The 56,485-nt window shown below is 63.8% G+C and carries 54 protein-coding genes and 1 pseudogene (2 of these 55 only partly in view); 46 read left to right on the top strand and 9 right to left on the bottom strand.

Annotation, left to right across the window (positions count from 1 at the left end; genetic code table 11):
* The 3 genes in view from dapC to map are tightly spaced (at most 25 nt apart) and all read right to left on the bottom strand, a layout consistent with a single transcriptional unit that may run on beyond the window.
* Positions 1-265 carry the beginning of a succinyldiaminopimelate transaminase gene (dapC, locus tag ACZ9C1_RS13135; protein ID WP_277501787.1) on the bottom strand. 929 nt of this gene lie to the left of the window's left edge, so 265 of the gene's 1,194 nt are visible here — the first part of the coding sequence; the start codon lies at positions 263-265; its stop codon lies off the left edge, out of view.
* Positions 266-286: 21 nt separating this feature from the next.
* The gene (locus ACZ9C1_RS13130; protein WP_277501786.1) at positions 287-2,989 is read right to left on the bottom strand and encodes a [protein-PII] uridylyltransferase; all 2,703 of its coding nucleotides are present in this window, start codon (positions 2,987-2,989) and stop codon (positions 287-289) included.
* Positions 2,990-3,014: 25 nt separating this feature from the next.
* Positions 3,015-3,797: a type I methionyl aminopeptidase gene (gene map / locus ACZ9C1_RS13125; protein WP_094011637.1), complete on the bottom strand. Its 783-nt coding sequence runs from the start codon at positions 3,795-3,797 to the stop codon at positions 3,015-3,017.
* A gap of 347 nt (positions 3,798-4,144) precedes the next feature.
* On the opposite strand from map, the gene rpsB reads away from it, so the two are divergent.
* The 23 genes from rpsB (at position 4,145) to ispD (ending at position 30,214) form a co-directional block, all read left to right on the top strand.
* Positions 4,145-4,882: a 30S ribosomal protein S2 gene (gene rpsB, locus ACZ9C1_RS13120; RefSeq protein WP_023629884.1), complete on the top strand. Its 738-nt coding sequence runs from the start codon at positions 4,145-4,147 to the stop codon at positions 4,880-4,882.
* Between the two features lie 186 nt (positions 4,883-5,068).
* Complete coding sequence (tsf, locus tag ACZ9C1_RS13115; protein WP_023629890.1) at positions 5,069-5,932, top strand: translation elongation factor Ts; 864 nt, start codon at positions 5,069-5,071, stop codon at positions 5,930-5,932.
* Between the two features lie 177 nt (positions 5,933-6,109).
* Entirely contained in the window at positions 6,110-6,853 is a 744-nt protein-coding gene (gene pyrH, locus ACZ9C1_RS13110; protein ID WP_028690676.1) for a UMP kinase, read from the top strand.
* Positions 6,850-7,407, top strand: a complete 558-nt coding sequence (frr, locus tag ACZ9C1_RS13105) for a ribosome recycling factor (protein ID WP_046854394.1) — start codon at positions 6,850-6,852, stop codon at positions 7,405-7,407. The genes pyrH and frr overlap by 4 nt, the downstream gene beginning before the upstream one ends.
* 16 nt (positions 7,408-7,423) lie before the next feature.
* Positions 7,424-8,179, top strand: coding sequence for a polyprenyl diphosphate synthase (gene uppS, locus ACZ9C1_RS13100; RefSeq protein ID WP_102684051.1), 756 nt, complete (start codon positions 7,424-7,426; stop codon positions 8,177-8,179).
* Positions 8,179-8,994, top strand: coding sequence for a phosphatidate cytidylyltransferase (locus ACZ9C1_RS13095; RefSeq protein WP_038706689.1), 816 nt, complete (start codon positions 8,179-8,181; stop codon positions 8,992-8,994). The genes uppS and ACZ9C1_RS13095 overlap by 1 nt, the downstream gene beginning before the upstream one ends.
* Positions 8,991-10,181 (top strand): 1-deoxy-D-xylulose-5-phosphate reductoisomerase, encoded by a 1,191-nt coding sequence (gene ispC / locus ACZ9C1_RS13090; protein ID WP_277501782.1) that lies wholly within the window; start codon positions 8,991-8,993, stop codon positions 10,179-10,181. The genes ACZ9C1_RS13095 and ispC overlap by 4 nt, the downstream gene beginning before the upstream one ends.
* Positions 10,182-10,223: 42 nt before the next feature.
* Complete coding sequence (rseP, locus tag ACZ9C1_RS13085) at positions 10,224-11,576, top strand: RIP metalloprotease RseP (RefSeq protein ID WP_476254050.1); 1,353 nt, start codon at positions 10,224-10,226, stop codon at positions 11,574-11,576.
* 75 nt (positions 11,577-11,651) lie between these two features.
* Positions 11,652-14,000, top strand: a complete 2,349-nt coding sequence (gene bamA / locus ACZ9C1_RS13080; protein ID WP_102684054.1) for an outer membrane protein assembly factor BamA — start codon at positions 11,652-11,654, stop codon at positions 13,998-14,000.
* A 44-nt stretch (positions 14,001-14,044) separates the two neighbouring features.
* Positions 14,045-14,548, top strand: a complete 504-nt coding sequence (locus ACZ9C1_RS13075) for an OmpH/Skp family outer membrane protein (RefSeq protein ID WP_023629834.1) — start codon at positions 14,045-14,047, stop codon at positions 14,546-14,548.
* Between the two features lies 1 nt (position 14,549).
* Positions 14,550-15,605, top strand: coding sequence for a UDP-3-O-(3-hydroxymyristoyl)glucosamine N-acyltransferase (gene lpxD / locus ACZ9C1_RS13070; protein WP_476254049.1), 1,056 nt, complete (start codon positions 14,550-14,552; stop codon positions 15,603-15,605).
* A gap of 112 nt (positions 15,606-15,717) precedes the next feature.
* On the top strand, positions 15,718-16,158 hold the full coding sequence (gene fabZ / locus ACZ9C1_RS13065; RefSeq protein ID WP_011535269.1) for a 3-hydroxyacyl-ACP dehydratase FabZ: 441 nt from the start codon (positions 15,718-15,720) through the stop codon (positions 16,156-16,158).
* A complete protein-coding gene (lpxA, locus tag ACZ9C1_RS13060) occupies positions 16,155-16,931 on the top strand; it encodes an acyl-ACP--UDP-N-acetylglucosamine O-acyltransferase (protein ID WP_102684056.1) in 777 nt (258 codons plus the stop codon). The genes fabZ and lpxA overlap by 4 nt, the downstream gene beginning before the upstream one ends.
* 1 nt (position 16,932) lies before the next feature.
* Positions 16,933-18,060, top strand: a complete 1,128-nt coding sequence (lpxB, locus tag ACZ9C1_RS13055; RefSeq protein WP_046854401.1) for a lipid-A-disaccharide synthase — start codon at positions 16,933-16,935, stop codon at positions 18,058-18,060.
* Position 18,061: 1 nt separating this feature from the next.
* Entirely contained in the window at positions 18,062-18,685 is a 624-nt protein-coding gene (rnhB, locus tag ACZ9C1_RS13050; RefSeq protein WP_139669201.1) for a ribonuclease HII, read from the top strand.
* Between the two features lie 183 nt (positions 18,686-18,868).
* On the top strand, positions 18,869-22,393 hold the full coding sequence (gene dnaE / locus ACZ9C1_RS13045; protein WP_110701892.1) for a DNA polymerase III subunit alpha: 3,525 nt from the start codon (positions 18,869-18,871) through the stop codon (positions 22,391-22,393).
* A 105-nt stretch (positions 22,394-22,498) separates the two neighbouring features.
* Complete coding sequence (locus tag ACZ9C1_RS13040) at positions 22,499-23,446, top strand: acetyl-CoA carboxylase carboxyltransferase subunit alpha (RefSeq protein WP_023628729.1); 948 nt, start codon at positions 22,499-22,501, stop codon at positions 23,444-23,446.
* A 138-nt stretch (positions 23,447-23,584) separates the two neighbouring features.
* Entirely contained in the window at positions 23,585-24,880 is a 1,296-nt protein-coding gene (gene tilS, locus ACZ9C1_RS13035) for a tRNA lysidine(34) synthetase TilS (protein ID WP_476254048.1), read from the top strand.
* Positions 24,881-25,150: 270 nt separating this feature from the next.
* Positions 25,151-26,779, top strand: a complete 1,629-nt coding sequence (locus ACZ9C1_RS13030) for a CTP synthase (protein ID WP_046854404.1) — start codon at positions 25,151-25,153, stop codon at positions 26,777-26,779.
* Between the two features lie 3 nt (positions 26,780-26,782).
* Positions 26,783-27,628 (top strand): 3-deoxy-8-phosphooctulonate synthase, encoded by an 846-nt coding sequence (gene kdsA / locus ACZ9C1_RS13025; RefSeq protein ID WP_110701896.1) that lies wholly within the window; start codon positions 26,783-26,785, stop codon positions 27,626-27,628.
* Positions 27,629-27,781: 153 nt separating this feature from the next.
* Complete coding sequence (eno, locus tag ACZ9C1_RS13020; protein ID WP_027920020.1) at positions 27,782-29,071, top strand: phosphopyruvate hydratase; 1,290 nt, start codon at positions 27,782-27,784, stop codon at positions 29,069-29,071.
* A gap of 157 nt (positions 29,072-29,228) precedes the next feature.
* Positions 29,229-29,510 (top strand): cell division protein FtsB, encoded by a 282-nt coding sequence (gene ftsB / locus ACZ9C1_RS13015; protein ID WP_011535259.1) that lies wholly within the window; start codon positions 29,229-29,231, stop codon positions 29,508-29,510.
* The gene (gene ispD, locus ACZ9C1_RS13010) at positions 29,507-30,214 is read left to right on the top strand and encodes a 2-C-methyl-D-erythritol 4-phosphate cytidylyltransferase (RefSeq protein WP_277501778.1); all 708 of its coding nucleotides are present in this window, start codon (positions 29,507-29,509) and stop codon (positions 30,212-30,214) included. Before ftsB ends, ispD begins: the two co-directional genes overlap by 4 nt.
* An 87-nt stretch (positions 30,215-30,301) precedes the next feature.
* Here ispD and ACZ9C1_RS13005 read toward each other — a convergent pair whose 3' ends face one another.
* Positions 30,302-31,216, bottom strand: a complete 915-nt coding sequence (locus tag ACZ9C1_RS13005) for a LysR substrate-binding domain-containing protein (protein WP_102684061.1) — start codon at positions 31,214-31,216, stop codon at positions 30,302-30,304.
* A gap of 110 nt (positions 31,217-31,326) precedes the next feature.
* On the opposite strand from ACZ9C1_RS13005, the gene ACZ9C1_RS13000 reads away from it, so the two are divergent.
* The 8 genes from ACZ9C1_RS13000 (at position 31,327) to rpoS (ending at position 38,470) form a co-directional block, all read left to right on the top strand.
* Positions 31,327-32,439: an S-(hydroxymethyl)glutathione dehydrogenase/class III alcohol dehydrogenase gene (locus ACZ9C1_RS13000; protein WP_016712915.1), complete on the top strand. Its 1,113-nt coding sequence runs from the start codon at positions 31,327-31,329 to the stop codon at positions 32,437-32,439.
* Positions 32,440-32,449: 10 nt separating this feature from the next.
* On the top strand, positions 32,450-33,298 hold the full coding sequence (gene fghA / locus ACZ9C1_RS12995; protein WP_110701900.1) for an S-formylglutathione hydrolase: 849 nt from the start codon (positions 32,450-32,452) through the stop codon (positions 33,296-33,298).
* Positions 33,299-33,375: 77 nt separating this feature from the next.
* Positions 33,376-33,849: a 2-C-methyl-D-erythritol 2,4-cyclodiphosphate synthase gene (gene ispF, locus ACZ9C1_RS12990; protein ID WP_476254047.1), complete on the top strand. Its 474-nt coding sequence runs from the start codon at positions 33,376-33,378 to the stop codon at positions 33,847-33,849.
* Positions 33,846-34,904, top strand: coding sequence for a tRNA pseudouridine(13) synthase TruD (gene truD / locus ACZ9C1_RS12985; protein WP_457378829.1), 1,059 nt, complete (start codon positions 33,846-33,848; stop codon positions 34,902-34,904). Before ispF ends, truD begins: the two co-directional genes overlap by 4 nt.
* On the top strand, positions 34,892-35,641 hold the full coding sequence (gene surE, locus ACZ9C1_RS12980; protein WP_046854410.1) for a 5'/3'-nucleotidase SurE: 750 nt from the start codon (positions 34,892-34,894) through the stop codon (positions 35,639-35,641). Before truD ends, surE begins: the two co-directional genes overlap by 13 nt.
* A 38-nt stretch (positions 35,642-35,679) precedes the next feature.
* The gene (locus ACZ9C1_RS12975; RefSeq protein WP_162175259.1) at positions 35,680-36,318 is read left to right on the top strand and encodes a protein-L-isoaspartate(D-aspartate) O-methyltransferase; all 639 of its coding nucleotides are present in this window, start codon (positions 35,680-35,682) and stop codon (positions 36,316-36,318) included.
* A 184-nt stretch (positions 36,319-36,502) separates the two neighbouring features.
* Positions 36,503-37,357, top strand: coding sequence for a peptidoglycan DD-metalloendopeptidase family protein (locus tag ACZ9C1_RS12970; RefSeq protein WP_102684066.1), 855 nt, complete (start codon positions 36,503-36,505; stop codon positions 37,355-37,357).
* 105 nt (positions 37,358-37,462) lie between these two features.
* Positions 37,463-38,470: an RNA polymerase sigma factor RpoS gene (gene rpoS / locus ACZ9C1_RS12965; protein WP_011535249.1), complete on the top strand. Its 1,008-nt coding sequence runs from the start codon at positions 37,463-37,465 to the stop codon at positions 38,468-38,470.
* A gap of 132 nt (positions 38,471-38,602) precedes the next feature.
* Here the strand turns inward: rpoS and lptF are convergent, their stop codons facing one another.
* From lptF to ACZ9C1_RS12950, 3 genes are all read right to left on the bottom strand, one after another.
* A complete protein-coding gene (gene lptF, locus ACZ9C1_RS12960; protein ID WP_139669215.1) occupies positions 38,603-39,391 on the bottom strand; it encodes a lipotoxin F family OmpA-related lipoprotein LptF in 789 nt (262 codons plus the stop codon).
* A gap of 49 nt (positions 39,392-39,440) precedes the next feature.
* Positions 39,441-39,854 carry a DUF4398 domain-containing protein gene (locus tag ACZ9C1_RS12955; protein ID WP_046854413.1) on the bottom strand — a complete coding sequence of 138 codons (414 nt, stop codon included), beginning with the start codon at positions 39,852-39,854 and terminating at the stop codon, positions 39,441-39,443.
* Positions 39,855-40,109: 255 nt separating this feature from the next.
* Entirely contained in the window at positions 40,110-40,454 is a 345-nt protein-coding gene (locus tag ACZ9C1_RS12950; protein WP_102684070.1) for a pilin assembly protein, read from the bottom strand.
* Positions 40,455-40,597: 143 nt separating this feature from the next.
* On the opposite strand from ACZ9C1_RS12950, the gene ppc reads away from it, so the two are divergent.
* The 7 genes from ppc (at position 40,598) to ACZ9C1_RS12915 (ending at position 47,744) form a co-directional block, all read left to right on the top strand.
* On the top strand, positions 40,598-43,225 hold the full coding sequence (gene ppc, locus ACZ9C1_RS12945; protein ID WP_277501776.1) for a phosphoenolpyruvate carboxylase: 2,628 nt from the start codon (positions 40,598-40,600) through the stop codon (positions 43,223-43,225).
* A gap of 258 nt (positions 43,226-43,483) precedes the next feature.
* Positions 43,484-44,134, top strand: coding sequence for an adenylate kinase (gene adk / locus ACZ9C1_RS12940; RefSeq protein ID WP_023632584.1), 651 nt, complete (start codon positions 43,484-43,486; stop codon positions 44,132-44,134).
* Between the two features lie 89 nt (positions 44,135-44,223).
* Positions 44,224-44,898, top strand: a complete 675-nt coding sequence (tsaB, locus tag ACZ9C1_RS12935) for a tRNA (adenosine(37)-N6)-threonylcarbamoyltransferase complex dimerization subunit type 1 TsaB (RefSeq protein ID WP_102684073.1) — start codon at positions 44,224-44,226, stop codon at positions 44,896-44,898.
* Between the two features lie 132 nt (positions 44,899-45,030).
* On the top strand, positions 45,031-45,321 hold the full coding sequence (locus ACZ9C1_RS12930; protein WP_038707592.1) for a hypothetical protein: 291 nt from the start codon (positions 45,031-45,033) through the stop codon (positions 45,319-45,321).
* A 3-nt stretch (positions 45,322-45,324) separates the two neighbouring features.
* A complete protein-coding gene (locus ACZ9C1_RS12925) occupies positions 45,325-46,194 on the top strand; it encodes a DUF72 domain-containing protein (protein WP_110701908.1) in 870 nt (289 codons plus the stop codon).
* Between the two features lie 23 nt (positions 46,195-46,217).
* Complete coding sequence (locus ACZ9C1_RS12920) at positions 46,218-47,048, top strand: isocitrate lyase/PEP mutase family protein (protein WP_277501772.1); 831 nt, start codon at positions 46,218-46,220, stop codon at positions 47,046-47,048.
* Positions 47,049-47,054: 6 nt separating this feature from the next.
* Positions 47,055-47,744 carry an extensin-like domain-containing protein gene (locus tag ACZ9C1_RS12915; protein WP_277501771.1) on the top strand — a complete coding sequence of 230 codons (690 nt, stop codon included), beginning with the start codon at positions 47,055-47,057 and terminating at the stop codon, positions 47,742-47,744.
* A 3-nt stretch (positions 47,745-47,747) separates the two neighbouring features.
* Here the strand turns inward: ACZ9C1_RS12915 and ACZ9C1_RS12910 are convergent, their stop codons facing one another.
* Positions 47,748-48,368 (bottom strand): hypothetical protein, encoded by a 621-nt coding sequence (locus ACZ9C1_RS12910; protein WP_046854420.1) that lies wholly within the window; start codon positions 48,366-48,368, stop codon positions 47,748-47,750.
* A 96-nt stretch (positions 48,369-48,464) separates the two neighbouring features.
* Here ACZ9C1_RS12910 and ACZ9C1_RS12905 point away from each other — a divergent pair, with 96 nt between their 5' ends.
* The 8 genes from ACZ9C1_RS12905 (at position 48,465) to ACZ9C1_RS12870 (ending at position 56,128) form a co-directional block, all read left to right on the top strand.
* Complete coding sequence (locus tag ACZ9C1_RS12905) at positions 48,465-49,247, top strand: class I SAM-dependent methyltransferase (RefSeq protein ID WP_038706674.1); 783 nt, start codon at positions 48,465-48,467, stop codon at positions 49,245-49,247.
* Positions 49,248-49,384: 137 nt separating this feature from the next.
* Positions 49,385-50,480, top strand: a protein-coding gene (gene prfB / locus ACZ9C1_RS12900) for a peptide chain release factor 2 (protein WP_102684078.1) whose coding sequence is annotated in 2 segments (ribosomal slippage) — positions 49,385-49,456 and positions 49,458-50,480 — 1,095 coding nt in all. Because the reading frame shifts where the segments join, the coding sequence is not laid out codon by codon here.
* Positions 50,481-50,573: 93 nt separating this feature from the next.
* Positions 50,574-52,076 carry a lysine--tRNA ligase gene (gene lysS, locus ACZ9C1_RS12895; RefSeq protein WP_023630948.1) on the top strand — a complete coding sequence of 501 codons (1,503 nt, stop codon included), beginning with the start codon at positions 50,574-50,576 and terminating at the stop codon, positions 52,074-52,076.
* Positions 52,077-52,268: 192 nt separating this feature from the next.
* Positions 52,269-52,973: a TetR/AcrR family transcriptional regulator gene (locus ACZ9C1_RS12890; protein WP_110701916.1), complete on the top strand. Its 705-nt coding sequence runs from the start codon at positions 52,269-52,271 to the stop codon at positions 52,971-52,973.
* Between the two features lie 29 nt (positions 52,974-53,002).
* Positions 53,003-53,551 carry a LolA-like protein gene (locus ACZ9C1_RS12885; protein ID WP_401110905.1) on the top strand — a complete coding sequence of 183 codons (549 nt, stop codon included), beginning with the start codon at positions 53,003-53,005 and terminating at the stop codon, positions 53,549-53,551.
* A gap of 78 nt (positions 53,552-53,629) precedes the next feature.
* Positions 53,630-54,907, top strand: coding sequence for a flavohemoglobin expression-modulating QEGLA motif protein (locus ACZ9C1_RS12880; RefSeq protein WP_046854425.1), 1,278 nt, complete (start codon positions 53,630-53,632; stop codon positions 54,905-54,907).
* Positions 54,879-55,802, top strand: a complete 924-nt coding sequence (locus ACZ9C1_RS12875) for an alpha/beta hydrolase (protein WP_110701920.1) — start codon at positions 54,879-54,881, stop codon at positions 55,800-55,802. Before ACZ9C1_RS12880 ends, ACZ9C1_RS12875 begins: the two co-directional genes overlap by 29 nt.
* Positions 55,799-56,128, top strand: coding sequence for a PA3694 family proteiin (locus ACZ9C1_RS12870; protein ID WP_094012407.1), 330 nt, complete (start codon positions 55,799-55,801; stop codon positions 56,126-56,128). Before ACZ9C1_RS12875 ends, ACZ9C1_RS12870 begins: the two co-directional genes overlap by 4 nt.
* Before the next feature lie 48 nt (positions 56,129-56,176).
* Here the strand turns inward: ACZ9C1_RS12870 and ACZ9C1_RS12865 are convergent.
* Positions 56,177-56,485 (bottom strand): annotated as a pseudogene (locus ACZ9C1_RS12865) (siderophore-interacting protein); it runs 454 nt beyond the window's last position.

Genomic DNA, 56,485 nt, shown 5'->3' with positions numbered 1-56,485 from the left:
GCCAGCCCGTTGGCACGCCGAAGCGCCGTTCGCACCACTGGCCGATGGCCTGGCGCAGGGCCGGGAGGCCGATGGTGCTGGGGTAGACCGCCAGCTTGTCGAGGTTGTCGGCCATGGCCCTGGCGACGAACGCCGGCGATTCATGTTTCGGCTCACCGATCGACAAGGCGATGGCGCGCTTGTCGGCTGCCGGTTTCACGGTGCCCAGCAGGGCGCGCAGTTTCTCGAACGGGTAGGGCTGGAGCTGGGTCAGGGCGTGGTTCATCGGCGCAAGGTCTCGTTAGCGTCAAAAGGTCATGCGGGTAGGGCTGGCGTCGCTGGCCTGGCCGGCCTGCAACTGCTGGACGATGGCTTCCTGCAGGCGGCTGCACAGCTGCGGGTCGGACAGCGGCTGGTTGTCGGCGTCGGTGATGAAGAACACGTCTTCCACGCGCTCGCCGAGAGTGGCGATCTTGGCGTTTTGCAGTGAGATGTCGAACTCGAGGAAGATCCGCCCGATCCTGGCCAGCAGGCCGGGGCGGTCGGGCGCGGTGATCTCGAGGATGGTCACCGGGCGCTGGGCGTCGTTGAGGATGGTCACCTGCGGCGGGAAATCGAAGTGCTTGAGCTGGCGTGGCACCCGGCGCTGGATGATCGCCGGGTAGTCCTCGGGATTGCGCAGCGCCTCGGTCAGGCCGTCGCGGATCTGCCTGACCCGCTGTGGATTGTCACCGATCGAGCCGCCGTCGTTGTCGAGCACGATATAGGTGTCGAGGGTGAACTGGCTGCTCGAGGTGATGATCCGGGCATCGTGGATGTTCAGGTTGAGCTGGGCCATGGCGGCCACGGTCACGGCGAAGAAATCGTGCTGGTCGGGGGCGTAGATGAAGATCTGCGTGCCGCCCTCGAATTCGCGCTGGGTGGTCTCCTTGATCAGCACCAGCGGGCCGCCATCGGCCGGTTGCTGGAGGATCGCATCACTGTGCCAGGCCACATCGGCGGCAGTGTGCTTGAGAAAGTAGTCGTCGCCCAGTTGCGACCAGAGCTGCTCGACGTCATCCGGGTCGGTGCCCTCGCGCACCAGGATGTCCAGCGCCGCGCTTTGCGTCTGGCGGATCTGCTCTTCGCGGTCCAGCGGGTTTTCCAGGCCACGGCGCAGGGCGCGCTTGGTTTCGGTATAGAGCTGGCGCAGCAGGCTCGCTCGCCAGGAGTTCCACAGGCTGGGGTTGGTGGCATTGATGTCGGCCACGGTCAGCACGTAGAGGTAATCCAGGCGCGTCTCGTCACCGACATGCAGCGCGAAATCGTTGATCACCTGTGGGTCGGAGAGGTCCTTGCGCTGGGCGGTGGTGGACATTACCAGGTGGTTCAGCACCAGCCAGACAATCAGGCGGCTGTCCCAGGCCGGCAACTGGTGGCGCTGGCAGAACGCTTGCGCGTCGACGGCGCCCAGTTCGGAGTGGTCACCCTGGCGACCCTTGCCTATGTCATGGTAAAGCCCTGCCAGGTAAATCAGCTCGGGCTTGGGCAGGCGGCCCATGAGCTTGCTGGCCAGCGGGAATTTCTCCGAGACGGGCGTGTATTGCAGTTTGCGCAGGTGCTTGATCAGGTTGAGGGTGTGGGCATCGACCGTGTAGATGTGGAACAGGTCGTGCTGCATCTGCCCGACGATCAGGCCGAACTCTGGCAGGTAGCGGCCGAGGATGCCGTAGCGGTTCATTCTCCGCAGGTTGCGATGGATGCCGATCTCGCACTTGAACAGCTCGATGAACAGGCTGGTGTTGCGGATATCGTGGCGGAACTTGTCGTCGATCAGGTGGCGATGTTCGCGCAGCAAGCGCACGGTGTCGGCGCGCACGCCCTTGATTTCGGGGTGCTGGGCCATCAGTACGAAGATTTCCAGCATGGCGAACGGGGTGCGCCGGAAAACGTTCGGGTTGACCGCTTCTATATAGCCATCGTGCAGGCGAAACCGCGCATTGACCGGCTGCGTGGCGCCGCTGTCGTCATCGGCCAGGATCACCTCTTCAAAATGCTGGATGATCAGGTCGCACAGCTGGCTGATGCTCATCACCACCCGGTAGTACTGCTGCATGAATTGTTCGATGGCGCGCTTGGGGTTTTCGTCGGTGTAGCCCAGCAGCGCGGCGATGCTGCGCTGGTGGTCGAACAGCAGGCGGTCTTCGGCGCGCCCGGCCAGCATGTGCAGGGCGTAACGCACACGCCAGAGGAAGGCCTGGGACGAGGCCAGCAGTTCGTTTTCGCTCTCCAGCAGGAAGTCTTCACCGGCCAGCGCGTGCAGGTTCAGCGTGCCGTACTGGCGCCTGGCTACCCAGAGCACGGTCTGGATGTCGCGCAGGCCGCCCGGGCCGCCCTTCACGTTGGGTTCGAGGTTGTACTCGGTATCGTTGTACTTGTGATGGCGGGCCTTGAGTTCGGCACGTTTGGCCAGGAAGAACTCCTTGCTGGGCCACATGTGCGCGGTGCTGGTGGCGTCGAGCATGCGCTGGCGCAGGGGCTCGGGGCCGGCGATGGTGCGGCTTTCCATCAGGTTGGTGATGACCGTGAGGTCGGCCCGGGCCTGCTCGGCGCACTCGTCGACGGTGCGCACGCTCTGGCCGACCTCCAGGCCGATGTCCCAGAGCAGGGTGAGGAAGCGCTCGATGGCATCGCGGTACTGCTCGTGCTCGGCGGCGTCGAGCAGGATCAGCAGGTCGATGTCCGAATACGGATGCAGCTCGCCACGGCCGTAGCCGCCAACCGCCACCAGGGCGATGCCGTCTGGCGTGCCCCAGCTGAACTGGTGCCAGGCCTGTTGCAGGATGTTGTCGACGAACCAGGCGCGGTCCTCGATCAGCCGACGGATCTCGCGGCCTTCGCGAAAACGCTTGTCGAGCACCTCGCTGGCCATGCGGATGGCCTTCTTGAAAGCGGCGATGGGGCTTGCCTTGAGGGCCAGTTCCGCCTGGAACTGGCCGCGGTCGAACAGTTCGGGATCCACCTGGGGCATCGAGTCGCGTTCCTGTCGTTCAGTATCAGGCCGAGGTGCGCGGGATGGTGTCGTCCTTGCGCAGGGTGAAGATCTCGTAGCCGGTGGCGGTCACCACCAGGGTGTGTTCCCACTGGGCCGAGAGCTTGCGGTCCTTGGTGATGGCGGTCCAGCCGTCGCCCAGCACCTTGGTGTCGGCCTTGCCCTGGTTGATCATCGGCTCGATGGTGAAGGTCATGCCTTCCTTGAGCTCCATGCCGGTGCCGGCGCGGCCGTAGTGGACGATCTGTGGCTCTTCGTGGAACACCTTGCCGATGCCGTGGCCGCAGAACTCGCGGACCACCGAGAAACCGTTCTTTTCGGCGTGCTTCTGGATCACCTCGCCGATGTCGCCCAGGCGGCAGCCGGGCTTGACCAGTTCGATGGCCTTGTACAGGCACTCCTGGGTGACCTTGGACAGGCGTTCGGCCCACGGCGCGACGGTGCCGACATGGAACATCCGGCTGGTGTCGCCGTGGTAGCCGTCCTTGATCACGGTCACATCGATGTTGATGGTGTCGCCATCCTTGAGTGCCTTGTCATTGGGGATGCCATGGCAGACCACGTGGTTGATCGAGGTGCAGATCGACTTGGGGAAGCCTTTGTAGTTCAGTGGCGCCGGGATGGCCTTCTGCTCGTTGACGATGTAGTCGTGGCAGAGGCGGTCGAGCTCCTCGGTGGTGATACCGGGCTTGACGTGTGGCTCGATCATTTCCAGCACTTCGGCGGCCAGGCGGCCGGCGATGCGCATCTTCTCGATGTCTTCTGCGGTCTTGATGGTGACGGTCATTACAGGCTCTCTACGGCGCCGCGGGCGGCGCGAACAAACGGGAAAGACTGGATTCTACCAGAGCGCGGCGTCGATCTGTCGGGATAGTCCAGCAGATCCGGTGGTCTATTGAGGGCATTCTGGCCCCAAAAGGCGGGGGCTGCAAAAGCCGCTGACGGACGAAGCATTATCCGGGTTCCGTTCGCTCGCCGGCTGTGGTATAAAATGCGCCGCTTTCGGGGGATGTCCTCCGTCAGCTCAAACCCACACACGTGTCGACACGATGGCCTGGGTGCCCGGTTTCCCTGGAAACACGGGTTGGTCATTGGGATACGTGGAGGCCCAACCCGACTTATCAAGGAACTATCATGTCCCAAGTCAACATGCGCGATATGCTGAAGGCCGGTGTGCACTTCGGCCACCAGACCCGTTACTGGAACCCGAAAATGGGCAAGTACATTTTCGGCGCGCGCAACAAGATCCACATCATCAACCTGGAAAAAACCCTGCCGATGTTCAACGAGGCTCTGTCCTTCGTAGAGCGCCTGGCCCAGGGCAAGAACAAGATCATGTTCGTCGGCACCAAGCGTTCCGCCGGCAAGATCGTCGCCGAGCAAGCTGCTCGTTGCGGTTCGCCATACGTTGATCACCGTTGGTTGGGCGGCATGCTGACCAACTACAAGACCATCCGCGCTTCGATCAAGCGTCTGCGTGACCTGGAAACCCAGGCCGAAGATGGTACTTTCACCAAGCTGACCAAGAAAGAAGCCCTGATGCGTTCGCGCGATCTGGAGAAACTGGACCGCAGCCTGGGTGGTATCAAGGACATGGGCGGCCTGCCTGATGCCCTGTTCGTGATCGACGTCGACCACGAGCGCATTGCCATCACCGAAGCCAACAAGCTGGGCATTCCGGTTATCGGCGTTGTCGATACCAACAGCAGCCCTGAAGGTGTTGACTACATCATCCCAGGTAACGATGACGCCATCCGCGCTATCGAGCTGTACATGACTTCGATGGCCGACGCCGTCATCCGCGGCCGCAACAACGTTGCCGGCGGCACTGAAGTCTATGTTGAAGAAGCGGCTGCACCTGCTGCCGAGTAATTGACGCTTAGCGTCTACTTGGCACGCAAAAAGGGGGCTTTGCCCCCTTTTTGCCACCTTGAAATCCTGCTGTCAGCGAAGGCCCCGCATCATGGGCTGGCTGAGGTAATAACAGCGGATTTGCAGAATTTAACGCCCGTGACGAACGGGTGGAATGGTTGAAAAACTTTCCAAGAGGATTTTGAAATGGCAGCAATTACTGCAGCGCTGGTCAAAGAACTGCGCGAGCGTACCGGCGAAGGCATGATGGATTGCAAGAAGGCCCTGGAAAAGGCCGGCGGCGACATCGAGAAAGCCATTGACGACATGCGTGCCTCGGGCGCCATCAAGGCCGCCAAGAAGGCTGGCAACGTTGCCGCCGAAGGCGCCATCGCCGTCAAGACCGACGGTAAATCCGCCGTCCTGCTGGAAGTGAACTCGCAGACCGACTTCCTGGCCCTGCAAGACGACTTCAAGAACTTCGTCGCCGAAAGCATCGAGCAGGCCTTCGCCGAGAAGCTGACCGACGCCGCTCCGCTGATCGCTTCGCGTGAAGCTGCTCGTGAAGCCCTGGTCGCCAAGTGCGGTGAGAACGTCAACATCCGTCGCCTGGTGCGCGTTGAAGGTGACGTTGTCGGTGCCTACCTGCACGGTAACAAGATCGGTGCAGTTGTTGTCCTGAAAGGCGGTGACGTCGATCTGGCCAAGAACATTGCCATGCACGTTGCCGCTTCGAACCCAGAGTTCCTGGATGCGTCGGAAATCTCTGCCGAGGCCATCGAGCGCGAGAAGAACGTCTTCCTGCAGCTGAACGCTGACAAGATCGCCGGCAAGCCGGAAAACATCGTTGAAAACATGATCAACGGTCGTATCTCCAAGTTCAAAGCCGAAGCCTCGCTGAAAGAGCAAGCCTTCGTGATGGACCCGGAAGTCAAAGTCGGCGCGCTGGCCAAGAAAGCCGGTGCCGAAATCGTTTCCTTCACCTACTTCAAGGTTGGCGAAGGCATCGAGAAGCCGGTTGACGACTTTGCTGCCGAAGTTGCCGCACAGGTAGCTGCCGCCAAGCAGTAAGACGGACTCGTCTGTCGCCCCAAAGAGGCTGCCCGCTCACGCGCGCAGCCTCTTTGTCAAAGCGGGAGTGGTTTACCAGACCGCTGCTCGCTGACGCAGTAGCTGCGTCACGCTAGAGTTACGCGCAGGCTGAAGCAGCCCGCCAGATTTTTACAAACGCCGCAGGAGAGATTCGCAATGGCTCAGCAGGGCAGTGGTCATCAGGCTCGCTATAAACGCATTCTACTCAAACTTAGCGGCGAGGCCCTGATGGGCTCGGAAGAGTTCGGGATCGACCCCAAGGTCCTGGATCGCATGGCGCTGGAAGTCGGCCAGCTGGTCGGCATCGGCGTCCAGGTCGGCCTGGTGATTGGTGGTGGCAACCTGTTCCGTGGCGCGGCGCTCAGCGCAGCCGGCATGGATCGGGTCACTGGCGACCACATGGGCATGCTGGCCACCGTGATGAATGGCCTGGCCATGCGCGATGCGCTGGAGCGGGCGAATATCACCGCGATCGTCATGTCGGCCATCTCCATGGTCGGCGTCACCGATCACTATGATCGCCGCAAGGCCATGCGCCACCTGAACTCGAAAGAAGTCGTGATCTTCGCTGCCGGTACCGGCAACCCGTTCTTCACCACCGACTCCGCCGCTTGCCTGCGCGCCATCGAAATCGATGCCGACGTGGTATTGAAGGCAACCAAGGTCGATGGTGTATACACTGCAGATCCATTCAAGGACCCGCATGCCGAGAAGTTCGATCATCTGTCCTACGATGAAGTGCTGGATCGCAAGCTGGGTGTAATGGACCTGACGGCAATCTGCCTGTGCCGCGATCACAAGATGCCGTTGCGCGTCTTCAACATGAACAAACCCGGCGCCCTGCTGAACATCGTGCATGGCGGCGCGGAAGGAACTCTGATCGAGGAAGTTCAAAAATGATCAACGAAATCAAGAAAGACGCCCAGGCGCGCATGCAAAAGTCCCTGGAGTCGCTGATCCACGCATTTGGCCAGATCCGCACTGGCAAGGCGCACCCGAGCGTCCTGGGTAGCGTGATGGTGCCTTACTATGGCACTGACACCCCGCTGACCAGCGTGGCCAACGTGACCGTGAAAGACAACCAGACCCTGCAAGTGGTGCCTTTCGAGCGCAACATGCTGGGCGCCATCGACAAGGCCATCGGCAGTGCCGGCTTGAACCTCAACCCGACCAACCTGGGTGAGTTGCTGCTGGTCAACATGCCCCCGCTGACCGAAGAAACCCGCAAGGGCTTCACCAAGCAGGCACGTGCCGCAGCCGAAGATGCCCGCGTTGCCGTGCGCAACATTCGTCGTGACGCCATGGGTGACCTGAAGAAGCTGTCCAAGGACAAGGAAATCAGTGAAGACGAAGAGCGTCGTGCCAGTGCCGACATCGACAAGCTGATCAAGGATTTCGAGGCGCAGATCGCCAAGGCCACCGAAGCAAAAGAAAAGGACCTGATGGCCATCTAAGGGTCAGGACGCCTTCATGGAAAAGACCAAGCAGACTGTGCCCTCCGTGGTGCCGCGTCACGTGGCGATCATCATGGATGGGAATAATCGCTGGGCGAAGAAGCGCTTCATGCCCGGCGTTGCCGGGCATAAAGCGGGTGTCGATGCGGTGCGCGCCGTAATTGAAGTGTGCGCCGAGGCCAAGGTCGAGGTGCTCACGCTTTTTGCGTTCTCCAGTGAGAACTGGCAGCGACCGGCGGACGAAGTCAGTGCCCTCATGGACCTGTTCTTCAAGGCGCTGCGCCGAGAGGCCAAGCGCCTGAACGACAATAACATCAGCCTGCGCATCATCGGCGACCGCTCACGCTTCCACCCTGAACTCCAGGCTGCTATGCGCGAGGCTGAGGCTGCGACCGCCGGCAGCAACCGCTTCATCCTGCAGATCGCCGCCAACTACGGTGGCCAGTGGGATATTGCCCAGGCTGCCCAGCGCCTGGCGCGTGAAGTGCAGGCCGGCCATCTGCGGCCGGAGGACATCACGCCGGATCTGCTGCAGACCTGTCTGGTGACGGGTGACCTGCCATTGCCTGACCTGTGCATCCGCACCGGTGGCGAGCACCGCATCAGCAATTTCCTCTTGTGGCAGCTGGCCTACGCCGAGCTGTACTTCTCCGACCTCTATTGGCCGGACTTCAAACACGAGGCCATGCGCAATGCGCTGGCCGATTTCGCTTCGCGCCAGCGCCGCTTCGGTAAGACCAGCGAGCAGGTCGAAGCCGGAGCCCGTGCTTAATGCTTAAACAACGCATCATTACCGCGCTGATCCTGCTGCCGATCGCGGTGGGTGGTTTCTTCCTGCTCAATGGTGGGGATTTCGCCCTCTTCATCGGTTTCGTGGTGACGCTCGGTGCCTGGGAGTGGGCGCGCCTGGCCGGCCTGGTGGCGCAACCGTTGCGCATCGCCTATGCCGCCGTGGTCGCGGGCGGGCTGATGCTGCTCTACCTGATGCCGGATCTCGCGCCCTGGGTGCTGGGCGCTTCGGTGATCTGGTGGGCGCTGGCCACGTGGCTGGTGCTGACCTATCCGCGCAGCGGCGAGCTGTGGAGCAGTGCCGCCTGCCGCCTGCTGATCGGCCTGCTGGTTTTGCTGCCCGCCTGGCAGGGTCTGGTGCTGCTCAAGCACTGGCCGCTGGGCAACTGGCTGATCCTGGCGGTCATGGTGCTGGTCTGGGCGGCCGACATCGGTGCCTATTTCTCCGGTCGTGCCTTCGGCAAGCGCAAGCTGGCGCCACAGGTCAGCCCGGGCAAGAGCTGGGAGGGCGTGTATGGCGGCCTCGCGGTCAGCCTGCTGATCACCCTGGGCGTGGGCATTGCCCGTGACTGGAGTGTCGGCCAGGTGCTGCTGGGCTTGCTGGGCGCCGTGGTGGTGGTGATGTCTTCGGTGGTCGGCGACCTGACCGAAAGCATGTTCAAGCGCCGTGAAGGCATCAAGGACAGCAGCAACCTGCTGCCGGGCCATGGCGGCGTGCTTGATCGCATCGACAGCCTGACCGCGGCGATTCCGATGTTTGCCGTATTATTGTGGGCGGCTGAGTGGGGTGTGATGTGAGTCGCGTGCAACGCATTACCGTGCTGGGGGCCACCGGCTCCATTGGCTTGAGCACGTTGGACGTCATCGCTCGCCATCCTGACCGTTACCAGGTGTTCGCCTTGAGCGGCTATTCGCGCATCGACGAACTGCTGGCCCTGTGCGAGCGCCATCGCCCGGCGTACGCCGTGGTGCCGAGTGCCGAGGCGGCCGTGCGGCTGCGCGCGGGGCTGGCCAGGAGCGGATGTGCCACCGAGGTGCTGGAAGGTGAGGCCGGGCTGTGCCAGGTCGCCTCCGCATCGGAGGTCGATACCGTGATGGCCGCCATCGTCGGTGCTGCCGGCCTGCGTCCAACCCTGGCCGCGGTCGAGGCGGGCAAGAAGGTACTGTTGGCCAACAAGGAAGCCCTGGTGATGTCCGGGGCCCTGTTCATGCAGGCGGTGCAGCGTAGCGGCGCGGTGCTGCTGCCGATCGACAGCGAGCACAACGCGATATTCCAGTGCATGCCCGGCGACTACGCCCGGGGCCTGGGCGCTGTCGGCGTGCGGCGCATCCTGCTGACGGCCTCCGGCGGCCCGTTCCGCGAAACCCCCGCTGAAGCCTTGCTGGATGTCACGCCGGAACAGGCCTGCGCCCACCCGAATTGGTCCATGGGGCGCAAGATCTCGGTCGACTCGGCGAGCATGCTGAACAAAGGCCTGGAGCTGATCGAGGCCTGCTGGCTGTTCGACGCCAAGCCTTCGCAGGTCGAAGTGGTGGTGCACCCGCAGAGCGTTATCCACTCGTTGGTGGACTATGTCGATGGCTCGGTGCTCGCCCAGTTGGGCAACCCCGACATGCGCACGCCGATCTCCAATGCCCTGGCCTGGCCGGAGCGCATCGATTCGGGCGTGGCGCCGCTGGACCTGTTCGCCATCGCCCGTCTGGATTTCCAGGCCCCCGACGAACAGCGCTTCCCATGCCTGCGCCTGGCGCGTCAGGCTGCCGAGGCGGGCAACAGTGCGCCGGCGGTGCTCAATGCCGCCAACGAAGTGGCTGTCGAAGCGTTTCTCCAGCGGCGTATCCGCTTCCCGGAGATCGCGGGTATGATCGAACAAGTGCTCGACCAGGAGCCTGTGGTGGCATTGCCCACGCTCGACGCGGTATTCGCCGCCGACCAGCGTGCCCGGGAGCTGTCCCGGGAATGGTTGCGACGCCACGGCCGCTGAAGCCTGCGGCCGGCTCCGCCGAATGTCATCCGGAGATAGGACATGACTGCGCTCTACATGATTGTCGGCACGCTGATTGCGCTCGGCGTGCTGGTCACCTTCCACGAGTTCGGCCACTTCTGGGTGGCGCGGCGCTGCGGGGTCAAGGTCCTGCGCTTCTCGGTGGGCTTCGGTACGCCGTTGCTGCGCTGGCACGATCGCCAGGGCACCGAGTTCGTCGTTGCCGCGATTCCCCTGGGCGGCTACGTCAAGATGCTCGACGAGCGCGAGGGCGAGGTGCCGCCGGCGCTGGTCGAGCAATCGTTCAACCGTAAATCGGTGCGCCAGCGCATCGCCATCGTGGCGGCCGGCCCGGTCGCCAACTTCCTCCTCGCCATCCTGTTTTTCTGGGTGCTGGCCATGCTCGGCTCGCAGCAGGTGCGCCCGGTCATCGGCGCGGTCGAGGCCGGCAGCCTGGCGGCCAGCGCTGGCCTCGGCGTCGGTCAGGAAATTGTTTCCATTGATGGCAAGCCGACCAACGGCTGGTCGGCGGTCAATCTGCAGCTGGTGCGTCGCCTCGGGGAGAGCGGCACGCTGCGAGTAGGTGTGCTCGATGAAGGGGCAACGGCCGAACGCCAGCTCGACATTACCCTGAACAATTGGCTCAAGAGCGCCGATGAGCCTGATCCGATCCAGTCCCTGGGCCTGCGCCCGTGGCGACCTGCGATGGTTCCGGTGCTGGCGGAGATCGATCCGAAAGGCCCGGCCGCCGCCGCCGGGCTCAAGACCGGTGACAAGCTGCTGGCGCTCGACGGCGTGGCGCTGGGCGACTGGCAGCAGGTGGTCGACGCGGTCCGTGCCCGCCCCGAGCGTACGGTGAACCTGCGCATCGAGCGCGACGGCGCAACCCTCGAAGTACCGGTCACCCTGGCGCGCAAGGGCGAAGGCCAGGCGTCTGGTGGATATCTGGGCGCCGGGGTCAAGGCGAGCGAATGGCCGGCGAAGATGCTTCGCGAGGTCAGTTACGGGCCGCTGGAGGCGGTGGGCGAGGGCTTGTCCCGCACTTGGAACATGAGTGTCCTGACCCTCGAATCGCTGAAGAAAATGCTGTTCGGTGAGCTCTCGGTAAAAAACTTGAGCGGACCGATAACCATTGCTAAAGTGGCGGGCGCTTCAGCCCAGTCGGGCGTTGGGGATTTCCTGAATTTCCTGGCCTACCTGAGCATAAGCCTGGGGGTTCTGAACCTGCTGCCCATCCCGGTACTGGATGGGGGGCATTTGCTGTTCTACCTGATCGAGTGGGCGCGCGGTCGTCCGCTCTCGGATCGGGTGCAAGGTTGGGGGGTCCAGATCGGTATCAGTTTGGTCGTCGGGGTGATGTTGCTCGCCCTGATCAACGATCTGGGTCGACTATAAAAGCTTCGCTCAATCGCGAAACCTGCCGCTTTCTCGCGGCGGGTTGTTTATTGCCAGTTGGAATAAAAGGACTTCATGAAACGTCTGCTGCTAACTGCGGTGCTCTCCGCACTGATGATCGCTGAAGTTCACGCCGAGTCCTTCACCATCTCCGATATTCGTGTCAACGGCCTGCAGCGGGTTTCCGCCGGCAGCGTGTTCGGCGCGTTGCCGCTGAACGTCGGTGACCAGGTCGACGACCGCCGTCTGGTCGAGTCCACCCGCTCGCTGTTCAAGACCGGCTTCTTCCAGGACATCCAGCTGAACCGCGACGGCAATGTCCTGATCATCAACGTGGTCGAGCGCCCTTCGGTGTCGAGCATCGAGATCGAAGGCAACAAGGCGATCAGCACCGAAGACCTGATGAAGGGCCTGAAGCAGTCGGGCCTGGCCGAAGGCGAGATCTTCCAGCGCGCGACGCTCGAAGGCGTGCGTAACGAGCTGCAGCGCCAGTACGTGGCACAGGGCCGCTACTCCGCCGAAGTCGACGCCGAAGTCGTGCCGCAGCCGCGCAACCGCGTCGGCCTGAAGATCAAGATCAACGAAGGCACCGTGGCCGCGATCCAGCACATCAACGTGGTGGGCAACACGGTCTTCGACGACGAGACCCTAGGCCAGCTGTTCGAGCTCAAGACCACCAACTGGCTGTCGTTCTTCAAGAACGACGACAAGTACGCCCGCGAAAAACTGTCCGGTGACCTGGAGCGCCTGCGTTCCTACTACCTGGACCGCGGCTACATCAACATGGACATCGCCTCCACCCAGGTGTCGATCACCCCGGACAAGAAGCACGTCTACATCACCGTCAACATCAACGAGGGCGAGAAGTACACCGTCCGCGACGTGAAGTTGTCCGGTGACCTGAAAGTGCCGGAAGACCAGGTCAAGTCGCTGCTGCTGGTGCAGCCGGGCCAGGTGTTCTCGCGCAAGGTGATGACCACCACCTCTGACCTGATCACCCGTCGCCTGGGTAACGAAGGCTATACCTTCGCCAACGTCAACGGCGTGCCGCAACCGAACGACCAGGATCACACCGTCGACATCATGTTCGTCGTCGATCCGGGCAAGCGTGCCTACGTCAACCGCATCAACTACCGCGGCAACACCAAGACCGAAGACGAAGTGCTGCGCCGCGAAATGCGCCAGATGGAAGGTGGCTGGGCTTCGACCTACCTCATCGACCAATCCAAGACCCGCCTCGAGCGCCTGGGCTTCTTCAAAGAAGTCAACGTCGAGACGCCGCCGGTGCCGGGCACCGACGACCAGGTCGACGTCAACTACAGCGTCGAAGAGCAAGCCTCCGGCTCGATCACCGCCAGTGTCGGTTTCGCCCAGAGCGCGGGCCTGATCCTGGGTGGCTCGATCAGCCAGAACAACTTCCTGGGTACCGGTAACAAGGTCTCCATCGGCCTGACCCGTTCCGAATACCAGACCCGCTACAACTTCGGCTACGTTGATCCCTACTTCACCCCCGATGGTGTGAGCCTGGGTTATAACGCCTTCTACCGCAGCACCGACTACGACGACCTCGACGTCGACGTGGCCAGCTATGCGGTGGACAGCCTGGGTGCCGGCGTCAGCCTTGGCTACCCGATCAGCGAGACTTCGCGCCTGACCTACGGCCTGACCGTGCAGCAGGACAAGCTGAAGACCGGCCGCTACACCGTCGATGAGATCTTCAAGTTCATCCAGGACGAAGGCGACAACTTCCTCAACTTCAAGGCGTCGATCGGCTGGTCCGAGTCGACCCTTAACAAGGGCGTGCTGGCCACCCGTGGTCACTCGCAGAGCCTGACCCTCGAGACCACCGTGCCGGGCAGCGACCTGTCGTTCTACAAGCTCGACTACCGTGGTCAGCTGTTCAAGCCGATCAACAACGACTACACCCTGCGCCTGCACACCGAGCTGGGCTACGGTGACGGTTTTGGCGGCACTTCGGGGCTGCCGTTCTACGAGAACTACTACGCGGGCGGCTTCAACTCCGTGCGCGGCTTCAAGGACAGCACCCTGGGCCCACGCAGTACGCCTAGTAGCGGCAAGAACCCGGGCACCATCGCCGACCCGGACCAGGATCCGCTGCCGTTCGGTGGCAACGTCCTCGTCCAGGGCGGTGTGGAGCTGCTGTTCCCGCTGCCGTTCGTCAAGGACCAGCGTTCGTTGCGTACTTCCGTGTTCTGGGACGTGGGTAACGTGTTCGACACCAACTGCGGCTCCAAGCCGGACTGCACCAAGGTCGGTTTCTCGGACATGGCCAGTTCCGTCGGTCTGGGCGTAACCTGGATCACCGCGCTGGGCCCGCTGAGCTTCAGCCTGGCGATGCCGATCAAGAAGCCGGACGACGCCGACACGCAAGTGTTCCAATTCTCTCTGGGCCAGACCTTCTGAGGTCGGCCCTTGCATAACGACAACGGATTATCCAGGAGTGCATCGTGCGTAAGTTGACTCAACTGGCCCTCGTGGCCGCGGCGCTGGTCGCCACCCCGGCTTTCGCCGAAATGAAGGTTGCCGTGCTGAACTATCAGATGGCCCTGCTGGAATCCGACGCGGCCAAGAAATACGCCGTTGACGCCGAGAAGAAGTTCGGCCCGCAACTGACCAAGCTCAAGGGCCTGGAAAGCAGCGCCAAGGGCATCCAGGATCGTCTGATCAAGGGCGGCGACAAGATGCCTCAGCCAGAGCGCGAGCGCCTCGAGCTCGAGTTCAAGCAAAAGGCCCGCGACTTCCAGTTCCAGTCCAAGGAACTCAACGAAGCCAAGGCCGTGGCGGATCGCGACATGCTCAAGCAGCTCAAGCCCAAGCTTGATGGCGCCGTCGAGGAAGTGATCAAGAAGGGCGGCTTCGACCTGGTGCTCGAGCGTGGCGCGGTCATCGATGTCAAGCCGCAGTACGACATCACCCGCCAGGTCATCGAGCGCATGAACCAAGCCCGTTGATATGACCGTAACCATGACACTCGGCCAGCTGGCCGAAGCCCTCGGCGCCGAGCTCAAAGGCCCCGAGGCGCTGGAAATCACCGGGTTGGCCACCTTGCAGGAGGCCATTTCCGGGCAGCTGAGTTTCCTCGCCAACAAGCAGTACCGCAAGTTTCTGGACGATTCCACGGCCAGCGCGGTATTGCTCAAGGCCGAGGACGCCGAAGGTTTCGCCGGCAATGCCTTGATCGTGGCCGACCCGTATTTGGCTTACGCGCGCATCTCGCACCTGTTCGATCCGAAGCCCAAGGCTGTGGCGGGAATTCATCCCAGCGCCGTGGTTGCCGAGGATGCCCAGGTGGATGCCAGCGCCAGCATCGGTCCGTTCGCGGTGGTCGAAAGCGGCGCGCGAATCGACGCCAACGTGACGGTCGGCGCGCACTGTTTCATCGGTGCCCGTTGCGTCATCGGTGAGGGTGGCTGGTTGGCACCCCGTGTCACGCTGTATCACGACGTGACCATTGGCAAGCGCGTGGTCATCCAGTCCGGCGCGGTGATCGGTGGCGAGGGCTTTGGCTTTGCCAACGAGAAAGGCATCTGGCGCAAGATCGCGCAGATCGGCGGCGTCACCCTGGGCGACGATGTCGAGATTGGCGTGAACACCGCGGTGGACCGCGGCGCCCTGTCGGACACGCGCATCGGTGATGGCGTCAAGCTCGACAACCAGATCCAGATCGCCCATAACGTGCAGGTCGGTGACCACACGGCGATGGCGGCCTGCGTCGGTATCTCGGGCAGCACCCGTATCGGCAAGCACTGCATGATTGCCGGTGGTGTCGGGATGGTCGGTCACATCGACGTCTGCGACAATGTTTTCGTCTCCGGCATGACCATGGTGACCCGTTCGATTACCGAACCGGGTGGCTACTCTTCCGGAACTGCCATGCAACCTTTGGCCGAATGGCGCAAGAGCGCCGCTCGCATTCGCCAGCTGGACGAGATGTCCAAGCGTCTCCAGCAGCTGGAAAAGCGTGTCGACACCGTGACCTCAGGTGGCCAGCCGACATCAGAAGGCTGATACCATTTACTGAGCGAGCGTTACAGTCGCTAGCTGGCTCCTCTTTGGATCTGCAAAAGGAGCGTGTGGTCAGCACCTGCGCTCCCTATTCTTATACAGGCTTCCCCCCGAAATGATGGACATCAACGAGATTCGCGAATACCTGCCTCACCGTTACCCGTTCCTGCTGGTGGACCGGGTGACGGAGCTGGACTTCGAGGCCCAAAGCATTCGTGCCTACAAGAATGTCAGCATCAACGAGCCGTTCTTCAATGGCCACTTCCCGGCGCATCCGATCATGCCGGGCGTGCTGATCATCGAGGCGATGGCCCAGGCGGCCGGAATTCTCGGATTCAAGATGCTCGACGCCAAACCGGCTGACGGCACGCTTTACTACTTTGTCGGCTCCGACAAGCTGCGTTTCCGCCAACCGGTACTGCCGGGCGACCAACTGGTCCTGGAAGCGAAGTTCCTCAGCCGCAAGAGCATGATCTGGAAGTTCGAATGCCGTGCCCTGGTGGACGGCAAGCCAGTCTGCTCGGCCGAGATCACCTGTGCGGAACGCTCCCTATGAGTTCGATTGATCCACGGGCGATCATCGACCCCTCGGCCAAGCTGGCCGAGGGCGTCGAGGTTGGCCCCTGGTCGATCGTAGGTCCCGATGTGGAAATCGGGGAGGGCACCGTCATTGGCCCGCACGTCGTGCTTAAAGGGCCGACTCGTATTGGCAAGCACAACCGCATCTACCAGTTCTCCTCGATCGGTGAAGACACCCCTGACCTGAAGTACAAGGGTGAGCCGACGCGCCTGGTGATCGGTGACCACAATGTGATCCGCGAGGGTGTCACCATCCATCGCGGCACCGTGCAGGACCGTTCGGAAACGACGCTGGGCGATCACAACCTGATCATGGCCTATGCCCACATCGGCCATGACAGCGTCATCGGCAACCACTGCATCCTGGTCAACAACACCGCGTTGGCCGGGCACGTGCACGTGGGCGACTGGGCGATCCTGTCGGGCTACACACTGGTGCACCAGTACTGCCATATCGGCGCTCATGCCTTTTCCGGCATGGGTACCGCGATCGGCAAGGACGTGCCGGCTTATGTGACGGTGTTCGGCAGCCCGGCCGAGGCGCGCAGCATGAACTTCGAAGGCCTGCGCCGTCGTGGTTTCAGCGACGAGGTGCTGCATGCACTGCGCCGCGCCTACAAGGTTGTCTATCGCCAGGGCCTGACCGTCGAAGAAGCGCTCAAGGAGCTGGACGAGCTGGTGAGCCAGTTCCCGGAAGTCGACCTGTTCCGTCAATCGATCGCCAACTCCGCCCGCGGCATCACGCGCTGACATGGCCCAACTTTGCGTGGCGCTGGTCGCGGGCGAGGCCAGCGGCGACATCCTCGGTTCCGGCTTGATGCGTGCCATCAAGGCGCGTCACCCCGATGTGCGGTTCATCGGCGTCGGCGGGCCATTGATGGAGGCCGAAGGCATGACCTCCTACTTCCCGATGGAACGCCTGGCCGTCATGGGCCTGGTCGAGGTGCTTGGGCGTCTGCGCGAGCTGCTCAAGCGGCGCAAGCTGTTGATCGAGACACTGATCGGTGAAAAGCCTGACGTGTTCATCGGTATCGATGCACCTGATTTCACCCTGAATATCGAACTCAAGCTGCGCCAGGCCGGGATCAAGACAGTGCACTATGTCAGCCCGTCGGTCTGGGCCTGGCGGCAGAAACGTGTGCTGAAGATCCGCGAGGGGTGCGACCTGATGCTCACCCTGCTGCCGTTCGAGGCGCGCTTCTATGAAGAGCAGGGTGTGCCGGTGCGCTTCGTCGGCCACCCGTTGGCGGACACCATTCCCCTCGAGGCTGACCGTGGCGCGGCGCGTGCCGAGCTGGGCCTGGGTGATGGCCCGGTGATCGCCCTGATGCCCGGCAGTCGCGGCGGCGAAGTGGGGCGCCTGGGCGCCTTGTTCCTTGATGCGGCCCAGCGCCTGCGCGAGCTGGTGCCTGGCGCACGTTTCGTGCTGCCGTGCGCCAATGCCGCGCGCCGCGCCCAGGTCGAGCAGATGCTCGAAGGGCGCGAGCTGCCGCTGACCTTGCTCGACGGCCAGTCGCACAAGGCTCTGGCGGCGTGCGACGCGGTGCTGATCGCCTCGGGTACCGCCACCCTGGAAGCGATGCTGTACAAGCGACCGATGGTGGTGGCCTATCGCCTGGCACCGTTGACGTACTGGATCCTCAAACGCATGGTCAAGAGCCCCTACGTGTCGTTGCCCAACTTGCTTGCCCAGCGGCTGTTGGTACCCGAGCTGCTGCAGGACGCCGCCACCAGCGAGGCCTTGGCGCAAACCCTGGCACCGCTGGTCAAGGATGGCGCGCAGCAGACCGACAGCTTCGACCAGATTCACCGCACCCTGCGCCGCGACGCCTCCAACCAGGCGGCCGACGCGGTGCTTGCCTTGTTGAAGGACCGCTGACATGCAGATTGGACTGGATTTCAACCTGGTCGAGGAACTGGTGGCAGGTGTAGACGAAGTGGGGCGGGGTCCGCTGTGCGGCGCGGTGGTAACCGCAGCGGTTATTCTCGACCCGCGCCGGCCGATCCTCGGTCTGAACGACTCGAAGAAACTCACCGAGGCCAAGCGCGATGCGCTGTTCGACGAGATCTGCGAAAAGGCGCTGAGTTTCTGCATCGCTCGCGCCGAGGTCGAGGAAATCGACCGACTGAACATCCTCCATGCGACCATGCTGGCGATGCAGCGTGCGGTCGAAGGGCTGCACGTCACGCCGAAACTGGCGCTGATCGATGGTAACCGCTGTCCGAAGCTTTCGGTACCGGCGGCTCCGGTGGTCAAGGGTGATTCGCAGGTGCCGGCAATCGCCGCCGCCTCGATTCTGGCCAAGGTCACCCGTGACCGCGAGATGAGCGCGTTCGAGCTGATCTACCCGGGTTATGGGATCGGCGGGCACAAGGGGTATCCGACTCCAGTGCACCTTGAGGCCCTGGCCCGTCTAGGGCCGACGCCCATTCATCGGCGTTCGTTCGCACCTGTTCGAGCTGCCTGGGAAGCTCGTGAGGGTGTTTCCACCTTTCTGATCTGATTATCGCCATGCATCGCGGGGCAAGCCCGCTCCCACGCAGCCGATTCCATTGCAGGCTTGGCGTGGGAGCGGGCTTGCCCCGCGATGCATTCTGCAATCAACCGCTGACCTGCAGGCGAGGCAAGCGCAGAGCAATACGCTACAATCCCGCCCTTGTCGTTCAGCACTGCTACAGGATCCTCCATGTCGGTCTCCTTCGTTCACCTTCGCGTGCACTCCGAATTCTCCCTGGTCGACGGCCTGGTGCGGATCAAGCCGCTGGCCAAGGCCCTGGCCGGGATGAACATGCCGGCGGTGGCGATCACCGACCAGAGCAACATGTGCTCGCTGGTGAAGTTCTACAAGACCGCCATGGGCGCCGGCATCAAGCCGATCTGCGGCGCCGACCTGTGGCTGGCAGGGGTTGACCCGGAGGCGCCACTGTCGCGCATCTGTTTCCTGGCCATGAACCCCAAGGGTTACCGCAATCTCACCGAGCTGATCTCGCGCGGTTGGACCGATGGCCAGCGCAATGGGCTGGTGATCATCCAGCGCGACTGGATCGCCCCGGCCAGCGAGGGGCTGATTGCCCTGTCCGCGGGCAAGGAAGGCGACATCGGCATGGCGCTGATGGCCAATCGTCAGGACGAAGCCCAGGTACTGCTCGCCGACTGGATGAGCATGTTCCCCGAGCGCTTCTACGTCGAGGTGCAGCGTACCAACCGCGCTGGTGACGAGGAATACGTGCACGCTGCCGTGGCCTTGGCCGACAAGCTCGGCGCGCCGCTGGTGGCGACCAACGACGTGCGCTTCGTCAAGCAGTCGGACTTCGACGCCCACGAGACCCGGGTGTGCATCGGCGAGGGTTGGACCCTGGACGACCCGCGCCGCCCGCGTGGCTACAGTGACCAGCAGTACCTAAAGTCCGCCGAAGAGATGACTGAGCTGTTCAGTGACCTGCCGGACGCCATTGCCAACACCGTGGAGATCGCCAAGCGCTGCAACATCACCGTGCAGCTGGGCAAGTACTTCCTCCCCGACTTCCCGACGCCCAACGGCATGGGCATCGACGACTACCTGCGGCATGTCTCCCACGAAGGCCTGGAAGAGCGCCTGGCGGTGCTCTGGCCGAAGGAGACCACGCCCAACTACGAAGAGAAGCGCCAGGTCTACCTGGACCGCCTGAAGTTCGAGCTGGACATCATCATCCAGATGGGCTTCCCCGGTTACTTCCTGATCGTTATGGACTTCATCAAGTGGGCGAAGAACAACGATGTGCCGGTCGGCCCGGGCCGGGGTTCGGGTGCCGGTTCCTTGGTGGCCTACGTGCTGAAGATCACCGACCTTGATCCGTTGGCCTATGACCTGCTGTTCGAGCGCTTCCTCAACCCTGAACGTATTTCCATGCCCGACTTCGACGTCGACTTCTGCATGGATGGCCGCGACCGGGTGATCGACTACGTGGCCGAGGCATACGGGCGCAACGCGGTGAGCCAGATCATCACCTTCGGCACCATGGCCGCCAAGGCGGTGGTGCGTGACGTGGCGCGGGTGCAGGGCAAGTCCTACGGCCTGGCCGACCGCCTGTCGAAGATGATCCCGTTCGAAGTGGGCATGACCCTGGAGAAGGCCTACGAGCAGGAAGAGATCCTGCGCGACTTCCTCAAGGGCGACGAGGATGCCCGCGAAATCTGGGACATGGCCCTCAAGCTCGAAGGTGTCACCCGCGGTACCGGCAAGCACGCCGGTGGCGTGGTGATCGCCCCGACCAAGCTTACCGACTTTTCGCCGATCGCCTGTGATGAAGAAGGCGGCGGCCTGGTGACCCAGTTCGACAAGGACGACGTCGAGGCCGCGGGCCTGGTGAAGTTCGACTTCCTCGGCCTGCGTACGCTGACGATCATCAAGTGGGCGATGGAAATCATCAACCGCGAGCAGGCCAAGAAGAACCTGCCCGACGTCAACATCGATTTCATTCCGCTGGACGACCGCAAGACCTACGAGTTGCTGCAGAAGGCTGAAACCACCGCAGTGTTCCAGCTCGAATCGCGCGGCATGAAAGAGCTGATCAAGAAGCTCAAGCCTGACTGCCTGGAAGACCTTATCGCACTGGTGGCGCTGTTCCGCCCCGGTCCGCTGCAGTCGGGCATGGTGGACGACTTCATCAACCGCAAACACGGCCGCGCCGAGTTGGCCTACCCGCATGCGGACTACCAGTACGAAGGCCTCAAGCCCGTTCTTGCGCCGACCTACGGCATCATCCTGTACCAGGAACAGGTGATGCAGATCGCCCAGGTGATGGCCGGCTATACCCTCGGCGGCGCCGACATGCTGCGCCGGGCCATGGGTAAGAAAAAGCCCGAGGAAATGGCCAAGCAGCGTGGCGGTTTCATCGAAGGCTGCGTGGCCAACAACATTGATGCGGATCTGGCCGGTAACATCTTCGATCTGGTAGAGAAATTCGCCGGTTACGGGTTCAACAAATCTCACTCTGCGGCCTATGGCCTGGTCTCTTACCAGACAGCGTGGTTGAAGACCCACTACCCGGCGCCGTTCATGGCCGCGGTCCTGTCGGCGGATATGCACAACACCGACAAGGTCGTGGTGCTGGTCGAGGAAGTACGCAGCATGAAGCTGCGCCTCGACGCGCCGGACGTGAACTTCTCCGACTTCAAGTTCACCGTCAACAACGATGGCCGCATCGTCTATGGCCTGGGGGCGATCAAGGGCGTGGGCGAAGGCCCGGTGGAGGCGATCGTCGAGGCGCGCGCACAGGGTGGTCCGTTCAAGGACCTGTTCGACTTCTGTGAGCGCATCGACCTCAAGCGCGTCAACAAGCGTACCCTCGATGCGTTGATCCGCAGTGGCGCACTGGATCGTCTCGGCCCGCACTTCCATGACGAGATCAAGGCCTACCAGGCCAACATCGACATCAACCGCGCGACCCTGCTCTCGGCGCTGGGTGAGGCCGTCAAGGCTGCCGAACAGGCGGCCCATACCGCCGACAGTGGCCATGTCGACCTGTTCGGCGGCATGTTCGACGAGGCGGATGTCGACGTCTACGCCAACCACCGCAAGGTGCGGGAGTTGACGCTCAAAGAGCGCCTGAAAGGCGAAAAGGACACGCTCGGCCTGTACCTCACCGGGCATCCGATTGATGAGTACGAGACCGAGATCCGTCGTTTCGCCCGCCAGCGCATTGTCGATCTGAAGCCCGCGCGGGATACCCAGACCATCGCCGGGATGATCATTGCCCTGCGCGTGATGAAGAACAAGAAGGGCGACAAGATGGGCTTCGTCACCCTCGACGACCGTTCCGGGCGCATCGAGGCCTCGTTGTTCGCCGATGCCTTCATGGGCGCCCAGGCCTTGCTGCAGACCGACGCCATGGTGGTGGTGGAGGGGGAGGTCAGTAACGACGATTTCTCCGGTGGCCTGCGCCTGCGGGTCAAGACGGTGATGACCATGGAGGATGCCCGTACCAAGCTGGCCGAAAGCCTGCGCCTGAAGGTCGCCCACGACGCGCTCAAGGGTGACCGCCTGAACTGGCTGGGCGAGCTGATCACCCGTCACCGTGGTGGCTGCCCGATCACCCTGGAGTACACCGGCAGCGACGCCAAGGCCATGCTGCAATTCGGCGACCAGTGGTCCATCGACCCGGCTGACGGCCTGATTCAGGCACTGCGTGACCAGTTCGGACGTGAGAACGTCTTCCTGCAATACCGTTGAAACGACGAATTTTAATCTCGACCTATATGCGCCTGATCCCTTAAGGTAGGGCGCCAAACGGATCAACCGGCCGGCCGCCTGGCCGTAGACCCAAGACGGAAGCCTATGAACCCGAATTTCCTCGATTTCGAACAGCCGATTGCCGACCTGCAAGCCAAGATCGAAGAGCTGCGCCTGGTGGGTAACGACAACTCGCTGAACATCAGCGATGAAATTGCCCGTCTGCAGGACAAGAGCAGCACCCTGACCGAGAGCATCTTCGGCAACCTGACCAGCTGGCAGATCGCCCGTCTGGCCCGTCACCCGCGCCGCCCCTACACCCTCGACTATATCGACCACCTCTTCACCGAGTTCGAAGAGCTGCACGGCGACCGTCACTTCTCCGACGATGCCGCCATCGTCGGTGGCACCGCGCGCCTGGACGACAAGCCGGTCATGGTCATCGGCCACCAGAAGGGCCGCGAGGTGCGTGAGAAGGTGCGCCGCAACTTCGGCATGCCGCGTCCCGAAGGCTATCGCAAGGCCTGTCGCCTGATGGAAATGGCCGAGCGTTTCAAGATGCCGATCCTGACCTTCATCGACACCCCAGGTGCCTATCCGGGCATCGACGCAGAAGAGCGCAACCAGAGCGAGGCCATCGCCTGGAACCTGCGCGTCATGGCGCGTCTGAAGACGCCGATCATCGCCACCGTGATCGGTGAGGGTGGTTCCGGCGGCGCACTGGCCATCGGCGTGTGCGACCAGCTGAACATGTTGCAGTACTCCACCTACTCGGTGATCTCGCCGGAAGGCTGCGCCTCGATCCTGTGGAAGACCGCCGACAAGGCCGCCGACGCCGCCGAGGCCATGGGCATCACCGCCGAGCGCCTGAAGAGCCTGAACATCGTCGACAAGGTCATCCAGGAGCCGCTGGGCGGCGCCCACCGTGATCCGGCCAAGATGTCCGCGAGCATCCGCGCCGACCTGATCGAACAGCTGGACATGCTCGGCAAGCTCGACAACGACGCGCTGCTCAAGCGCCGTTACGACCGCCTGATGAGCTACGGTCTCTGATGGATTACAGGGGCCGCTTTGCGGCCCTTTCGCCGGCAAGCCGGCTCCCACAGGGGAATGCATACTTCTGTGGGAGCCGGCTTGCCGGCGAAAGGGGCGTGAAACGCCCCCCGCGATCTCCATGACGGTGAGGTCCAGGTGATCAACCTCACCCGCCAGTTTGCCCGTTGGCTCGATGCCCCCGCCTGGCACGTCGCCTTCTCCGGCGGCCTCGACTCCACCGTCCTCCTGCACCTGCTGGCCGATTACGCCCGTAATCACCCCGCGCCTCCCCTGCGTGCCGTCCATGTGCATCATGGTCTGCAAGCTGCCGCCGATGCATGGCCCGCCCACTGCAAGACCGTCTGTGATGCCCTGGGCATCGAACTCGACGTTGTTCACGTTCAGGTAGCCCCGGGTGCCAGTCTTGAGCAGGCTGCCCGCGATGCCCGTTACACCGCGTTCGAAAAGCAGCTTGCCCCAGGCGAAGTGCTGTTCACCGGCCAGCACCGTGACGATCAGGCCGAAACCTTGCTGTTTCGTCTGCTGCGCGGCGCCGGCTTGCGTGGTCTGTCGGCCATGCCCGAGGCGCGCTCGTTGGGGCAGGGCAGGCTCGTGCGCCCGCTGCTGAAGGTTTCGCGTGAGCGCTTGCACGCTTATGCCCAGAGCAGGGGGCTGGTGTGGGTTGACGATCCCTCAAATACCGACACCACCTTCGCCCGCAACTTCCTGCGCGCAGAGGTCTTCCCGCTGCTGCGCGGTCGCTGGCCCCAGGCTGAGGGCAACCTGGCGCGCAGCGCCGAGCACCTGGGCGAGGCCCTCGGGCTGCTTGACGAGCTGGCCGCCACTGACCTGGCTCCGGCGTGCGACAATGCGCCGCTGCCCTGGCTCGGTCTTGCCTCCCTCGACCTCGCCGTACTCGAGGCGCTGTCACCGGCGCGCCAGCGCAATGCCCTGCAATGCTGGCTCGGTCGCCGCACCCGCCTGCCTGACAGTCGCCACTGGGCCGGTTGGGATGACCTGCGTGGCGCGGCAGGCGATGCCTGCCCGATCTGGCGCCTGACCGACGGTCAGTTGCAGCGCAGCCACGGGCGCATCTGGTGGCTGGACGGGCAATGGCTCCAAGCTCCGACGGGTGAATGGGCGTGGCCGAACCCGTCCACGCCCCTGACGCTGCCGGGCAACGGCCAGGTGTGGCTGGAAGGCTGCATGGACAACACAGGCCTGCGCATCGCCTACCGTCAAGGCGGCGAAATGCTGGAGGTCAGTGGCCGTGGCCGGCGTGACCTCAAGCGTCTGCTCAACGAGCTGCAGGTCCCGCACTTCGTGCGCTCGCGCCTGCCACTGCTGTACCGGGGCGAGCAATTGCTGGCGGTGGCCAATCTGCCCGGACTCGCTCAGGCCGAATGTCAACTGCACTGGCAACCGCCGACGAACGTGCAAGGTTTGAGCTGAAGGGTACATTCCGGTAGACTACCCTCCCTTCTTGATACAACTTCTGTGGGTTCCGCGAAAACACAGTAGTTGCCGATTACCAAGCAGTTTTTTGCTGGGCTGATTTCTTAAAATGACGAGCGAGCTCCATGCCGGGGACACCCCTGGTCTGTACAGACGCGGCAGTTTTTCGAGATGCACTGTGATTGACGCAGGTGATCGGGGGCTTCGGCCTTCCTTCGCTTTCTCCGGCGGCGCTGGCCGCCTTAACGCAGACTTCTAGGGTTTTTCATGACGCGCTACATATTCGTCACGGGCGGTGTTGTTTCTTCATTGGGGAAAGGCATTGCCTCGGCTTCCCTGGCGGCCATCCTGGAAGCGCGGGGGCTTAAAGTCACCATGCTCAAGCTGGACCCGTACATCAACGTCGACCCGGGCACCATGAGCCCGTTCCAGCACGGTGAAGTGTTCGTCACCCACGACGGCGCCGAGACCGACCTCGACCTGGGCCACTACGAGCGGTTCATCCGCACCACGATGACCCAGAACAACAACTTCACCACCGGCCGCATCTACGAGCACGTGCTGCGCAAGGAGCGCCGTGGTGATTATCTGGGCGCGACCATCCAGGTCATCCCGCACATCACCGACGAAATCAAGCGCCGCATCATCAAGGGCGCCGGCGATGCCGACGTCGCGCTGGTCGAGATCGGCGGCACCGTGGGCGACATCGAGTCGCAGCCGTTCCTTGAGGCCATCCGCCAGCTGCGCGTCGAAGTGGGCTCCAAGCGCGCCATGCTGATGCACCTGACCCTGGTCCCGTACATCGCCACCGCCGGCGAGACCAAGACCAAGCCGACCCAGCACTCGGTCAAGGAACTGCGCTCCATCGGTCTGCAGCCTGACGTGCTGATCTGCCGCTCCGACCACCCGGTCGACGCCTCGTCGCGCCGCAAGATCGCGCTGTTCACCAACGTCGAAGAGCGTGCGGTGATTTCGCTGGAAGACGTCGACACCATCTACAAGATCCCAGGCGTGCTGCATGCCCAGGGCCTGGACGACTTCGTCGTCGAGCGCTTCGGCCTGCAGTGCAACAGCGCCGACCTGTCCGAGTGGGACAAGGTCGTCGACGCCAAGCTCAACCCTGAGCAGGAAGTGACCATCGCCATGGTCGGCAAGTACATGGAGCTGCTGGACGCGTACAAGTCGCTGATCGAAGCGATGAGCCACGCCGGCATCACCAACCGCACCAAGGTCAACCTGCGCTACATCGACTCCGAAGACATCGAGAACCAGGGCACCAGCCTGCTCGAAGGCGCCGATGCCATCCTGGTCCCGGGCGGTTTCGGCCTGCGCGGTGTTGAAGGCAAGATCACCGCGGTGCAGTACGCTCGTGAGAACAAGGTCCCGTACCTGGGCATCTGCCTCGGCATGCAGGTTGCCGTGATCGAATTCGCCCGTAACGTGATGGGCTGGAAAGACGCCAACTCCACCGAGTTCGACCGCAACAGCGGCCACCCGGTCGTTGGTCTGATCACCGAGTGGGCCGATGCCACCGGCGCGGTCGAGACCCGTACCGAAGCGTCCGACCTGGGCGGCACCATGCGCCTGGGCGCTCAGGACTGCCAACTGGCTGCCGGCTCCAAGGTGCACGACTGCTACGGCAAGGACATCATCACCGAGCGTCACCGCCACCGCTACGAAGTCAACAACAACCTGCTGCCGCAGCTGGTCGAAGCTGGCCTGCAGGTGTCCGGTCGCTCCGAAGACGGCGCGCTGGTTGAAGTGGTCGAGTCCAAGGACCACCCATGGTTCGTCGCCTGCCAGTTCCACCCGGAGTTCACCTCGACGCCACGTGACGGTCATCCGCTGTTCAGCGGTTTCGTCAAGGCTGCCCTGGCACAGAAGAACAAGGCCTGATCCATGACTCAGAAGATCATTCGCGTCGGTAACATCGAGATCGCCAACGACAAGCCGTTCGTCCTTTTCGGCGGCATGAACGTCCTGGAGTCCCGTGACCTGGCCCTGAAGGTCTGCGAGGAGTACGTGCGGGTTACCGAGAAGCTCGGTATCCCGTATGTGTTCAAGGCCAGCTTCGACAAGGCCAACCGTTCGTCGGTCAACTCGTACCGCGGCCCGGGCATGGAAGAGGGCCTGAAGATCTTCGAGGAGATCAAGCAGACCTTCAACGTGCCGGTGATCACCGACGTGCACGAACCCTACCAGTGCGAACCGGTGGCCAAGGTGTGCGACATCATCCAGCTGCCGGCCTTCCTGTCGCGCCAGACCGACCTGGTCGTGGCGATGGCCAAGACCGGCGCGGTGATCAACATCAAGAAGGCGCAGTTCCTGGCGCCCCACGAGATGAAGCACATCCTCGCCAAGTGCGTCGAGGCCGGCAACGACCAACTGATCCTCTGCGAGCGCGGCTCGAGCTTCGGCTACAACAACCTCGTCGTGGACATGCTCGGCTTCGGCATCATGAAGGAGTTCGAGTACCCGGTGTTCTTCGACGTGACCCACTCGTTGCAGACCCCGGGCGGTCGCGCCGACTCCGCCGGTGGCCGCCGCGCCCAGGTTACCGACCTGGCCAAGGCTGGCATGAGCCAGGGCCTGGCCGGCCTGTTCCTCGAGGCACATCCGGACCCGGACAACGCCAAGTGCGATGGCCCGTGCGCCCTGCGCCTGGACAAGCTTGAGCCGTTCCTGGCACAGCTCAAGCAGCTGGACGACCTGGTGAAAAGTTTTCCGACGGTAGAAACCGCGTAAAGCTCATTTCTCGGGTAAAGTACCGCCCGTTCCACCCCTGACCTTTCGGTCAGGGGCTCCCTTCGCCAGGCCTGCCCGTGCCATGTCGCCTGGTGAACGGCAAGAATTCCCAAAAGCTGCGTTGTTTTCGTCAATTCTGGAGTGCTTACAACAATGGCAAAGATCGTCGACATCAAAGGTCGTGAAGTTCTCGATTCGCGTGGCAACCCCACCGTGGAAGCCGATGTACTGCTCGACAACGGCATCATCGGCAGCGCCTGCGCGCCGTCGGGTGCTTCCACTGGCTCGCGCGAAGCGTTGGAGCTGCGTGATGGCGACAAGAGCCGTTACCTGGGCAAGGGCGTGCTGAAGGCCGTCGCCAACATCAACGGCCCGATCCGCGACCTGCTGCTGGGCAAGGACCCATCGGACCAGAAAGCCCTGGACCGCGCGATGATCGAGCTGGACGGCACCGAGAACAAGGCCAAGCTGGGCGCCAACGCCATCCTCGCCGTGTCCCTGGCTGCCGCCAAGGCCGCCGCCCAGGATCAGGACCTGCCGCTGTACGCGCACATCGCCAACCTCAACGGCACGCCGGGTCAGTATTCCATGCCCGTGCCGATGATGAACATCATCAATGGCGGCGAGCACGCCGACAACAACGTCGACATCCAGGAGTTCATGGTCCAGCCAGTTGGCGCCAAGACCTTCTCCGACGGCCTGCGCATGGGCACCGAGATCTTCCACCACCTCAAGGCCGTACTGAAGGCCCGTGGCCTGAATACCGCCGTCGGTGACGAAGGTGGCTTCGCCCCGAACCTGGCTTCCAACGAAGACGCCCTGGGCGCCATCGCCGAAGCGGTCGAGAAAGCCGGCTACAAGCTGGGCACCGACGTGACCCTGGCCCTGGACTGCGCGGCTTCCGAGTTCTACGAAGACGGCAAGTACAACCTGTCCGGTGAAGGCAAGTCGTTCGACGCCGAAGGCTTCGCCGAATACCTGAAGGGCCTGACCGAGCGCTTCCCGATCATCTCGATCGAAGACGGCCTGGACGAGTCCGACTGGGCTGGCTGGAAGATCCTCACCGACAAGATCGGCGAGAAAGTCCAGCTGGTCGGCGACGACCTGTTCGTGACCAACACCAAGATCCTGAAGGAAGGCATCGAGAAGGGCATCGGCAACTCGATCCTGATCAAGTTCAACCAGATCGGCTCGCTGACCGAGACCCTGGAAGCCATCCAGATGGCCAAGGCCGCTGGCTACACCGCGGTGATTTCGCACCGTTCCGGTGAAACCGAGGACTCGACCATCGCCGACCTGGCCGTGGGCACTGCTGCTGGCCAGATCAAGACCGGCTCGCTGTGCCGCTCCGACCGCGTCAGCAAGTACAACCAACTGCTGCGCATCGAAGAGCAACTGGGCGCCAAAGCCGTGTATCGCGGCCGTGCCGAGTTTCGCGGCTGAGCAAGAGATGGTAAAAAGGCAGCAGCCGGGGCCTGCTGAACGTTCGTACTGATCGTTCGGTTGCCTCCACGGGTTTCTGTCGACGAAGCCTGGCCTCGGCCAGGCTTCGTGCTATCGGAAGCTCGCTGCGGCGGCCTTTTTTACCCTGGATATCTTCATGCGCAGTCCCTATTGGTTGTTCCTCGTCCTGCTCCTGCTGCTCGGCGGCCTGCAATATCGCCTTTGGGTAGGTAATGGCAGCCTGGCGCAAGTGACCGAACTCAAGCAGCAGATCGCCGACCAGCATGCGGAAAACGAACGCCTGCTGGAACGCAATCGCGTGCTGGATGCCGAGGTCCTGGAGTTGAAGAAAGGTATGGAGACCGTGGAAGAACGGGCTCGTCATGAACTGGGGATGGTCAAGGAGGGCGAAACCCTCTACCAGCTGCCACAGAAATGACAAACAAACTGCCGGCCTTCTGGGCCGTGATTCCCGCCGCGGGCATTGGCGCCCGCATGGCTGCCGACCGTCCCAAGCAGTATCTGCAACTGGGCGGTCAGACCATTCTCGAGCACAGCCTCGACTGTTTCCTCGACCATCCCATGCTCAAGGGCGTGGTGGTCAGCATTGCCGAACACGACCCTTATTGGCCCGGCCTGCGCTGTGCCAGCGATCCGCGTATCCAGCGTGCCCCGGGTGGTGACGAGCGCGCTGACTCGGTGCTCAATGCGCTATTGCTACTGCACGCCCAGGGCGCGTCGGATGACGACTGGGTGCTGGTGCACGACGCCGCGCGGCCGAATCTGGCGCGTGGCGATCTGGACAAGTTGCTGTCAGCCCTGGCTGAAGATCCCGTCGGTGGATTGCTCGCCGTACCCGCTCGGGACACGCTCAAGCGTGCCGACGGCGAGGGCAGGGTGGCGGCGACGGTCGATCGCAGCACCGTCTGGCAAGCCTATACCCCGCAGATGTTCCGCCTCGGCATGTTGCACCGGGCGCTGGCCGAGTGCCTGGTGTCCGATGTAGCAGTCACCGATGAGTCGTCCGCCATCGAGTGGGCCGGGTATGCGCCGCGCCTGGTCGAAGGGCGCAGCGACAATATCAAGGTGACCCGGCCAGAGGACTTGGAGTGGTTGCGCCAGCGCTGGGCTGGGCGTCGCTGAGCGATGGTCTGACGCCGTATCTGTAGGAGCGGCTTCAGCCGCGATCACCCGCGCAGCGGGTGCCTGACCGCGTTGCCCGCATCGCGGCTAAGGCCGCTCCTGCAAAGGCGTGGTGCGATACTCCGGCAACTGCGCCAACCCTTCCTTGAGATAGTCCACCAACCGCCGCACCTTCGGCGACAGATGCCGTTGTTGCGGATACAACGCCCATACCGCTGTATTCGGCGGTTGGTGCCCCTCCAGCAACGACACCAGCGCCCCGCTATGCAGATGCTCGAGCACGTAGTAGTCCGGCAACTGGCACAGGCCCATCCCCTGCAGCGCTGCATCCAGCACCGCCTGGCCGCTGTTGCAGCGCCAGTTGCCCTGTACCCGCTGGCTGATCTCGCGACCCTCCTGCTGCAGCGCCCACAGGTCGGAGCTGCCGACCAGGCAATTGTGCCGCGCCAACTCCGACACGCTGTGCGGCCGCCCATAGCGTGCCAGGTAGGCCGGTGATGCGCACAGGTACATGCGTCGCGGCGCCAGGCGCGTGGCCACCAGCCGGGAATCCTGCAGGCGGCCCAGGCGGATCGCCAGGTCCATGCCCTCATGCAGCAGGTCGAGGGTGCGGTTGCTCAACTCCACCTCCACCCGCAACTGCGGGTACAGCGCCATGAAGCGCGTCACCAGCGGCACGATGAAGCGCTCGCCATAGGCTACCGCGCAGGTCAGGCGCAGCAGGCCTTTGGGTTCGCTGGCCAGGTCGCCCATGGCGCGCAACGCTTCCTCGCGGCCATCCTGCAGGCGCTGGCAGTGCTGGAGAAAGGTCTGCCCGGCTTCGCTGAGGGTCACCCGCCGCGTGCTGCGGTACAGCAGGCGGGTCTGCAAGCGTTCCTCCAGGCGGGCGATCTGCCGACTGATGTGCGACGAAGACACTCCGAGGCGTTCGGCGGCGGCGGTGAACTGGCCCATTTCTGCCACGGCGACGAATTCGTCGATGCCTTCCCAGCGGCTGCTCAATGGATTATCCCTGTGTGGCAATAATGTTTTGTGAATGGCCGGATTATTCATCAAAAGGCAGTGAATTACACTGCTTGCCTGCAATCGACACTCTTGTCTGGAGACCTTTGATGATCAAGTCCCGCGCTGCTGTAGCCTTCGAGGCCAAGAAACCCCTGGAAATCGTCGAAGTGGACGTGGCCATGCCCAAGGCCGGCGAAGTGCTGCTGCGCGTCGTCGCCTCGGGTGTCTGCCATACCGACGCCTATACCCTGTCTGGCGCCGACCCGGAAGGCATCTTCCCGTCGATTCTCGGCCATGAGGGCGGGGCGATCGTCGAGGCGGTTGGCGAGGGCGTGACCTCGGTGGCGGTCGGCGACCACGTGATCCCGCTGTACACCCCGGAATGCGGCAAGTGCAAATTCTGCCTGTCGGGCAAGACCAACCTGTGCCAGGCCATCCGCGCCACCCAGGGCAAGGGCCTGATGCCCGACGGCACCACCCGCTTCAGCTACAAGGGCCAGCAGCTGTTCCACTACATGGGCACCTCGACCTTCTCCGAGTACACCGTGCTGCCGGAAATCTCCGTGGCCAAGATCCAGAAAGAGGCCCCGCTGGAGAAGGTCTGCCTGCTCGGCTGCGGCGTGACCACCGGTATCGGCGCGGTGCTCAACACCGCCAAGGTCAAGCCGGGTGACACTGTGGCCATCTTCGGCCTCGGCGGCATCGGTCTGTCGGCAGTGATCGGCGCGGTCAAGGCCAAGGCTTCGCGCATCATCGCCATCGACATCAACCCGGCCAAGTTCGAGATCGCCCGCCAGCTGGGCGCAACCGACTGCATCAACCCGAAAGACTACGACCGCCCGATCCAGGAAGTGATCGTCGATCTCACCGACGGCGGCGTGGACTTTTCCTTCGAGTGCATCGGCAATGTGCAACTGATGCGCGCGGCGCTGGAATGCTGCCACAAGGGCTGGGGCGAGTCGGTGATCATTGGCGTGGCCGGTGCCGGCCAGGAAATCGCCACCCGTCCGTTCCAGCTGGTCACCGGTCGCGTCTGGCGCGGTTCGGCCTTCGGCGGCGTGCGTGGCCGCAGTGAGCTGCCGAGCTACGTGGAAATGTCCGAGAAAGGCGAGATCCCGCTGGACACCTTCATTACCCATACCATGGGCCTGGAGGACATCAACAAAGCTTTCGACCTGATGCACGAAGGCAAGAGCATCCGCAGCGTAATCCACTTCTGAGGCCCTCGCCATGACGCTGGAAAACATCTCTTGCCAGAAAAGCTTTGGCGGCTGGCACAAGCGTTACCGGCACAGCTCCAAGGTGCTTGCCTGCGACATGGTGTTCGCGGTGTACCTGCCGCCCCAAGCCGAGCAGGGCGAAAAGCTGCCGGTGCTGTACTGGCTCAGCGGCCTGACCTGCACCGACGAGAACTTCATGCAGAAGGCCGGCGCCCAGCGCCTGGCCGCGGAGCTTGGGCTGATCATCGTCGCCCCGGACACCAGCCCGCGTGGCGAGCAGGTGCCGGGTGATCCGGACGGTGCCTGGGACTTCGGCCTCGGCGCGGGGTTCTACCTCAATGCCACCCAGCAGCCCTGGGCGCGCAACTACCAGATGCACGACTATGTGGTGCACGAGTTGCCGGAGTTGATCGAGGAGCATTTCCCGGCGTCAAGCCAGCGCAGTATCAGTGGCCACTCGATGGGCGGGCATGGCGCGCTGGTCTGCGCCTTGCGCAACCCGGGGCGCTACCGCTCGGTGTCGGCGTTCTCACCGATCAGCAATCCAATGGATTGCCCTTGGGGTGAGAAGGCCTTCAGCCGCTACCTGGGCGAAGACCGGGCGCAGTGGCGCGAGTGGGATGCCAGTGTGCTGCTGGCCGAGGCGGATGAATGCCCGCCGCTGCTGGTGGACCAGGGGGATCGCGATGACTTCCTTGAAAAGCAGCTCAAGCCAGAGGCGCTGGAGCAGGCGGCCCGTAAGGGCGGCCATGGGCTGACCCTGCGCCTGCAGCCAGGCTACGACCATAGCTACTACTTCATCGCCAGCTTCATCGATGAACACCTGCGCCATCATGCGGTGGCACTGGGCAGGGTCTGAGCCGCAGGGCCGTGAAGCAGCCCCAATACCGCAAAAGCAGGTAGAATCACGCCCTGACTCAATCAGGGCGTTCTTCTATGCGTATTGGCCACGGCTACGATGTCCATCGTTTCTGCGACGGTGATTTCATTACCTTGGGCGGGGTGTGTATCCCCCACAAGTTCGGCCTGCTGGCCCACTCCGACGGCGACGTGCTGCTGCACGCCCTGAGCGATGCCTTGCTGGGTGCCGCGGCGCTGGGCGACATCGGCAAGCATTTCCCCGACACCGACCCGCAGTTCAAGGGCGCCGACAGCCGGGTGCTGCTGCGCCACGTGGTCGCTGTCGTGCGTGACAAGGGCTGGAAGGTCGGCAATGTCGACGCCACCATCGTCGCCCAGGCACCAAAGATGGCCCCGCACATCGAGACCATGCGCCAGCACATCGCCGCAGACCTGCAGGTCGAGCTCGACCAGGTCAACGTCAAGGCCACCACTGAAGAAAAGCTGGGCTTCACCGGCCGCGAGGAGGGCATCGCCGTGCATGCGGTTGCCCTGCTGCTGCCAGCATGACCGAACTGGAACTGCTAGGCCCTCGGGCCTCGGGCGATGTCTTGGGCACCGCGGTGCTCAAGGCGGTGGCTGAAGACTTCCAGGTCGATGAAGTCCTCGATATCCCGCTGTCCGGCCAGGGCGAGCACCTGTGGCTGTGGGTCGAGAAGCGTGACCTCAACACCGAGGAGGCGGCTCGCCGCCTGGCCCGCGCCGCCGGCGTGCCGGTGCGTGCCATCAGCTATGCCGGCCTCAAGGACCGCCAGGCCCTGACCCGCCAGTGGTTCAGCCTGCACCTGCCGGGCAAGGCCGACCCAGACCTGTCCCGTGCCGAGGACGACACCCTGCGCGTGCTCAAGCAGGTGCGCCACCAACGCAAGCTGCAGCGTGGCGCGCATTCGGCCAATGGCTTCACCTTGCGCCTTACCGCGCTGCAGGCCGACCACCAGGCCCTTGATGCCCGCCTGGAGCAACTCAAACAGCAGGGCGTGCCCAACTACTTCGGCAGCCAGCGCTTCGGCCATGCCGGTGGCAACGTGCACGACGCACAGGGCTGGGCCGCTCGCCAGGCGCTGCCCGAGCAGCGCAACCTGCGTTCGCGGCTGCTGTCGGCCGGGCGCAGCTACCTGTTCAACCAGGTGCTAGCCACCCGTGTCGCCGACGGCAGCTGGCAGCGCGCCCAGGTCGGCGACCTGCTGGCTTTCACCGACAAGCGCAGCTTCTTCATGGCCGGCGAGGCCGAGTGCAACGACCCGCGCCTGGCCATTCTCGACCTGCACCCGACGGGCCCGCTGTGGGGCGCCGGTGCGGCACCGAGCCAAGGCGCGACCCTCGACCTCGAGTCCACGGTCGCCGGACGTCATCCGGCGCTGTGCGATTGGCTGGCGCGAGCGGGCATGGATCACGAACGGCGCATCCTGCGGCTCCCTATTGGGCGGCTGACGTGGCATTATCCCGAGCCTGATATCCTGCAACTGGAATTCGTCCTTCCGGCCGGATGCTTCGCCACCGTGGTGGTGCGCGAACTCGTCGATCTGGTGCCGGCAGGGCAGACGGACAGCCCATGCGTATTCTGATTTCGAATGACGACGGAGTTACCGCACCCGGCCTCGCCGCGCTGCATGAAGCGTTGGTGGACTATGCCGAGTGCGTGGTGATTGCCCCGGATCAAGACAAAAGCGGTGCCGGCAGCTCGCTGACACTGGACCGGCCGCTGCATCCGCAGACGCTGGCCAACGGCTTCATCAGCCTCAACGGCACACCGACCGACTGCGTGCACCTGGGGCTCAACGGCCTGTTGCCGGAAACCCCGGACATGGTGGTGTCCGGCATCAACCTGGGCGCCAACCTGGGGGATGACGTGCTCTATTCGGGCACGGTGGCTGCGGCGTTGGAGGGGCGCTTCCTCGGCGGCACCTCGCTGGCCTTCTCGCTGCTGTCGCGCCTGCCCGACAACTTGCCGACCGCCGCCTACATCGCCCGGCGCCTGGTCGAGGCGCAGTCGCGCCTGGAGCTGCCGCCGCGCACCGTGCTCAACGTCAATATCCCCAACCTGCCGCTGGAGCATATACGTGGCATCCAGCTTACCCGCCTGGGGCACCGCGCGCGTGCCGCGGCACCGACCAAGGTGGTCAACCCGCGGGGCAAGGAAGGCTACTGGATCGCCGTGGCCGGCGATGCCGAAGATGGCGGCCCGGGCACCGACTTCCATGCCGTGATGCAGGGTTACGTGTCGATCACCCCGCTGCAACTGGACCGCACCTTCAACGATGCCTTCGAGCGCCTCGACGGTTGGCTGGAGGGCCTGCTCTGATGCGCGAACAGGACGATCTGCAGCGCCGCGGCATCGGCATGACCTCCCAGCGTACCCGGGAGCGGCTGATCCAGCGGCTCTATGAAGAAGGCGTGTCGAACGCCAAGGTACTCGAGGCCATTCGTCGCACCCCGCGCCACCTGTTCGTCGATGAAGCCCTGGCCCATCGCGCCTATGAAGACACGGCGCTGCCGATCGGCCACAACCAGACGATCTCCCAGCCGTTCATGGTCGCGCACATGAGCGAGCTGTTGCTGGAGGCAGGCCCCCTGGACAAGGTGCTGGAGATCGGCACCGGCTCGGGCTACCAGACCGCGATCCTGGCCCAGCTGGTCGAGCGGGTGTTCTCGGTGGAGCGCATCAAGGTGCTGCAGGACCGGGCCAAGGAGCGCCTGGTCGAGCTCAACCTGCGCAACGTGGTGTTCCGTTGGGGCGACGGCTGCGAAGGTTGGCCGGCGTTGGCGCCTTACAACGGCATCATCGTCACCGCAGTCGCGCCTGAAGTGCCGCAGGCACTGCTCGATCAGCTGGCGCCCGGTGGACGCATGGTGATCCCGGTCGGGCCGGCGGGGGAGACCCAGCAACTGATGCTGATCGTGCGCGAAGAGCATGGCTTCTCGCGGCGGGTACTCGGCGCCGTGCGCTTCGTGCCGCTGCTCAATGGCCCACTGGCCTGAGCGGCGTAACGGAATATTTGCGGCGACGACGAATTCTTGCGCCCGGGCCCTGTCTATCTGGCGTGGCGCTTTTCGTACTGGATCAGGCCAACAGCGAGTCACCCCAAGCAGGGTGGCTCGGTTATAATTGAAACAATATTGCATTTTTGTATCGTCATTTTTTGACAGCATGAGGGGAGCGCGGGTGGGTCACACAGGCATGCGGCAGCGCAAGGATCGGTCGGTTTTGAAGCTTCTGGTGATCGCGCTGGCCATGGGGACCCTGCTGGCTGGCTGTTCCAGCACCAGCTCGAACGGCGCCCGCGTGGTCGACCGCAACAACGCCGCGCCCAAGCGTCCGACTGTCACCTCGGGGCAGTACATCGTCAAACCCGGCGACACGCTGTTCTCCATTGCCTTCCGCTACGGTTGGGACTACAAGGAGCTGGCGGCACGCAACAATATTCCCGCCCCCTACACCATCCGCCCGGGCCAGCCGATCCGTTTCAGCAGCGGCGCGGGGGGCAGCACGACGGTCGTCGGCAGCGCTTCTTCATCGAGCCGGACCACCGTGATCCGCCGGCCGGTTGCCACTACGGCGCCGGCAACCAGCAATGGCAAAAGTGCCACAACTGCCCCTTCCACCACCTCGCAAACGGTTGCCCAGGTGCCCGCCGCAGAGCGCGCGGTTGGCGGTTGGACGTGGCCGGCGAATGGCGTGCTGATTGGAAAATTCGCTTCAAACGGTAGTTTGAATAAAGGCATTGATATCGCCGGTGATTTGGGACAGCCTGTTTTTGCTGCGTCTGATGGAGCGGTGGTCTACGCCGGCAGTGGCTTGAGGGGCTATGGCGAGCTCATCATCATCAAACACAGCGATACCTACGTCAGTGCCTACGGTCACAACCGCAGGCTTTTGGTTCGGGAGGGGCAGCAGGTCAAGGCAGGGCAGACGATCGCAGAAATGGGGTCCACGGGCACTGATCGGGTGAAGCTGCATTTCGAGATTCGCCGCCAGGGCAAACCCGTCGATCCTCTCCAGTTCCTGCCACGCCGTTGATCATTGTCCCGGCCTGTTCCTTGGATGTAGAGGGGACAGGCTCCAGCGCTGCCATGGAAGGGTGACGCTCGAGTCTGAGTTCGAACTCAGCAAAGGACTATAACAATGGCTCTCAGTAAAGAAGTGCCGGAGTTTGACATCGACGATGACCTGCTTCTGATGGAGACGGGCATCGTTTTGGAAACGGATGTGGTGTCAGACGAACCTGCTGTACCTTCGGTTCGGACCAAGTCGAAACAGGGCGCGTCGCTCAAGCAGCACAAGTACATCGACTACAGTCGGGCACTTGACGCGACCCAACTGTATCTCAACGAAATCGGCTTCTCGCCTCTGCTTTCGCCAGAGGAAGAAGTGCATTTCGCGCGCCTGTCGCAAAAAGGCGACCCTGCCGGGCGCAAGCGCATGATCGAAAGCAACCTGCGCCTGGTGGTCAAGATTGCCCGCCGTTACGTCAATCGTGGCCTGTCGCTGCTCGACCTGATCGAGGAAGGCAACCTGGGCCTGATCCGTGCGGTGGAGAAGTTCGATCCTGAACGCGGTTTCCGCTTCTCGACCTACGCGACCTGGTGGATCCGCCAGACCATCGAGCGGGCGATCATGAACCAGACCCGCACCATCCGCCTGCCCATTCACGTGGTCAAGGAACTCAACGTCTACCTGCGCGCCGCCCGCGAGCTTACGCAAAAGCTCGACCACGAGCCGTCGCCTGAGGAGATCGCCAGCCTGCTGGAGAAGCCAGTGGCCGAGGTCAAGCGCATGCTCGGCCTGAACGAGCGGGTGTCCTCGGTGGATGTTTCGCTGGGGCCCGACTCTGACAAGACGCTGCTCGACACCCTCACCGATGACCGTCCCACCGACCCATGCGAACTGCTGCAGGATGATGACCTGTCGCAGAGCATCGACCAGTGGCTGGGCGAGTTGACCGACAAGCAGCGTGAGGTGGTGGTTCGGCGTTTCGGCCTGCGTGGGCATGAAAGCAGTACCCTGGAGGATGTCGGGCTGGAGATCGGCCTGACCCGTGAGCGGGTGCGGCAGATCCAGGTCGAAGGCCTGAAGCGCCTGCGCGAGATTCTCGAGAAGAATGGCTTGTCCAGCGAGTCGCTGTTCCAGTAGTCACTGACGTGCGCCAGGCAAACGCCCCGACTTTGTTCGGGGCGTTTGCGTAAGTGGCTTGGCGAACGCTTTGATCGATACGAACGAAAAACCCCGCCATCAAGGCGGGGTTTTCGTTCAGCTAGCAACGGTTTACTGGATCTGGCTGACCGAACGTGGCGCCACCGGTTGGTTGTCGTTGGAGATGGTCACTTCCACCCGACGGTTCTGCGCACGGCCCGAGTTGCTGCCGTTGTCCGCTACCGGATACTCCTTGCCATAACCCTGGGCGACGATGCGCGCAGGGTCCACGCCGGCACGCACCAGTGCCATGCGCACCGCGGCGGCGCGACGTTCGGAGAGGGTCTGGTTGTAGTTGGCCGAACCGACGCTGTCGGTGTAGCCCTCGACGATCACCTTGCGCTCAGGGTTTTCCTGGAGGAACTGCGCCAGTTTGGTGACGTTGGGGTAGGCGCTGCTCTTGAGCTCGGCCTTGTTGAAGTCGAACAGTACATCGCCGAAGGTCACCAGGGTGCCACGGTCGGTCTGCTTGGCGTTGAGGCTGTCCTGCAGTTTCTTGATCTGCGCATCGCGGGCGTCAAGTTTGGCCTGGGCGCGTTGTGCCGCGGCGTTTTTCAGTTCACCTTCCGCGGTGCGCAGCGCGATGGTCTGCTTGGCCACTTCGACGCGTTGATTGGTGAGGTAGGCGAGCTGGTCGACCTTCTTCTCATCCTCGCGATCCATGTAGGCCTTGTCGGCCTTGTTCAGCCAGTCCTGGGCGTCCTTGGTCTCGAGCGCGGCCACCTTGCTCGACTGCGGATCGCTCTGCAGGGCGGAGAAATTGGTGCGGGCCGACTCGAGGTTGGCGTTAGGGTCGTGGGAGCAGGCGGCAAGGCCGACGCTCAGGGCCAGCAGGGCGGGAATCATGACGTAGTTGCGCATAGTGTTCATCCTTTGATCTTTAAACGAAGGCTATAGAGGCAGGGCAGGCTTATTCAGCGCTGCGCAGGCCTTCCTCACGTACGTCCTGGACGCCCTGGCGGGCATCCTGCACGGCCTTCTGGGCCTTGGCCGCCTGGGCTTTGCGCTCGGCAAGGCGGGCGTCCCATTCGGCCTGCTCGGCCAGCAGCTTGGCATCGTCATACTTCTTGTCGTGCATGGCGATTTCGGCCTTCTTGAACTTGTCCTGGGCAGCCTTCATTTCCACTGCTGCGAACTCGGTGCCACCGGCGCTGACTGCCGAGTTGACCGCCGATTGGGTCACAGCGTACTGCTCGGTAGGCGGCTTGCCCGCGCAGCCGGCCAGCACCAGGCTGCTGCCCAGGGCCAGCGCGGCCAGCTTGAGCCCGCGCAGATGAGTGGAGGAAGGTTGTGCGATGCGGGTCTTCATGGTGGTCAACTCCATTGGGTCACTCCTGTTAAACGACGATGCCACGCAGTGACAATCGCTGTTCCCCTGTTGCCAGCGTCGGGCGCAAAGGCCCGTGTTTACAGGGTTTTGCCGTGATGGCTATTGGCTGTGACCGAAGCGGTTTTTGAATAGTTCAGAAAAATTTGCACGCTAAAGGTATTTTTTTCTGACTAATCAGTCAGCGGATTTCGCCTGGAACTTCCGCTGCAAATGACGGTATGCCGGGCGGTGCCCGGCACCCGCAAGGGCTCAGTGCGAGGGGTCTTTCCGTACCCGGCCAAGGGCCTGCAGATGGCGCCTGGAAAGGGCCAGGAAGCGCGGCGTAGGGCCGATGTCCTCGTACAACGGGTCGCCTTCCTCATCGGTGGCGATCACCTGCTGGCCCTTGACGTAGGGGAAGCTGGCCTCGAGCTCTTCCAGTGCCGCCGCCACCAGCTCGCCCAGGAGTTCCTCGGGGCTGCGCTTGGGGTACATGTCGATCAGCGCGGCCAGGCGCGCTTCTGCTTCCATGTCCAGGTGCAGGACATGGCCGGTGGGGCTCAGGCGGCCGGCGGCGTTCTGTTCCCAGTGCTGGGCGAGTTGGCGAATTTTCATGATGACCTCTGTCAAAGCCTGGAGTGGCATTGCTTCGGATGACCTGTGTTTACTTTAGTTGCTTTGGCGGCTCGCGGCTTGCCAGGGGCGGGCGCGAGTGGGCACTCTTGGGCGCATGCGGTTTCCTGGAGTGGAGAAGGCTGATGAGTGATATCGATCTGCGCTTGCGCGAGGATGTGCACCTTTTGGGAGAACTGCTTGGCGAGACCATCCGCCAGCAGCATGGCGAGGCGTTCCTGCAGAAGATCGAGGACATCCGCCACAGCGCCAAGGCCGACCGGCGCGAGGCGGGCGAGCAACTGAGCTCGACCCTGGGCGATCTGGCCGAGGAGGACCTGCTGCCGGTGGCGCGGGCGTTCAACCAGTTCCTCAACCTGGCCAACATCGCCGAGCAGTACCAGCTGATCCGCCGCCGTGACGCCGGCCAGCCCGAACCGTTCGAGGCCCGCGTGCTCCCCGAATTGCTGGCGCGCCTGAAGGCGGCTGGCCATGGCAACGATGAGCTGGCCCGGCAACTGGGCAAGTTGCACATCGAGCTGGTGCTTACCGCGCACCCCACCGAGGTGGCCCGGCGTACGTTGATCCAGAAGTACGACGCCATTGCCGCGCAGCTGGCCGCGCAGGACCACCGCGACCTCATCCCCGCCGAGCGCCAGCAGGTGCGCGAGCGCCTGCGCCGGTTGATCGCCGAGTCCTGGCACACCGAGGAAATCCGCAGGACCCGGCCGACGCCGGTGGACGAGGCCAAGTGGGGCTTCGCGGTGATCGAGCATTCATTGTGGCAGGCGGTGCCCAACCACCTGCGCAAGGTCGACACGGCACTGTTCGAGGCGACCGGGCTGCACCTGCCACTGGAGGCGGCGCCGGTTCGCTTTGCTTCCTGGATGGGCGGTGATCGTGACGGCAACCCCAATGTCACGGCGGCGGTAACCCGCGAAGTGCTGCTGCTGGCGCGCTGGATGGCCGCCGACCTGTTCCTGCGTGATATCGACTACCTGGCCGCCGAGCTGTCCATGCAGCAGGCCAGCGCCGCACTCAAGGAAAAGGTCGGGGACAGCGCCGAACCTTACCGGGCGCTGCTCAAGCAGTTGCGCGACCGCCTGCGTGCCACCCGCGCCTGGGCCCACGCCTCATTGGCCGCGACGCAGCCGGCCAGCGCGGCGGTGCTGGTGGACAATCGCGACCTTATCGCGCCGTTGGAGCTGTGCTACCAGTCGCTGCATGAGTGCGGCATGGGCGTGATTGCCGACGGCCCGTTGCTCGACTGCCTGCGCCGGGCGGTGACGTTTGGTCTGTTCCTGGTGCGCCTGGATGTGCGTCAGGACGCTGCCCGCCATCGCGATGCGCTGTCGGAAATCACCGACTACCTCGGGCTCGGCCGCTATGCCGAGTGGGACGAAGAGCGACGCATCACCTTCCTCCAGACCGAGCTGAAGAATCGCCGCCCGTTGCTGCAGGCGCACTTCCAGCCCCAGGCTGATACCGCCGAAGTACTCGCCACCTGCCGCGAAATCGCCGCGGCCCCGGCGGCGTCGCTGGGTTCGTACGTGATATCCATGGCCGGCGCGGCGTCCGACGTGCTGGCGGTGCAGCTGTTGCTCAAAGAGGCCGGGTTGACCCGGTCGATGCGCGTGGTACCCCTGTTCGAGACCCTGGCCGACCTGGACAACGCAGGCCCGGTCATGGAGCGCCTGCTCGGGCTGCCGGGCTATCGCGCCGGGCTGCAGGGCCCGCAAGAGGTGATGATCGGCTATTCCGACTCGGCCAAGGATGCCGGCACCACGGCGGCGGCCTGGGCCCAGTACCGTGCTCAGGAAAACCTGGTGCGCATCTGCCGTGAACACCAGGTCGAGCTGCTGCTGTTCCATGGCCGCGGTGGCACGGTGGGACGTGGCGGTGGCCCTGCTCACGCGGCGATCCTGTCGCAGCCGCCGGGCTCGGTGGGCGGGCGTTTTCGCACCACCGAACAGGGCGAGATGATCCGTTTCAAGTTCGGTCTGCCGGGCATCGCCGAGCAGAACCTCAATCTTTATCTGGCCGCGGTGCTGGAGGCGACCCTGTTGCCACCGCCGCCGCCTGAGCCGGCCTGGCGCGCACTGATGGACCAGCTGGCCGCCGACGGCGTCAAGGCCTACCGCGCCGTGGTGCGCGAGAATCCGGACTTCGTCGAGTACTTCCGCCAGTCCACCCCCGAGCAGGAGCTTGGCCGGCTGCCGCTGGGCAGCCGCCCGGCCAAGCGCCGCGCCGGCGGCATCGAAAGCCTGAGGGCGATCCCTTGGATCTTCGGCTGGACCCAGACACGGCTGATGCTGCCGGCCTGGCTCGGCTGGGAGACCGCGCTGAACAATGCCCTGGCACGCGGGCAGGGGACGCTGCTGGCGCAGATGCGCGAACAATGGCCGTTCTTCCGTACCCGCATCGACATGCTGGAGATGGTCCTGGCCAAGGCCGATGCGCAGATCGCCGAGGCCTACGACGAACGTCTGGTGCAACCCGAACTGCTGCCGTTGGGCGCGCACCTGCGCGACCTATTGTCGCAGTCGTGCCAAGTGGTACTGGGTCTGACCGGGCAGTCGGTGCTACTGGCGCACAGCCCGGAAACCCTGGAATTCATCCGCCTGCGCAACACCTACCTGGACCCGTTGCACCGCCTGCAAGCCGAGTTGCTGGCACGCTCGCGCAGCCGTGAAGCCGCTCTGGACAGCCCGTTGGAACAGGCCTTGCTGGTGACGGTGGCCGGGATCGCGGCCGGGTTGCGCAACACCGGCTGAGTTAGGCCGAGGGTAGGCGCGGTGAGTGGCAGGGCTGGCCGTGGCCGCTCCTTCCATGGCCGGTTGCGCCCGGCGCAACCTGTCCCCCGGCAAGCTGCAAGTGGCGCATTCCTGCCACTTTGGGACGCTTGTCGGGGGGGCGGGCGCTGTGTATCTTGAGCAGCCTTTTGACCGATTTTGCGGTCTCGACCGATTTTTCCGGAGTTGGCCTTGTGCGCCGAATCCGTTGATTTGCATAAAAAATATGAGGAGCACAAGATGCGCGTAATTCTGCTGGGAGCTCCCGGGGCCGGTAAAGGTACTCAGGCAAAGTTCATCACCGAGAAGTTCGGTATTCCCCAGATCTCCACCGGTGACATGCTGCGTGCCGCCGTCAAGGCCGGTACCCCACTGGGCCTGGAGCTGAAAAAGGTCATGGATGCCGGCCAGCTGGTCTCCGACGAGCTGATCATCAGCCTGGTCAAGGAGCGCATCGCGCAGGCTGACTGCGCCAACGGCTGCCTGTTCGACGGCTTCCCGCGCACCATCCCGCAGGCTGAAGCCATGGTCGCTGCCGGCGTCGACATCGACGCCGTGGTCGAAATCGCCGTGGACGACGAAGAAATCGTCGGCCGCATGGCTGGCCGCCGCGTGCACCTGGCATCCGGCCGCACCTACCACATCCAGTACAACCCACCGAAAGTGGAAGGCAAGGACGACGTCACCGGCGAAGACCTGATCCAGCGCGATGACGACAAGGAAGAAACCGTGCGTCACCGCCTGTCGGTCTACCACAGCCAGACCAAGCCGCTGGTGGACTTCTACCAGAAGCTGTCGGCCGCCAACGCCGGCAAGCCGAAGTACAGCCACATCGAAGGCGTCGGTTCGGTCGAATCGATCACCGCCAAGGTACTGGCAGCCCTGAGCTGATCCGTCACCGTGCGTCACGACGGCCCGCTTGCGGGCCGTTGTCGTTTATACTGCCGCTCTTTTCCCCTGTCGCCTGGATACCTCGCTCGATGACCACCCTGCTGGCCCTGGATACCGCTACCGAAGCCTGTTCCGTCGCCCTGTTGCATGACGGCAAGGTGACCAGCCATTACGAGGTCATCCCGCGCATGCACGCGCAGAAACTGCTGCCGATGATCAAGCAGTTGCTGGCCGAATCGGGCGTGGCGCTGAGCGCGCTGGATGCCATCGCCTTTGGCCGTGGCCCGGGCGCTTTCACTGGCGTGCGTATCGCCATCGGCGTGGTCCAGGGCCTGGCTTTCGCCCTCGAACGCCCGGTACTGCCAACGTCCAACCTGGCGGCCCTGGCGCAGGGCGCCTTGCGTGAGCGTGGCGTGCAGCAGGTGGCCGCGGCCATCGACGCGCGCATGGACGAGGTGTACTGGGGTTGTTACCGCGCCGAACAGGGCGAGATGCGCCTGATCGGCCAGGAGGCGGTACTGCCGCCAGAGCGCGTGGCCCTGCCGCAAGGCCCGGGCGAGGCATGGTTCGGTGCCGGTACCGGCTGGGGCTACGCCGAGCGCCTGGCCGTGCAGGTTTCTGCCAGCGATGCGGCCGCGTTGCCTAGCGCCCTGGATATCCTCACTCTGGCCGGCTTTGCCTGGGCACGGGGCGAGGCGGTGGTCGCCGAACAGGCGCAACCGGTCTACCTGCGCGATAATGTGGCTACGCCCAAGGCGCGTTGAAGGCATTTCGTCGGCTATCGCCGTTCACGATAAAACCTTTTGCGCGAACTGTGGTCCAGTTATCAGTTCGGGCATTAGCGAAGGATTCCTGATGCTGCTAAATTGCCATCATTGATCCTGAGTGCCTTTGTCATGCGTATCGACGGCTTCTCCTCACAGAGCTACCCCATCAAGCGTGCGCCACGCAAGGCGCCAGCGCGTGACGAAGCCATCGACGAAGCCGATGCCGAGATCATCGAGGACATCGACGCGCAGATCAGCCGCGCCAGCCGTCGCGGCGAGAACCTGCCCGCCCGGCAGCAGGACCTGATCTTCCCCCGCGCCCGCAACCGCCGAACCTCCACCGCCCTGGCCAGCTACCTGACCACCGCCGGCTTCACCGACTGGGAGATGGAAGTGCTGGGGCTGGACCTGTACATTTGATGGATGACGCCATCACCCCTCCCTTATTTCCTCGGTTGCCCGTCCTGGGCTGAAAACGCCTGGCGCGAGTACCTCTATCCCGCCGACGCCCGTAGCGGCGAGTTCCTCGGGCTCTACAGCCAGGTATTCAACGCCGTTGAAGGCAATACCACCTTCTATGCCCGTCCCGCGCCGGCGACCGTCGAGCGTTGGGCGCAGATCATGCCGTCGGGGTTTCGCTTCACGGCCAAGTTTCCGGGCGATGTAAGCCATGCCGGCGACCTGCGCGAACAACTCGATGCGGCCGTCGATTTCACCCGGCTGATGGCGCCCCTGGGCGAGCGCGTTGCGCCGTACTGGCTGCAGTTGCCGGCAATGTTCGGCCCGTCGCGCCTGGGCGAGCTGGCGTATTTTCTTGATGAGATCGGCGTGCCCCTGGCGGTGGAGGTGCGCAACGATGCCTTCTTCGCCCGGGGCGAGGAGGAGCGTCAGCTCAATCGCCTGCTGCATGAACGTGGAGTCGAGCGTATCTGTCTGGATCCGCGTGCGTTGTTCAGTTGCACCTCGCGCGAGCCCGCGGTGCTCCATGCCCAGGCCAAGAAGCCCAAGGTGCCGCCGCGCCCAGCGGCCTTCAGCCAGTCTCCGCAGGTGCGTTTCATCGGTCACCCGCAGCTCGAGGCCAACGAGGCGTTCCTCACGCCGTGGATCGACAAGGTCGCTGCATGGATCGAAGAGGGCCGCAGCCCCTACGTGTTCCTGCATACTTCCGACAATCGCCTGGCGGCGGCGCTGGCCCAGCGTTTTCACCAGCGGCTGATGGCTCGCCTGCCGGGCCTTGCAGCGCTGCCTGAATTGCCCCGCGCCCCTGAGGTCGAACAACTGGGGTTACTTTGATCTGATTGCCGGGAGGTTGAACCATGGATGTGCAAACCCTGCGAGCCGAAGCCTTCAAGGCGCTGCATGAGCAAGATGGCGCGTTCGTCATCCCCAACCCGTGGGATGCCGGCTCCGCCCGGCTGTTGGCTAGCCTGGGATATGAAGCGCTGGCCACGACCAGCGCGGGGCTGGCGTTCAGCATGGGGCGGCCGGATGCCGAGGGCGCGCTGACGCTCGAGGAAACCCTGGGCAACGCCCAGGCGATCGTCGATGCCACCCCATTGCCGGTGGCGGCGGACCTGGAAAACGGCTTCGGCGATTTGCCCGAGGACTGCGCACAGACCCTTCTGCGCGCCGCCGAGGCGGGGCTGGTGGGTGGTTCGATCGAAGATGCCAGCGGCCGCGCCGAAGCGCCGATCTACGACTTCGACTTGTCCGTGGCGCGTGTACGCGCCGCCGTGCAGGCTGCCCGCAGCCTGCCGTTCCCCTTCACCCTTTGCGCGCGCGCCGAGAACCTGCTGCACGGGCGTCTCGACCTGGATGACACCATTCGCAGGCTGCAAGCCTATGCCGAGGCCGGCGCCGATGTGCTGTATGCCCCGGGGCTGCGCAGCGTCGATGAGATCCGTGCGGTGGTGCAGGCCGTGGCGCCAAGGCCGGTGAACGTGCTGATGGGCATGGCGGGCGTGCCCTTGAGCGTGAATCAGTTGCAAGACCTGGGCGTCAAGCGCATCAGTGTCGGCTCATCGCTGGCGCGTGCCGCCCTGGGCGCTCTGCAGCGGGCCGCGCTGGAGATCCGTGAGCAGGGCACTTTCAGTTATGGCGAGCAGGCGTTGCCATTCGCTCAGCTCAATGACTTGTTCCGTCGCTGAGGCCGCATGAGCAAAACGTTGACCGTACTGGCCAGCCTGCTGCTGGCCGTGCTTGTTGCCTGGTGGCTCGGTTGGCGCCCGGCGGATGCTTGGAACCCTTGGGCGGTGCTGGACGTGCGGCAGCCGCCGAACCTGCTGACACCCTACAAGCTGTCGCGCCTGCGCGCCGACCCCGAGCTGTGCCGTCAGGCGTTGCAGACCTCGTCATTGCGCTATCGGCAGCAAAGCGACAGCCCGGTGACGGCCAACTGCCCGTTGCGCAACGTCTGGCGCGTCGAAGGCGGTCAGGCGCGGCTCAGCAGCAGCTTCCTCGCCAGTTGCCCGCTGGCCGTGGCCTATGCGCTGTTCGAGGTGCATGGGTTGCAACCGGCGGCGCAGCGGGTGTTCGGCCAGCCAGTGACCCAGGTTGATCACCTGGGCAGCTTTGCCTGCCGCAACGTCTACCATCGCAAGCAAGGGCGGCTCAGCCAGCATGCCAGCGCCAATGCCCTGGATATCAGTGGTTTTCGCCTGCAGGACGGCCAGCGTATCGTGTTGGCGCGGGACTGGCAGGGAGATGGGCGCAAGGCGGACTTCCTGCGCCAGGTGCAGGAGGCGGCGTGCGCAAGCTTCAGCACGGTGCTGGGGCCGGACTACAACGCCGCCCACCACAATCACTTCCATGCGGACATGGGCTTCTGGCAGATCTGCCGCTGAGGTTCAGGCGTGCAGGCGCACGTTGTTCAGCACTACCGGGCGCGCCCAGTGGATATCGAACTCCAGGTCGTTCTGCTGCTTGGCCAGCGTGCTGTCGTCGAAGGGCTCGGGCGCAGGGTCGAGCAGGCCGGTCTCGAACTCGGCGATGGGCAGGAACAGCGGGCGTGGCGTTGGGCCAGGGCCGGGCTCGGCGATGGGGTGGCCCTGGCTCATGACCACTGGACGCACCCAGCTGTTGTCGATGTCGAGCTGGCGTTGCTGCTCGATCAACTCGACGGTGTCGAAGGGCTCGGGGGCAGGGGGCAGCAGTTTGGCCTCGAGTTCCGCCTTGGGCAGGAACAGCGGCTCGGGTGGTGCCACCTCGGTGTCGTGAACCGGCAGGGCGCGCTGGGCATCGATCAGGGCCAGGGCACGGGCGCCGCCGATCGGTTCGCCGCTCTCCTGGTCGCACTGCATCAGCGCCTGGCTGAAACCGTCGACTTCGCCTTCCTGTTGCTCTGCCATGGCGCGGGCAAAGAAATCCTGCCACAGGTGGCTGACGCCACCCAGTGCCTGGGTATTCTGTCGACCGTAGTTGCCGACGGGCGACAAGTAGGTCAAGCCAATGGGAAGAGTGTCTGACATGGCAGTCGCGGGCGTTGTGCTCTGGCAGAATAGCGGGATATTGCCTGTATCGGCTCTGGCCGGGGTTACATTAATTTTTTTCGAGTGCGCGAATCGATGTTAGAGCAACAACAGGCGGCGGGTATCAGGGTCGAGGCGTTGGCCGCGCAATTCCAGGCGCAGGCCGAGGCATGGGCGCAGCGACTGGGCTTGCCGCTGGTTGACGAGGCGGCGGAGTTTGCCGTGCAACTGGGCGCCGAGGGCTTGCAGATCCAGCAACTGGGGCCGCAGGCGCCCGGGCCTGTGCGGGTGGATTTCGTCGAGGGGCAGGCGGCGCATCGAAGGCTGTACGGCGGTGGCAACGGGCAGATGATCGCCAAGGCGGTCGGCATCGCCCAAGGCGTGCGGCCGCGGGTACTCGATGCCACGGCGGGGCTGGGCAAGGACGCGTTCGTGCTGGCCAGCCTGGGCTGCGAGATGACCCTGATCGAGCGCCAGCCGTTGATTGCCGCGCTGCTGGAAGACGGTTTGGCGCGGGCGCGGGGGGATGCCGAAATCGGCCCGATCGTCGCGCGCATGCAACTGCTGACGGGCAATGCCATCGAGCGCATGCGTGCGTGGGAGGGGGAGGCGCCGCAGGTGATCTACCTTGATCCGATGTTCCCGCATCGCGACAAGAGCGCGCTGGTGAAGAAGGAGATGCGGGTGTTCAGGCCGCTGGTCGGCGATGACCTCGATGCGCCTGCCCTGCTCGAGGCCGCCCTGGCGCTGGCCACCCACCGGGTGGTGGTCAAGCGGCCGCGCAAGGCGCCGATCATCGAGGGGGGCAAGCCTTCTCACAGCCTCGAGGGCAAATCCAGCCGGTACGATATCTATCCCAAGAAGGCGCTGAAGGGGTGAATGTCGGTCGTTGATTCAATCTGTGGGCAGTGGTGGCCCTTGCGCCCGGCGATACCGCCCGGCGGGTCTGCCGCCGTGGCACAGACTCGGTTATACTCGCGGGCTTTTCACCGAATTCGCACGAGAGCTGCCCGCCCATGGAAATCCAACCGATCCTGAACACCATCAAGGACCTCACCGAGCGTTCCCAGTCCATTCGGGGGTATCTTTGACTACGATCACAAACATGATCGTCTGGTCGAAGTAAACCGCGAGCTGGAAGACGCCGCTGTCTGGAACAAGCCCGAGTACGCCCAGGCCCTGGGCCGTGAGCGCGCGATGCTGGCGCAGGTGGTCGAGACGCTTGATAAGCTGGCCAACGGTCTGGCCGACTGCAAGGACCTGCTCGACATGGCTGTCGAAGAGGGCGATGAAGGCGCTGTCGGCGATGTCGAGACCGAGCTGCAAGGGCTGGAGGAATCCCTCGCCCTGCTCGAGTTCCGTCGCATGTTCAGCGGCGAGATGGACCCGAACAACGCCTACCTGGATATCCAGGCCGGCTCCGGCGGCACCGAGGCCCAGGACTGGGCCAACATCCTGCTGCGCATGTACCTGCGCTGGGCCGACAAGCGCGGCTTCGACGCCACCATCATCGAACTCTCCGAAGGTGAAGTCGCCGGCATCAAGGGCGCCACCGTGCACATCAAGGGTGAGTACGCCTTCGGCTGGCTGCGCACCGAGATCGGCGTGCACCGCCTGGTGCGCAAGAGCCCGTTCGACTCCGGCGCCCGTCGCCACACCTCGTTCTCGGCGGTATTCGTCTCGCCCGAGATCGACGACAAGGTCGAGATCGAGATCAACCCGTCCGACCTGCGCATCGACACCTACCGCTCCTCCGGCGCCGGTGGCCAGCACGTCAACACCACCGACTCGGCGGTGCGTATCACCCACGTGCCGACCAACACCGTGGTGGCCTGCCAGAACGAACGTTCCCAGCACGCCAACAAGGACACCGCCATGAAAATGCTGCGGGCCAAGTTGTACGAGCTGGAAATGCAGAAGCGCAACGCCGCCTCGCAAGCCCTGGAAGACAGCAAGTCGGACATCGGCTGGGGTCACCAGATCCGCTCCTATGTACTCGATGACTCGCGCATCAAGGACCTGCGTACCGGTGTCGAGCGCAGCGACTGCCAGAAGGTGCTCGACGGCGACCTCGACGAGTACCTGGAAGCGAGCCTCAAGCAGGGGCTGTAAACCGCACACCACCGCCGCAATACCGGGCCTTTGCCCGGTATTGCGTGCCCTGCCCGACAGGGGCAACGAATACCTGATGGAAAGAATGACGACATGAGCGACCTCAAGACCGAAGCGCAAGACCTGCAACAGGAAGAAAACACCCTGATCGCGCTGCGCAAGGAAAAACTTGCCGCCGAGCGCGCCAAGGGCAACGCCTTCCCCAACGACTTCCGTCGCGACAGCTACTGCAACGACCTGCAGAAACAGTACGCGGACAAGACCAAGGAAGAGCTGGAAGCAGCCGCCATCCCGGTCAAGGTTGCTGGTCGCATCATGCTCAACCGTGGCTCGTTCATGGTCATCCAGGACATGACCGGCCGCATCCAGGTCTACGTCAACCGCAAGACCCTGCCGGAAGAGACCCTGGCGGCGGTCAAGACCTGGGACCTGGGCGACATCATCAGCGCCGAAGGCACCCTGGCCCGTTCCGGCAAGGGCGACCTGTACGTCGAGATGACCAACGTGCGCCTGCTGACCAAGTCGCTGCGCCCGCTGCCGGACAAGCACCACGGCCTGACCGACACCGAGCAGCGCTACCGCCAGCGCTACGTCGACCTGATGGTCAACGAGGAAACCCGCCACACCTTCCGTGTGCGTTCGCAGGTGATCTCGCACATCCGCAAGTTCCTCATCGAGCGCGACTTCCTCGAAGTGGAAACCCCGATGCTGCAGACCATCCCCGGCGGCGCCGCGGCCAAGCCGTTCGAAACCCACCACAACGCGCTGGACATGGCCATGTTCCTGCGCATCGCCCCGGAGCTGTACCTCAAGCGCCTGGTGGTCGGTGGTTTCGAGAAAGTGTTCGAGATCAACCGCAACTTCCGTAACGAAGGCGTTTCGACTCGTCACAACCCAGAATTCACCATGCTCGAGTTCTACCAGGCCTACGCCGACTACCGCGACAACATGGACCTCACCGAGGAACTGTTCCGCGAGCTGGCGCAGCTGGTGCTGGGCAGCACCGACGTGCCGTACGGCGACAAGGTGTTCCACTTCGGCGAGCCGTTCGTGCGCCTGTCGGTGTTCGACTCGATCCTCAAGTACAACCCGGAGCTCACCGCTGCCGACCTGCAGGACGTCGACCGCGCCCGCGAGATCGCCAAGAAGGCCGGCGCCAAGGTGCTCGGCCACGAGGGCCTGGGCAAGCTGCAGGTGATGATTTTCGAAGAGCTGGTCGAGCACAAGCTGGAGCAGCCGCACTTCATCACCGAGTACCCGTTCGAAGTCTCGCCGCTGGCGCGTCGCAACGACGACAACCCGGCCGTTACCGACCGCTTCGAGCTGTTCATCGGTGGCCGCGAGATCGCCAACGCCTACTCCGAGCTCAACGATGCCGAAGACCAGGCCGAGCGCTTCCTGGCCCAGGTGGCCGAAAAGGACGCCGGTGACGACGAAGCCATGCACTACGACGCCGATTTCGTCCGTGCCCTGGAGTACGGCATGCCGCCGACCGCCGGTGAAGGCATCGGCATCGACCGCCTGGTGATGCTGCTGACCAACTCGCCGTCGATCCGCGACGTGATCCTGTTCCCGCACATGCGTCCACAGGCCTGAGTGATCTGAACAAGCCGCCTTTCGAGGCGGCTTTTTCTTGCCTGAAGCTTTATGTTGTCAGTACCGGCCCTATCGCGGCTGAAGCCGGTCCTACAGGTATCCGCTGTCCTGTAGGAGCGGCTTCAGCCGCGATAGGGCCGGTACAGGCAGCAGATGACTCGAACTATGAGGTACCGCCCCGTGACCCCCGCCATGCCCCACCAGGGCGCCGCCGGCATCGCCACCGCCGTCGCCGAAAGCGTGCAGTACCAAGGTCGCAAGACCGCAAGACAGGGCAGCGAGCAACGCCGCCAGCAGATCCTCGACGCTGCCATGCGCATCGTCGTGCGCGATGGCGTGCGCGGCGTGCGCCACCGCGCCGTGGCCGCCGAGGCCGGCGTGCCGTTGTCGGCCACCACCTACTATTTCAAGGATATCCAGGACCTGCTGGCCGACACCTTCGCCCAGTACGTCGAGCGCAGCGCGGCCTACATGGCCAAGCTCTGGACCAACACCGAAGGCGTGCTGCGCCAGTTGCTGGCCCAGGGCGACGGCAGCCACGAGGCCCGGGCGCACCTGGCCGATGAAGTGGCGCGCATGCTGGCCGACTACGTGCTGCGCCAACTGAACAACCGCCGCGACTTCCTCATGGCCGAACAGGCCTTCCGCCAGGAGGCGCTGCTGTGCCCGCGCCTGGCCGAACTGGTGCAGGCCCACGAGCAGATCCTGCTGCATGGCGCGCGCCAGATACTGCAGGTAGTCGGCTCGCGCCAGCCGGAACAGGATGCCCAGATGTTGACGGCGATTATCGAGCAGATGGAATATCAGGGCCTGCTCAAGGATGCGAATGCGCAGTCCGATGGGCAGATGCTCGCTATCCTTGTCCGATACCTGCAGATGGTGCTGGCCTCGGCCTGAGTGGCGAACGATTTTTCAAGGAGAACCTGATGAAAGCCTGGCGTGTGGTGTTGTTGACCTTGTCATTCCTCCTGCTGGGCGGTTGTCTGGTGACCTTCGACGAACCGCTGCCGGCCAACCAGCCAGCGCCTAAGGCCCTACTCGGGCAGTGGAGCAGCAAGGACGCCTGGGGCCAGCCGCTCAAGCTGAGTATCAGCCGCGCCGGTGGCAACACTTACAAGGCAGTGGCCCGTGCCCAGGGCAAGGCGCCCGAGGAGTACGTCTTCACCGTGGCCCGGCACGGCAATCGCTGGTACTTGTCGGCGGGCGTGCCCAAGCGGCTGGGTGGCAACTTCCTGATCGGCGGCTTCGAGGTGATCGACGGCAAGCAGCTGGTGGTCTACAACCTCGATGTCGAGCAGGTCCAGCAGGCAGTGGACGAGAAGGAGCTGAGCGGGCGCAGCACCCAGGTGCCCGAGGACAATGGCCCCGGCGTGCTGATCGACAGCCCGACGGAGCGTGTGCTGGCCTATCTGGACGACCCGGCCAACTCCGACTTGTTCGTCGAAGTAGCGCGCTTCCAGCGCTCCGCCAAATAGCACTGAGCATACCGGCCTCCTCGCGGGGCAAACCCGCTCCCACGCAACCTCGCGACAGGCTTCAACAAGGAGTCCCCGGTGGACGAATACCAGCAAACTATCCGCAGCCTGTCCGATCGCATTGTCGCCACGCAGACGCCGATTCGCGTGCTCGACGCGGTGAAGTGGGACGACGGCATCCGCCAGGGCTTCCTCAAGGCCAAGGGCAAGGAGCCGCCTGCGGTAGATCGCGCCTATTACCAGAACCGGCCGTTGTCGTTCGACTCCAATGCGGTGAAAGCCGAGTTCCAGAGCATCGAGCGCGACATCACCCGACAACTGGGCCAGTTCAACCCGGTCGGGCAGATCATGCGGCGCATGTGCAAGGAGTACCGCATGGTGGTGCGCATGCTTGAGGCGCGAGGCACCGAGGATTTCGGCCTGATTTCCCAAGAGCTCTACGGCGCCGCCTCCGATGCCTTCCACGCCGGTGACCCGACCCTGGCCGACCTGGGCCTGATGCTCTCGGACTACCTGAACAACATCGACGGCCGCGGCGACTTGAAGGACGAGCCGAAGAACCTCACCGCCAAGGAAGCGGTGGAGATTCTCCAGCGTCGCCTGAACAAGGTGTTCGGCGAAGCCGAGGAAACCATCCGCGTGTTCGAGTCCGACGGTATCGTCGCCGACGCCGCGGCCGGCGCCGACTACATCAAGGTGCGCGCCGACGCCATGTTCAACAGCCGCGACGTGCGGGCGCTGGAGGTCCACGAAGGGCTGGTGCATGTCGGCACCACCCTCAATGGCCTGAACCAGCCGATCTGCACCTTCCTGGCCAAAGGACCGCCCTCGTCGACGGTGACCCAGGAGGGCCTGGCGATTCTCATGGAAGTGATCGCCTTCGCCTCCTACCCCAGCCGCCTGCGCAAGCTCACCAACCGCACCCGGGCCATCCACATGGTCGAGGAGGGCGCGGACTTCCTGCAGGTCTTCGAGTTCTTCCGCGGCCAGGGCTTCGAGATGGGCCAGAGCTACAGCAACGCCAGCCGGGTGTTCCGTGGTTCGGTGCCCAACGGCCTGCCGTTCACCAAGGACTTGTCCTACCTCAAGGGCTTCATCATGGTTTACAACTACATTCAGTTGGCCGTGAAGAAGGGCAAGCTCGAGCAGATCCCGCTGCTGTTCTGCGGCAAGACCACCCTGGAAGACATGCGCACGCTGCGTCAGCTGGTCGAGGAAGGGCTGGTGGAGCCGCCCAAGTACCTACCTGAACAGTTCCGCGACCTCAACGCGCTGTCGGCCTGGATGTGCTTCTCCAACTTCCTCAACCACCTGAGCCTGGACCGTATTGAAGCCGACTACGCGAACATTCTCTGACGCCTGCCGTCACCTCGCCTTCGGCCTCGGCTTGCTGCTGCTGGGGGGGTGCAGCAGCCTGCTGTTCTATCCCGAGCCCGGCCAGCCGTTCACCCCGGCACAGGCACATTTGCAGTATCAGGACCTGAGCCTCACCGCCGCCGACGGCACGCGCCTGCACGGCTGGTGGATCCCGGTGCCGCAGGGTGTCGAGGTCAAGGGCACCGTGCTGCACCTGCATGGCAACGGCGGCAACCTGGCCTGGCATCTGGGCGGCAGCTACTGGCTGCCGAAAGCGGGCTACCAGGTGCTGATGCTCGACTATCGCGGGTATGGGCTGTCCCAGGGCAAACCGACGCTGCCCGAGGTGTATGGCGACATCGGCGCGGCCCTGGACTGGCTGCGCGCCGCTCCCCAGGTGCAAGACAAGCCGCTGGTGCTGCTGGGCCAGAGCCTCGGCGGGGCGATGGCCATTCACTATCTGGCACAGCATCCCGAGCAGCGTCGGCGTTTCAGCGCCCTGGTATTCGACGGTGTGCCGGCCAGCTACCGGGCCGTGGGGCGTTATGCCCTGAGTACCTCGTGGATGACCTGGCCGCTGCAGGTGCCGCTGTCGTGGCTGGTGCCCGATGGCGACAGCGCGATCCACTCGATCGAGCGCCTGGACAGCCCGCCGAAGCTGTTCTTCCACAGCATCGACGACAACCTGGTGCCGCTGGACAACGGCCTGCGCCTGTACCGGCATGCACCGCCGCCGCGGGTGCTGCAACTGACCCGTGGCGATCATGTGCAGACCTTCGCCGACCCGACCTGGCGCCAGGTGATGCTGCGCTTTTTGGACGATCCCACGCACTTCAACGGCCTGCGTCGTCTGGCCGAAGTACCCAACTACCCTGACGAGAAGAACAAGCAATGAGTGAAGAACGCAACGCCATCCCGCTGATCCTGACCGGTGTCGGCAGCATCATCGTGACGGTGGGAGCCCTCTGGTACTACGGCTACCTGCATTTCGCCAAGCCTGAGGACGCCCTGTTGCTGCAGGACTTCACCATGCTCAAGACCATTCCCGGCGAGGACTACAAGCTCTCGCTGACCCCGGCGCCGCAGGTGGCGCAATGCATCGACGGCGTGCTGGTGCTGTTCGATACCGAGCAGAAAGGGCTGACCGGCGTGCTGGTGGACAACCGCAAGCGCGCGGTGCGCTGCGCCGGGCAGGAGACGCCGCAGCAGGAGCTGCAGTAACAGGCTCCCTGGCAACGGGCTTGCCCGCTGCCACAGGCCGGGCCGGCGTCATTCGTCGTCGGCAGTGCCGCTCGGCCCGCCAGTAGGCGGCAGCCTTGAGGGCGTCTTCCTGCACGCCCTTTTCCAGCAGCAGCGCCTTGGCCTGCCGGGTCAGTGCCTTCTCCAGCGCCACCCAGCCATACAGCCGGCCCTGGGGCAGCGCCAGGTGCTTGACCCGCTCCAGCAGGTCTTCTGCATGCCGGCGCACCCAGATCACCTCCACTTGCGCCTTGCTGGCCAGTGCCTGGCGCTCTTGCTCGTCCTCGATCTGGATCACCGCCAGTACCTGGCGCCCCGCTGGTAACTCTTCCAGGCGCC

The organism is Pseudomonas sp. TE21435 (genome assembly GCF_056279265.1).
This window is presented reverse-complemented; position numbering and strand designations above follow the sequence as displayed.

Bases quoted from the DNA above. Each gene is read 5' to 3' on its own strand.
- ACZ9C1_RS13130 (WP_277501786.1), bottom strand. From the start codon at position 2,989: ATGCCCCAGGTGGATCCCGAACTGTTCGACCGCGGCCAGTTCCAGGCG.
- map (WP_094011637.1), bottom strand. From the start codon at position 3,797: ATGACCGTCACCATCAAGACCGCAGAAGACATCGAGAAGATGCGCATC.
- rpsB (WP_023629884.1), top strand. From the start codon at position 4,145: ATGTCCCAAGTCAACATGCGCGATATGCTGAAGGCCGGTGTGCACTTC.
- tsf (WP_023629890.1), top strand. From the start codon at position 5,069: ATGGCAGCAATTACTGCAGCGCTGGTCAAAGAACTGCGCGAGCGTACC.
- pyrH (WP_028690676.1), top strand. From the start codon at position 6,110: ATGGCTCAGCAGGGCAGTGGTCATCAGGCTCGCTATAAACGCATTCTA.
- frr (WP_046854394.1), top strand. From the start codon at position 6,850: ATGATCAACGAAATCAAGAAAGACGCCCAGGCGCGCATGCAAAAGTCC.
- uppS (WP_102684051.1), top strand. From the start codon at position 7,424: ATGGAAAAGACCAAGCAGACTGTGCCCTCCGTGGTGCCGCGTCACGTG.
- ACZ9C1_RS13095 (WP_038706689.1), top strand. From the start codon at position 8,179: ATGCTTAAACAACGCATCATTACCGCGCTGATCCTGCTGCCGATCGCG.
- rseP (WP_476254050.1), top strand. From the start codon at position 10,224: ATGACTGCGCTCTACATGATTGTCGGCACGCTGATTGCGCTCGGCGTG.
- bamA (WP_102684054.1), top strand. From the start codon at position 11,652: ATGAAACGTCTGCTGCTAACTGCGGTGCTCTCCGCACTGATGATCGCT.
- lpxD (WP_476254049.1), top strand. From the start codon at position 14,550: ATGACCGTAACCATGACACTCGGCCAGCTGGCCGAAGCCCTCGGCGCC.
- fabZ (WP_011535269.1), top strand. From the start codon at position 15,718: ATGATGGACATCAACGAGATTCGCGAATACCTGCCTCACCGTTACCCG.
- lpxA (WP_102684056.1), top strand. From the start codon at position 16,155: ATGAGTTCGATTGATCCACGGGCGATCATCGACCCCTCGGCCAAGCTG.
- lpxB (WP_046854401.1), top strand. From the start codon at position 16,933: ATGGCCCAACTTTGCGTGGCGCTGGTCGCGGGCGAGGCCAGCGGCGAC.
- rnhB (WP_139669201.1), top strand. From the start codon at position 18,062: ATGCAGATTGGACTGGATTTCAACCTGGTCGAGGAACTGGTGGCAGGT.
- dnaE (WP_110701892.1), top strand. From the start codon at position 18,869: ATGTCGGTCTCCTTCGTTCACCTTCGCGTGCACTCCGAATTCTCCCTG.
- ACZ9C1_RS13040 (WP_023628729.1), top strand. From the start codon at position 22,499: ATGAACCCGAATTTCCTCGATTTCGAACAGCCGATTGCCGACCTGCAA.
- ACZ9C1_RS13030 (WP_046854404.1), top strand. From the start codon at position 25,151: ATGACGCGCTACATATTCGTCACGGGCGGTGTTGTTTCTTCATTGGGG.
- kdsA (WP_110701896.1), top strand. From the start codon at position 26,783: ATGACTCAGAAGATCATTCGCGTCGGTAACATCGAGATCGCCAACGAC.
- eno (WP_027920020.1), top strand. From the start codon at position 27,782: ATGGCAAAGATCGTCGACATCAAAGGTCGTGAAGTTCTCGATTCGCGT.
- ftsB (WP_011535259.1), top strand. From the start codon at position 29,229: ATGCGCAGTCCCTATTGGTTGTTCCTCGTCCTGCTCCTGCTGCTCGGC.
- ispD (WP_277501778.1), top strand. From the start codon at position 29,507: ATGACAAACAAACTGCCGGCCTTCTGGGCCGTGATTCCCGCCGCGGGC.
- ACZ9C1_RS13000 (WP_016712915.1), top strand. From the start codon at position 31,327: ATGATCAAGTCCCGCGCTGCTGTAGCCTTCGAGGCCAAGAAACCCCTG.
- fghA (WP_110701900.1), top strand. From the start codon at position 32,450: ATGACGCTGGAAAACATCTCTTGCCAGAAAAGCTTTGGCGGCTGGCAC.
- ispF (WP_476254047.1), top strand. From the start codon at position 33,376: ATGCGTATTGGCCACGGCTACGATGTCCATCGTTTCTGCGACGGTGAT.
- truD (WP_457378829.1), top strand. From the start codon at position 33,846: ATGACCGAACTGGAACTGCTAGGCCCTCGGGCCTCGGGCGATGTCTTG.
- surE (WP_046854410.1), top strand. From the start codon at position 34,892: ATGCGTATTCTGATTTCGAATGACGACGGAGTTACCGCACCCGGCCTC.
- ACZ9C1_RS12975 (WP_162175259.1), top strand. From the start codon at position 35,680: ATGACCTCCCAGCGTACCCGGGAGCGGCTGATCCAGCGGCTCTATGAA.
- rpoS (WP_011535249.1), top strand. From the start codon at position 37,463: ATGGCTCTCAGTAAAGAAGTGCCGGAGTTTGACATCGACGATGACCTG.
- lptF (WP_139669215.1), bottom strand. From the start codon at position 39,391: ATGCGCAACTACGTCATGATTCCCGCCCTGCTGGCCCTGAGCGTCGGC.
- ACZ9C1_RS12955 (WP_046854413.1), bottom strand. From the start codon at position 39,854: ATGGAGTTGACCACCATGAAGACCCGCATCGCACAACCTTCCTCCACT.
- ACZ9C1_RS12950 (WP_102684070.1), bottom strand. From the start codon at position 40,454: ATGAAAATTCGCCAACTCGCCCAGCACTGGGAACAGAACGCCGCCGGC.
- ppc (WP_277501776.1), top strand. From the start codon at position 40,598: ATGAGTGATATCGATCTGCGCTTGCGCGAGGATGTGCACCTTTTGGGA.
- adk (WP_023632584.1), top strand. From the start codon at position 43,484: ATGCGCGTAATTCTGCTGGGAGCTCCCGGGGCCGGTAAAGGTACTCAG.
- tsaB (WP_102684073.1), top strand. From the start codon at position 44,224: ATGACCACCCTGCTGGCCCTGGATACCGCTACCGAAGCCTGTTCCGTC.
- ACZ9C1_RS12930 (WP_038707592.1), top strand. From the start codon at position 45,031: ATGCGTATCGACGGCTTCTCCTCACAGAGCTACCCCATCAAGCGTGCG.
- ACZ9C1_RS12925 (WP_110701908.1), top strand. From the start codon at position 45,325: ATGACGCCATCACCCCTCCCTTATTTCCTCGGTTGCCCGTCCTGGGCT.
- ACZ9C1_RS12920 (WP_277501772.1), top strand. From the start codon at position 46,218: ATGGATGTGCAAACCCTGCGAGCCGAAGCCTTCAAGGCGCTGCATGAG.
- ACZ9C1_RS12915 (WP_277501771.1), top strand. From the start codon at position 47,055: ATGAGCAAAACGTTGACCGTACTGGCCAGCCTGCTGCTGGCCGTGCTT.
- ACZ9C1_RS12910 (WP_046854420.1), bottom strand. From the start codon at position 48,368: ATGTCAGACACTCTTCCCATTGGCTTGACCTACTTGTCGCCCGTCGGC.
- ACZ9C1_RS12905 (WP_038706674.1), top strand. From the start codon at position 48,465: ATGTTAGAGCAACAACAGGCGGCGGGTATCAGGGTCGAGGCGTTGGCC.
- lysS (WP_023630948.1), top strand. From the start codon at position 50,574: ATGAGCGACCTCAAGACCGAAGCGCAAGACCTGCAACAGGAAGAAAAC.
- ACZ9C1_RS12890 (WP_110701916.1), top strand. From the start codon at position 52,269: ATGCCCCACCAGGGCGCCGCCGGCATCGCCACCGCCGTCGCCGAAAGC.
- ACZ9C1_RS12885 (WP_401110905.1), top strand. From the start codon at position 53,003: ATGAAAGCCTGGCGTGTGGTGTTGTTGACCTTGTCATTCCTCCTGCTG.
- ACZ9C1_RS12870 (WP_094012407.1), top strand. From the start codon at position 55,799: ATGAGTGAAGAACGCAACGCCATCCCGCTGATCCTGACCGGTGTCGGC.